General features: G+C 59.1%; 32 protein-coding genes (1 of these 32 running past the window's edge). 25 read left to right on the top strand and 7 right to left on the bottom strand.

Features of this window, described 5'->3' with window-relative positions:
* Positions 1 to 143 precede the first annotated feature (143 nt).
* The 7 genes from N1078_RS11315 to cysC all read left to right on the top strand — a co-directional run bounded on the left by N1078_RS11315 (position 144) and on the right by cysC (position 16,048).
* Complete coding sequence (locus N1078_RS11315) at positions 144 to 1,574, top strand: IS1182 family transposase (RefSeq protein WP_274088274.1); 1,431 nt, start codon at positions 144 to 146, stop codon at positions 1,572 to 1,574.
* A 424-nt stretch (positions 1,575 to 1,998) separates the two neighbouring features.
* Positions 1,999 to 8,103, top strand: a complete 6,105-nt coding sequence (locus N1078_RS11310) for a beta strand repeat-containing protein (RefSeq protein ID WP_274088273.1) — start codon at positions 1,999 to 2,001, stop codon at positions 8,101 to 8,103.
* 62 nt (positions 8,104 to 8,165) lie between these two features.
* Complete coding sequence (locus N1078_RS11305; RefSeq protein WP_274088272.1) at positions 8,166 to 10,808, top strand: sulfotransferase; 2,643 nt, start codon at positions 8,166 to 8,168, stop codon at positions 10,806 to 10,808.
* Positions 10,802 to 12,091, top strand: coding sequence for a TolC family protein (locus N1078_RS11300; protein ID WP_274088271.1), 1,290 nt, complete (start codon positions 10,802 to 10,804; stop codon positions 12,089 to 12,091). Before N1078_RS11305 ends, N1078_RS11300 begins: the two co-directional genes overlap by 7 nt.
* 4 nt (positions 12,092 to 12,095) lie before the next feature.
* Positions 12,096 to 14,264 (top strand): ATP-binding cassette domain-containing protein, encoded by a 2,169-nt coding sequence (locus tag N1078_RS11295; RefSeq protein ID WP_274088270.1) that lies wholly within the window; start codon positions 12,096 to 12,098, stop codon positions 14,262 to 14,264.
* Positions 14,254 to 15,471 (top strand): HlyD family efflux transporter periplasmic adaptor subunit, encoded by a 1,218-nt coding sequence (locus N1078_RS11290; RefSeq protein ID WP_274088269.1) that lies wholly within the window; start codon positions 14,254 to 14,256, stop codon positions 15,469 to 15,471. Before N1078_RS11295 ends, N1078_RS11290 begins: the two co-directional genes overlap by 11 nt.
* Positions 15,461 to 16,048 (top strand): adenylyl-sulfate kinase, encoded by a 588-nt coding sequence (gene cysC / locus N1078_RS11285; protein WP_274088268.1) that lies wholly within the window; start codon positions 15,461 to 15,463, stop codon positions 16,046 to 16,048. Before N1078_RS11290 ends, cysC begins: the two co-directional genes overlap by 11 nt.
* Before the next feature lie 147 nt (positions 16,049 to 16,195).
* On the opposite strand, the gene N1078_RS11280 is transcribed toward cysC, so the two are convergent.
* From N1078_RS11280 to nirB, 3 genes are all read right to left on the bottom strand, one after another.
* Positions 16,196 to 16,816 (bottom strand): tyrosine-type recombinase/integrase, encoded by a 621-nt coding sequence (locus N1078_RS11280; RefSeq protein WP_003245850.1) that lies wholly within the window; start codon positions 16,814 to 16,816, stop codon positions 16,196 to 16,198.
* Positions 16,817 to 17,111: 295 nt separating this feature from the next.
* Positions 17,112 to 17,483: a nitrite reductase small subunit NirD gene (gene nirD / locus N1078_RS11270; protein ID WP_274088267.1), complete on the bottom strand. Its 372-nt coding sequence runs from the start codon at positions 17,481 to 17,483 to the stop codon at positions 17,112 to 17,114.
* Positions 17,483 to 20,026 carry a nitrite reductase large subunit NirB gene (gene nirB / locus N1078_RS11265; protein ID WP_274088266.1) on the bottom strand — a complete coding sequence of 848 codons (2,544 nt, stop codon included), beginning with the start codon at positions 20,024 to 20,026 and terminating at the stop codon, positions 17,483 to 17,485. The genes nirD and nirB overlap by 1 nt, the downstream gene beginning before the upstream one ends.
* A gap of 606 nt (positions 20,027 to 20,632) precedes the next feature.
* Between nirB and N1078_RS11260 the strand changes: the two genes are divergently transcribed.
* From N1078_RS11260 to dctM, 18 genes are all read left to right on the top strand, one after another.
* Entirely contained in the window at positions 20,633 to 24,751 is a 4,119-nt protein-coding gene (locus tag N1078_RS11260; protein ID WP_274088280.1) for a bifunctional nitrate reductase/sulfite reductase flavoprotein subunit alpha, read from the top strand.
* 218 nt (positions 24,752 to 24,969) lie between these two features.
* Positions 24,970 to 26,163 (top strand): CmpA/NrtA family ABC transporter substrate-binding protein, encoded by a 1,194-nt coding sequence (locus N1078_RS11255; RefSeq protein ID WP_274088265.1) that lies wholly within the window; start codon positions 24,970 to 24,972, stop codon positions 26,161 to 26,163.
* 15 nt (positions 26,164 to 26,178) lie between these two features.
* Positions 26,179 to 26,754 (top strand): ANTAR domain-containing response regulator, encoded by a 576-nt coding sequence (locus tag N1078_RS11250; RefSeq protein ID WP_274088264.1) that lies wholly within the window; start codon positions 26,179 to 26,181, stop codon positions 26,752 to 26,754.
* 360 nt (positions 26,755 to 27,114) lie between these two features.
* Complete coding sequence (locus N1078_RS11245) at positions 27,115 to 28,329, top strand: nitrate/nitrite transporter (protein ID WP_274088263.1); 1,215 nt, start codon at positions 27,115 to 27,117, stop codon at positions 28,327 to 28,329.
* Between the two features lie 10 nt (positions 28,330 to 28,339).
* Positions 28,340 to 30,007, top strand: coding sequence for a bifunctional protein-serine/threonine kinase/phosphatase (locus N1078_RS11240; protein WP_274088262.1), 1,668 nt, complete (start codon positions 28,340 to 28,342; stop codon positions 30,005 to 30,007).
* Positions 30,008 to 30,083: 76 nt separating this feature from the next.
* Entirely contained in the window at positions 30,084 to 30,848 is a 765-nt protein-coding gene (gene cobA / locus N1078_RS11235) for a uroporphyrinogen-III C-methyltransferase (protein ID WP_274088261.1), read from the top strand.
* Between the two features lie 186 nt (positions 30,849 to 31,034).
* On the top strand, positions 31,035 to 31,955 hold the full coding sequence (locus tag N1078_RS11230) for a HEPN-associated N-terminal domain-containing protein (protein WP_274088260.1): 921 nt from the start codon (positions 31,035 to 31,037) through the stop codon (positions 31,953 to 31,955).
* Entirely contained in the window at positions 31,949 to 32,146 is a 198-nt protein-coding gene (locus N1078_RS19675) for a hypothetical protein (RefSeq protein WP_443218110.1), read from the top strand. The genes N1078_RS11230 and N1078_RS19675 overlap by 7 nt, the downstream gene beginning before the upstream one ends.
* A 269-nt stretch (positions 32,147 to 32,415) precedes the next feature.
* Positions 32,416 to 33,714 carry a hypothetical protein gene (locus N1078_RS11225; RefSeq protein ID WP_274088259.1) on the top strand — a complete coding sequence of 433 codons (1,299 nt, stop codon included), beginning with the start codon at positions 32,416 to 32,418 and terminating at the stop codon, positions 33,712 to 33,714.
* Between the two features lie 490 nt (positions 33,715 to 34,204).
* Positions 34,205 to 35,257 (top strand): dTDP-glucose 4,6-dehydratase, encoded by a 1,053-nt coding sequence (rfbB, locus tag N1078_RS11220; RefSeq protein ID WP_274088258.1) that lies wholly within the window; start codon positions 34,205 to 34,207, stop codon positions 35,255 to 35,257.
* Between the two features lie 11 nt (positions 35,258 to 35,268).
* Positions 35,269 to 36,135: a glucose-1-phosphate thymidylyltransferase RfbA gene (gene rfbA / locus N1078_RS11215; protein WP_274088257.1), complete on the top strand. Its 867-nt coding sequence runs from the start codon at positions 35,269 to 35,271 to the stop codon at positions 36,133 to 36,135.
* 2 nt (positions 36,136 to 36,137) lie between these two features.
* Complete coding sequence (rfbC, locus tag N1078_RS11210) at positions 36,138 to 36,683, top strand: dTDP-4-dehydrorhamnose 3,5-epimerase (RefSeq protein WP_274088256.1); 546 nt, start codon at positions 36,138 to 36,140, stop codon at positions 36,681 to 36,683.
* Positions 36,680 to 37,546: a dTDP-4-dehydrorhamnose reductase gene (gene rfbD / locus N1078_RS11205; RefSeq protein WP_274088255.1), complete on the top strand. Its 867-nt coding sequence runs from the start codon at positions 36,680 to 36,682 to the stop codon at positions 37,544 to 37,546. The genes rfbC and rfbD overlap by 4 nt, the downstream gene beginning before the upstream one ends.
* 133 nt (positions 37,547 to 37,679) lie before the next feature.
* Positions 37,680 to 39,494 (top strand): sensor histidine kinase, encoded by a 1,815-nt coding sequence (locus N1078_RS11200; RefSeq protein WP_274088254.1) that lies wholly within the window; start codon positions 37,680 to 37,682, stop codon positions 39,492 to 39,494.
* A complete protein-coding gene (locus N1078_RS11195) occupies positions 39,491 to 40,879 on the top strand; it encodes a sigma-54-dependent transcriptional regulator (protein WP_274088253.1) in 1,389 nt (462 codons plus the stop codon). Before N1078_RS11200 ends, N1078_RS11195 begins: the two co-directional genes overlap by 4 nt.
* A gap of 294 nt (positions 40,880 to 41,173) precedes the next feature.
* Positions 41,174 to 42,163 carry a C4-dicarboxylate TRAP substrate-binding protein DctP gene (gene dctP, locus N1078_RS11190; protein WP_274088252.1) on the top strand — a complete coding sequence of 330 codons (990 nt, stop codon included), beginning with the start codon at positions 41,174 to 41,176 and terminating at the stop codon, positions 42,161 to 42,163.
* Between the two features lie 126 nt (positions 42,164 to 42,289).
* Entirely contained in the window at positions 42,290 to 42,922 is a 633-nt protein-coding gene (locus tag N1078_RS11185) for a TRAP transporter small permease (protein WP_274088251.1), read from the top strand.
* Positions 42,919 to 44,202, top strand: coding sequence for a C4-dicarboxylate TRAP transporter large permease protein DctM (gene dctM / locus N1078_RS11180; protein ID WP_274088250.1), 1,284 nt, complete (start codon positions 42,919 to 42,921; stop codon positions 44,200 to 44,202). The genes N1078_RS11185 and dctM overlap by 4 nt, the downstream gene beginning before the upstream one ends.
* Positions 44,203 to 44,389: 187 nt before the next feature.
* Here the strand turns inward: dctM and N1078_RS11175 are convergent, their stop codons facing one another.
* From N1078_RS11175 to pepP, 4 genes are all read right to left on the bottom strand, one after another.
* Positions 44,390 to 45,607 carry a 2-octaprenyl-3-methyl-6-methoxy-1,4-benzoquinol hydroxylase gene (locus N1078_RS11175; protein ID WP_274088249.1) on the bottom strand — a complete coding sequence of 406 codons (1,218 nt, stop codon included), beginning with the start codon at positions 45,605 to 45,607 and terminating at the stop codon, positions 44,390 to 44,392.
* Positions 45,608 to 45,864: 257 nt separating this feature from the next.
* Entirely contained in the window at positions 45,865 to 46,347 is a 483-nt protein-coding gene (locus tag N1078_RS11170) for a DUF4442 domain-containing protein (RefSeq protein WP_274088248.1), read from the bottom strand.
* Positions 46,348 to 46,350: 3 nt separating this feature from the next.
* Positions 46,351 to 47,538: a 2-octaprenyl-6-methoxyphenyl hydroxylase gene (gene ubiH / locus N1078_RS11165; RefSeq protein WP_274088247.1), complete on the bottom strand. Its 1,188-nt coding sequence runs from the start codon at positions 47,536 to 47,538 to the stop codon at positions 46,351 to 46,353.
* Positions 47,539 to 47,540: 2 nt separating this feature from the next.
* Positions 47,541 to 47,806, bottom strand: partial view of a Xaa-Pro aminopeptidase gene (gene pepP, locus N1078_RS11160; protein WP_274088246.1) — the 3' portion only. Its footprint extends 1,069 nt past the window's final position; 266 of the gene's 1,335 nt are visible here — the last part of the coding sequence; the start codon falls outside the window, past its right edge — the gene reads right to left on this strand; its stop codon occupies positions 47,541 to 47,543.

The raw sequence follows: 47,806 nt of genomic DNA, 5'->3' as shown, positions 1-47,806 counted from the left end.
AACACGGCTCGATTTCTTCGTCGAGTGAAGAGCCCAGCTTTTGCAGAGATATCCGAGCGGCTGCTTTTGGCCCAGACTGTGTAAAAACGCAGGCACCAATCTTGATATGATTTGACCAGACATCATCTCAGCAGGAGATGCCAGTGCAGCGATTCATTCAAGGTGAAAATCGGACTCAAGTTACCTTGCTCCCAGAGAGCCTGGATGACTATGTGACGGACACTAACCCAGTGCGGGTAGTCGATGTATTCGTCGCTGAGCTCGACCTAGGCAAGCTGGGTTTTGAAGGTGTTGTACCGGCAGAAACAGGTAGACCCGCCTACCATCCAGCTGACCTGCTGAAGATTTATATCTACGGTTACCTCAACCGCATTCAATCCAGTCGTCGCCTTGAGCGAGAGGCCCAGCGTAATGTCGAGCTCATGTGGCTGACCGGGCGTTTGATGCCCGACTTCAAAACCATCGCCAACTTTCGCAAAGACAACGGCAAGGCAATCCGCGGCGTCTGCCGGCAGTTCGTGGTGCTGTGTCAGCAGCTTGGCCTGTTTTCGGAAGCGCTGGTGGCCATCGACGGCAGCAAGTTCAAGGCGGTCAACAATCGCGACCGCAACTTCACCAGCGCCAAGCTTCAGCGGCGTATGGAAGAGATTGAATCGAGTATCAATCGTTACCTGAGCGCACTCGATACTGCAGATCGTCAGGAGCCTGTCGTTTCGCAACCGAAGGCTGAACGACTGCACGGCAAGATCGCGGCGCTGAAAATGAAGATGCAAGAGCTCAAGGAAATCGAGGTACGACTCAATGAGACGCCGGATAAACAGATATCGCTGACCGACCCTGATGCCCGCTCGATGAAAACACGCGGTACAGGGATCGTGGGCTACAACGTCCAGACTGCGGTTGAAACGAAGCACCATTTGATCGTCGCACATGAGGTGACAAACGATGGCTCTGACCGAAGCCAGCTCAGCCCAATGGCCAAACAGGCGCGAGAAGCCATGGGCGTCAAAGAGCTTTCTGCGGTAGCGGACAGAGGCTATTTCAAAAGCGAAGAAATCCATGCGTGTCACGAAGCTGGTATTACTGTGTTCGTACCAAAGGTGGTGACCTCCGGTGCCACAGCTGCGGGCCGCTTTGGTCGTGAAGACTTCACCTACGACAGCTCTAAAAACGAGTATCAATGCCCTGCCGGGGATCGTTTGATCTGGCGATTTTCCAGCATCGAGAAAGGCCTAAAGATGGATTGCTACTGGAGTTCGAATTGCCAGAGCTGTTCTCTCAAAAAGCGTTGCACGCCCAGCCCGCAGCGACGGGTTAAGCGTTGGGAGCACGAAGCGATACTGGATACGATGCAGAGTCGCTTGGATCAGGCTCCCGAGATGATGCGTATCCGTAAGCAGACGGTTGAGCATCCCTTTGGAACGCTCAAAGCCTGGATGGGGGCTACTCATTTCCTGACCAAAACCTTGCCTAGGGTCAGCACTGAAATGAGCTTGCATGTGCTCGCTTACAACATGAAACGAGTCATTAAGATATTGGGTAGCGCAGCGTTGATGGAGGCAATAACCGCCTAAGGCTTGATGCCTTTTTAGTGCATCAGAGGCCTATACAGCAGGCTTCTTGTACCGAATCAGCCAGAAAGTGCCTGAGTCGCCGCACTAGACCTAGGAGGCCACTGAGCTGCTCTTTGCCGCATTCAAGCCTCGTCCTGCCAGCCAATAATCCTCCTCGCTGTTTTTACACACTCTGGGCCGCTTTCTGCCTGTCGCTACAGGCCGGAGTCGGCCAATAGCGGTCATCGAGTGACTTCAAGAAAAGTGGCGATTAACTTGCAGGGCTATACGTATAGCTTTCGCCCAATACGAGAGTGCTTACTATCTCTGGACTATTCTCTGTAGCAATTTGTCTGGTAACGTGCTGGCACATTGCCCGTGAGAAATTGGGCGAATATCTGGAATAAAAAATTCATTGCCCGCATGGGCAGATAGGGAGTTCCGCATGACATCTGAAATGGCTGTTAAACAGTCTTTGCAACTAGTGGAGCGCCTTTCTGATGGTTCGATGCGGCACATTCCTCTTGCCGAGATGCGGTCTGTACCTGCCCGCTCGGGTGCGCAGTACGCGTTGATAGATACCTCAACGGGCAAGTCGCCAGAGGGACTGCAGGTCAAGCGAAAAGGCAGTTCGCTGATTGTCGAGTCGGAGGACGATGGAGTTCTGGTTGAAATCACTGAGTTTTATGATGAGCCAGAAACTGCGTTTATACCGCAGGCTGAACTGGATGGATCCACACTAGCCGGCACCTCTGTTACGAGCGAAAGCCCGGTAATTGATACCACAGCCAATGGTGATGAAATCATCTGGCGAGGTAACTCGGACAGCGACCTGTTCACCCCCATGAATCTCGGGCTGGGTGGTCTTGGCCTTGGTGGTCTTGGAGTGGCAGCCGGAGGTGGCGGCGGTGGAGGTGGCGGTGGCGGCGCTGCTGTTAGCGTGCTCAATACGGTTGCAGGGACCATCGTGGGCGGCCCGGTTGTTGCGGGTAATGATCTACGTGTAGAGGTCTATCAGGCTGATGGCGTAACCAAGTTAGGCGAGGCTCAGGTTAACCCCGATGGCACATTCTCCATCGCGGTAGGTAGCTATATTGGCGTGGTCATTGCGCGTGTTGTGAACAATGGCCCAAGTGCTGACTACCTGGATGAGGCCACTCAGGCAGGCAAAGACCTTAATGCCGAACTGTTCGCGATGGAGGTGGTGTCGCAGCCTAACTCCACGGTGATCGTCAATCTAAACGTCCTCAGTACCTTGGCTTATCACAAGGTGCAGGATGAGGCTGGTGGGGGTACCCCGACTGCGTCGATGGTCGATAGCATCAACGCAGCGATAGCTGATGTTTTTGGTTTGCCTAGCTTGCACGGCACCACAGTTGTGCCGACCAACGGTGGTAGTTTTGACAGCCTCGACGGCCTGAGCTCGGGCGAAATTTATGGTGCTGTGCTGGCGGCTTTATCAGGGGCTGATGCCCAGAATGGTGGCGATAGCCAGCAGACCATCAATGATCTGTTGGCAGGATTGGATGTCAGCAACGGCACTGCAACGCTGACGGAAAGTGCTCAGGGTGTTGTTGTGCAAGGCGGGGAGTACACATCCACGCAGACTGGCCAAGACCTGACCGGAGTAGTTGCAGGCGTGGTTGATACTTACGCTCCTGATTTTACTTCCGGCTCCACAGCTACAGCCATCGACGAAAACAGTGGCGCAGGGCAACCTGTGTACACCGCAGCAGCAAGTGATTCAGCAGGCAACGTTACCTACAGCCTTAAAACCGTGGGTGATCATGCGCTGCTGGGCATCAACGCCAGCAGCGGCGCAGTCACCCTGACCGGTAACCCGGACTTTGAGGCCAAAGCCAACTACGCCTTTACCGTGATCGCCACCGATGCTGCCGGCAATGCCAGCGAGCAAGCTGTCACGCTGGGGATCAACAACCTGGATGACACTGCGCCGACCATTACCTCGGTTGCGACGGCCCCGGCCATTACCGAGAACAGCGCTGCCGGGCAGGTTGTATATACCGTCACCAGCACCGATGACGTCGACGTTGTGAGCGGTGCGACCAGCTATAGCTTGAAAGCGGGCGGTGATGCAGCACTGTTTAGCATCAATGCCGCTACCGGCGAGGTCACCCTGACCGACAGCCCAGACTACGAAACCAAATCCAGTTACAGCTTCACCGTGGTGGCCACTGATGCGGCCAATAACGCCAGTGAGAAAGTGGTCACTCTGGCGATCAACGACATTGCCGATGAGATCGCCCCGGCAGTCAGCAGCATTGCCATCAGTGCGGCAAGTGGTGCGCAGAATAACAGCCTGAATGTCGGTGACGTGGTCAGCGTGACTGTGTCCATGGATGAGGCCACCCTGGTCGACACCACCGGCGGAGCGCCGCGTGTGGCCTTGAATATCGGTGGCAGCACGGTGTACGCCGACTACGTGTCGGGCAGCGGCAGCACTGCGCTGGTGTTCCAGTACACAATCCAGGCGGGTCAAACCGACACCAACGGCATCAGCCTCGATGCCAACGCGCTGCAGGCCAATGGCGGCAGCCTGCAGGATGCCGCGGGCAATGCGGCCAATCTGGACCATGTTGCAGTGGCGGATAACGCCAGCTACCTGGTGGACACAACCGTCCCAACCTTCAGCTCAGGTGCAACGGCTGCAGCCATCGATGAAAACAGTGGGATCGGGCAGACCGTTTACAACGCCGCAGCGACCGATGCAGGCAACGTTACCTACAGCCTTAAAACCGTGGGTGATCATGCGCTGCTGGGCATCAACGCCAGCAGCGGCGCAGTCACCCTGACCGGTAACCCGGACTTTGAGGCCAAAGCCAACTACGCCTTTACCGTGATCGCCACCGATGCTGCCGGCAATACCAGCGAGCGAGCTGTCACGCTGGCGGTCAATGACCTGGATGAGCTCGCGCCGACGGTCAGCAGCATTGCCATCAGTGCGGCAAGTGGTGCGCAGAACAACAGCCTGAATGCCGGCGACGTGGTCAGCGTTACTGTGGCGATGGATGAGGCTACGTTGGTCGATACCACCAACGGTACGCCGCGTGTGGCCTTGAATATCGGTGGCAGCACGGCGTACGCCGACTACGTGTCGGGCAGCGGCAGCACTGCGCTGGTGTTCCAATACACAATCCAGGCGGGTCAGACCGACGCCAACGGCATCAGCCTTGATGCCAATGCACTGCAGGCCAACGGCGGAACCCTGCGCGATGCAGCGGGCAATACTGTCGTTCTTGATCATGAGGCTGTAGCGGACAATGCCAGCTATCTGGTCGATACCACTGCGCCGACTGCGCGTGTGGTTACGACGCGATCACCCACGCTGTTCGAGCCTGATGGTGTAACCAACGGCAATGACGATGCGCCTCAGATCACCGCCATAGGTAGCGACGGTGCCTTTGTTGTCACCTGGTTTGGCCGAGATGCGGATGATGACGACAGTATTTTTGTACAGCGCTTCGACGCAGCTGGAAGTGCACAGGGCAGCCCTATCCTGCTTGAACCGGATGGCATAACAAACGGCTTTGATGGCAATCCGCAGGTTACTGCACTGGGTAATCAGGGCGCCTTTGTGGTCGTCTGGTCTGGCGGCGATGGCATTGCAAGCAGCATATTCGTGCAGCGTTTTGACACCACTGGGGCCGCCCAGGGCAACCCCATTCTGCTTCAACCTGCTGGCGTGCCAAGCGGTGGTGATTACGCGGCCCAAGTCACCGCACTGGGCAACAATGGAGCCTTTGCCGTTGTCTGGGCTGGCCAGGACGCTGGTGGGGATTACAGTATTTTTGTGCAACCTTTTGATCTCAATGGCGTGGCGCAAGGCAGTCCCAGGCTTATCGAGGCGCTGGGGGTTACCAACGGCTACGATGATTTGCCGCAAATCGCTGCACTGGGCACTGATGGTGCTTTTGCTGTTACTTGGCATGCTCAAGACACGGACGGTGACGCTAGTGTTTATGTGCAGCGTTTTGACAGCAATGGTGTTGCGCTTAACGGCCCCCTTAAGCTTGAACCTATTGGTAAAACCAATGGTCAGGACAACCCAGCACAAATCACTGCATTGGGCGACCAAGGTGCCTTTGCCGTTGTCTGGCGTGGTGATGATACGGATAACGACTCCAGCATCTTTCTCCAACGCTTTGACGAGAATGGCGTTGCCCAGGGCGGTCCTTTATTGCTTGAGCCGGCAGGTGTCACCAACGGCTATGACGCCGTTCCGCAGATCACGTCAGTTGGTTCTGATGGGGCCTTTGTGGTTACGTGGGCAGGGGTTGACATTAATGGTGGCTTCAGCGTTTTCGTTCAGCGCTTCGACAATGCTGGCTCTGCTCAGGGCAGCCCCTTCATGCTTGAAGCTGACGGCGTGTCCAATAACAACAGCTTTGATCCTCAGGTCACCGCGGTGGGCAATGAAGGCGCCTTCGTTGTAATTTGGGGGGCTCAAGAGACAGGCGGTAACGGTAACATTCGCATCCTGGTACAGCGCTTCGACAGCACTGGAAGTGCCTTGGGTAGCCCTGTCATGCTAAACGCCGATAGCATGATCATCGGCGATGACTACTCTGCCCAGGTCAGTGCAATTGGCAGTGACGGCGCATTTGCGGTTACCTGGCGTGGTTACGATACCGATCGCTCTATCGGTGGCTTTCCCGGTGATTTGCCCGGTGGTGACACCAGCATCTTCGTTCAGCGCTTCGACGCTGACGGCTCGCTTAGCCTGCCCACCACCATCCAGCCAGGCCAAGCTGTTACTGCGCAAAGCACCGAAACGGGTATGGCTTATCTGGCCAATAATTCAATTGTTGTGACCAATGTGGCCAGTATCACGGGTGCGGACAATACGCTGTGGACTTCGGTCGTTGTCAGCGCAGCCAGCAGCAATACCTCGATGGACACCACCGGTCTGGCCGATGGCACCTACTCGCTGTACAGCGTCGATGCGGCCGGCAACCTGTCCGCAGCGGCCGCTACCACAGTCACCATCGACGGCACTCCACCAGCGTTCAGCTCTGGCGACAGCGCCACGGCTATTGACGAAAACAGCGGTGCGGGTCAGATGGTGTATATCTCCACATCAAGCGATACCACAGCGGTGAACTACAGCTTGAAGGCCGGGGCGGATGCTGCACTGTTTAATATCAATGCCGGCAGTGGTGAGGTCACGTTACTCGCTAACCCGGACTTTGAAAGTAAAGCCAGCTACAGCTTTACCGTGGTGGCTACCGATGCAGCGGGCAATGCCACTGAGCAGGCCGTTTCACTGAGCATCAATGATGTGGATGAAACCGGGCCGGCGGTCAGCAGCGTCGCCATCACCAGCGCCACGGGTGTGCAGAACAACACCTTGAATGCGGGTGATGTGGTTAACGTCACCGTGACCATGAACGAGACCACCACCGTAACTGGCACGCCGCGCGTGGCCTTGAATATCGGTGGCACTACTGTCTACGCAGATTACGTTTCGGGCACTGGTACTACGTCGCTGGTATTCCAGTACACCATTTTGGCCAGTCAGACTGATGCCAACGGTATCGCGATAGCAGCCAACGCGCTGGAGGCCAACAGCGGTACGCTGCGCGACGCGACTGGGAACGACGCGGTGTTGACTCACGCCCTGGTGGCCGACAACGCCAGCTACTTGGTCGACACTGCTGCGCCCACGCTGTCGAGCAGCAACCCGGTCGACAATGTCACGGCTGTAGCTGTAGGCAGCAATATCGTGCTGACCTTCAACGAGGCGGTGGTGTCCGGTAGCGGCAATATCATCATCAGTAATGGCGTGGGCGACACCCGCACGATCAGTGTTACCGATGCCACTCAGGTCACCATCAGCGGTAACCAGGTCACCATAAACCCGACGGCTGATTTGAACGGCAGCAGTAGTTACAATATACAGATGGCCAGTGGCGTGCTTACCGACCAGGCGGGTAACGCCTATGCAGGGATCAGTAACGACGCGGCATTGAACTTCGATACACAACCTGCCGGGCCGGTTAATGTGGTGTTCGACTTGATACAGGGTGTGAGCTCTGACCACAGCAGCCGTACCTTTGATGCCAATACCACCTACACCATCTATATTCGCGTTGACAGCAACAGCAGCGCGCTGAGTACTGCCGGTTCTGGGCCGGGTACCTGGCTTCCGTGGCAAGGTGCGAACAATCTGGGGGGCGATGACAAGATCGTGCTGGTCGGAAACGGTACTCTGCCAGAAGGGTATCCTGGCTTTCCGGCAACCGGGCATTACAACTTGGAGATTAATGGTCCTGGCGGCCCTGGCGACCCTGTTCATGACGGTATTTCTTGGTTCGGCACCTCGCCTGTGGCCGAACTGCGGCGCGACGGCGAATTTGTTCGCAAGTACTGGCTCCAGGCAAGCACTGTCGATTTGTGGAGCGGCAGTTGGGCTGTCAATGCAAATCCGAACGCTGAGCACATAAACAATTCAACAGTTTTCGGCGAGGTTTACCTGGCTCAAATGCCACTCGGGATACTCACCACTCAAGGGCTGGCCGAGCCGGTTTAAACCTATACCCCCTACCCCGGCCATCGCAACGATGGCCAGGAGCTGGCCTGGTACCTCTCTGTATGAATTCCCTGCTTCTACTGCGTCGCCTGGTTGAACAACGCCAGTTTGAGTTGTTGCACGAGGCCTGCTCCCCGTCTGCTACGCAACATCCTGCCGAGTACGTGCTGTGGGCGCTGGCCTGTGCGCATCTTGGCGATGCTCAGGCGGCCCAGCAGGCACTGTCTGTGCTGGACGTATCGGCGCTCGATCTGGATGCGCGGGTCGATCTCGCTGCGGTGCAGTTGCTGCTGGGCGATACGAATGCCGCCCAGGCTCTGTTGACCGATGCCCTGATCGACGCCCCCGAGCATGCGCTGTTGCTGGCGCGCCTGGCAGCCTGTCATCTGCAGCGCCAGGAGCCCGAAGCGGCACGCCGTCTGTACGAGCGCAGCCTGGCCTTGCAGCCGCGCATCCTGGTGTTTGAGCACCTGTTGCACCTTTATCTGCAAGACGCAGACCTGGCGTGCGCTGAGCGCACCTTGGCCGAGGCGGAAGTGTTCTGGACCCATGAGCAGGTGCACTGGCCTGAGGCACAGGCGGCCTGGCATGGCCAGCAACTGCGAAGTTTGCGCCTGGACCTGTGGTTGGCCACTGAGGGTTTTGCGGCCGTCGATTCCTGGCTGGACGCGCAGCAGACCGTGCTCGCAGAAGAACCATGGTGCGACTTGTTGGGGGGCTACGCCCTGCGCCTGGCCGAGCGCGGTCGCCATGCCCAGGCCGAGGATGCGCTGCGCCGTGGCCTGCGGCATTACCCGGCGCAGCAAGGCCTGCTCCAAAAACTGGCGCAATTGGCCACTCTGCAAGGGCGTACGTCCCAGGCCATGGCCTTGCTGCGCCGGGCGCTGCGCCTTGCCAGCCAGGGCAAGCTGCCCACCCTGGCGCTGCTCCTGGAACTGGCCGGCATTGCCACCCACAGCCATCCCGTGCTGGCGCGCGAGATGGCGCTGCAGGCCATCGACGAGGCCCAGGCGCTGCAGCCGGGCAAGGACATAGACGCGGCCCAGATCACGCACTGGTTAGCCCAGGCGCAGTCGGCGCTGGCCGGCGTTGACGCGCAGGAGCAGCATTACGCCGAGGCCGAGGCGCGCTATCTGGCGGTATTGAAAGACCATCCACAGTTACTGGCGGCATTGCAGGGCCTGGGCTCGCTGTACATGCAGCTGGGGCGCATCGACGACGCCGTAGCGCTGTTTGAGCAGGTGAAGGCCCTGGATCCGGTGCGTGGCCATGCCGCGTTGATCAATGCGCGGCGCTTTCCGGATGACGACGCCACCCTACAGCGCCTGGAAATGGTGGCCCGGCGCCCCAGTGCGGAGGGCCCGGTGCAACCTGGCTTATTGCTGCAACTGGCCGCTGCCTGGGAGAAGCGCAAGGACTACGCCAAGGCCTTTGCGTTGGCCGACGAGGCCAATGCCGCCAGCCGCACGTTGCTGCACTATGACGCCCGCGCACACCGCCAGCGATGTGCGCGGATTCGCCATGCGTTCAGTCATGATTTGTATAAACACCGACGAGGCACTGGAAACGATTCGACCCTGCCCGTATTCGTGCTGGGCATGCCGCGCTCCGGTACCACGCTGATCGAGCAGATCCTGGCCGGCCATAGCCAGATCCACGGCGCTGGCGAGCTGGGCGTGATGCCCAGTGTGATAGCCGGACTGGAGCGCTGGGAGCGCCACGTAGGCTCGGGCCGGCATTACCCTGATTGTGTGGACGACCTCAGCGCCAAGGTGGTGGCGGGCATTACCGCCAACGTGCTCAAGGAGCTGCAGGAGTACGCCCCCGAGGCGCTGCATGTAGTGGACAAGCTGCCGCATAACTTCGAGAACATCGGCCTGATCAAGCTGCTGTTTCCCAACGCACGAATCATCTCGGTGCGCCGCGACCCGCGTGATATTGCGATCTCCAACTACTTCACCGACTACGCGGCCAAGCACGGCGGCATGGGCTTTGCCTACGATCTGGGCTGGATTGGCGAGCAGCTGGCCGACCATAACCTGCTGATGCAGCACTGGAGCCAGGTGTTCCCTGGGGAGATTCTGGAGGTGCGCTACGAGGATGTATTGGCCGACCCAGAGCGCGAGGCGCGGCGCATGCTCGATTATGTGGGGGTGGCGTGGGAGCCACAGGTGCTCAATTTCAGCGAGCTGCAACGGCCGGTGAAAACCGCCAGCGTGTGGCAAGTGCGCCAGCCGCTGTACACAACCTCCATGGCCAAATGGGCGCGTTATGAGACCTATCTTGCGCTCCTGATACACGGTACCAACGCGCGTATCGAATGGCAGCCGATCACCGATATGGTCGCGCTGCCGGTACCCGGCCTGCTGGAAACCGGCGTGGCGTTTTACCGTGAAGAAAAGCTGGATGACGCCGAATATCACTTCAAGCAGCTGTTGCATCACCTGCCGGAGCATGCGGCCGCCACTTTTATGCTGGGCCTGATTTACCTGCGCAAGGGCCATGTGAGTGAGGGCATCACCTTGATGCTTAAAGCCCACGAGCAGTGCCCGTGGAATGGTCAATGGCGTGACGACTTGGTACGGGCGTATGAATTATCCGGTGAGCCGGAAAAAGCCGCTGCCTTGAAACCTAAAAAACCGAACGGGGTGCACGTGAGCGTGCCGGACCCCGCACAAGAAATGGATGGAGAGTTTGCATGGTGATTTCCTTGCCTCGCCTAGGACGGCGTAGCGCGCTGGCCCTGTGTTTAGGTGTGTTGGCGTTGCCCGTCAATGCACAGCAGGCCGATGGTTTGCAGGCCGCCTTGCAGGCCGCACTGAACCTGCACCCGGCAATTAGCGGCAAGCAGTCGCAGATCAAGGCCCGAGAATACTCGGCCGATGCTGCGCGCGCCCAGCGCTATCCCAGCTTGACGGCCCAGGCTCAGCAGTATTCGGGGGACAACCGAGACGCCACCACCGGTGAAGACCTTTCCAGCCCGGTGACCCTACGTGCGCGTCAGCCGCTGTGGGCCTTTGGCCGGATCGATAACAGCATTGCATTTGCTGATGCCGACACCGATGTCGAGCGTGTTGATCTGCTGCGGGTACAGCGCCAATTGCTGGAGCAAACAGCCGTTGCCTACGCAAACGTGGTGGGCAGCCGCCAGCGTCTACAGGTGGTCGAGGCCAGCCTGGCTGCCCATCAGTCACTGTTTGATCAAATCAGCCGCCGCGAGCAAGGTCAATTGGCGTCGACTGCGGATGTGCGTCTAGCGGCCACGCGCCTGTCGCAATCCAAGGCCCGGGTTGAGCGTTACGCAGGCGAACTGGAAATTGCCGAGAGCGACTTACTGGCCCTGACCCAGGTGCGCTTGCCGGCCCAACTGCCGGTCGCTTCTGGTTTGTTGCAAGTCACTGAGGGCGAAGCGTTGCGCCAGGCTGCCCTGCAAGGCAGTGCTGAGGTGCGCTTTAAGAAGCAGGAGATCGAGCGGGCCAAGGCCGGTGTGGACCAAGCCAAAACCGCCTCTATGCCAACGGTTTATCTGCAAGCCGAGCAGGATTACGACCAGCCGTCTTACCGTGACGACACCCGTGTCAGCCTGGTGCTGGAGGGCACGCTGGAAGGTATGGGCTTTGCGACCAGTGGGCGGACAGGCGCAGCAGTTGCCCAACAGAGCGCGGCCGAAGACGACCTGACGTATGCCGTCAACGAGCTTGAACGCAGCGTGCGTCGATTACAGCGCAGTCGTGAGTTGCAGGCTGAATTGGTTCAGGTGCAGGGCGAGTCGCTGACCGAGCTGGAGGCTGTGTTGGGTTCTTATCAGCGTCAATATGCGGCTGGGACCAAGAGCTGGCTGGATGTGCTGAATATCCAGCGAGAATTCAGTGAACAACAGTTGCAGCTGGTTCAGGCTCAGAGCGATTGGGTGATCTATTCGCTGCAATTGGCGGCGCTGACAGGCGGGCTGGATGCTCTAGTCGCCTTAAATACCGAGGAGCTGTAAGCACATGGATGGTCAAAACGGCGCACAGGAGCAGCCGGGCATTGCGCTTGCGTTGGTTAAGCAATTGTTGGCGTCTTTGCAAGTTCCCTGTGATGGCGCTGCTTTACAGCAGGCATGTATGCAGGTGGGCCATGGGGCTGTTGCGCTCAAACCCGCCGACTGGCTGAGGCAGGTGCTGGTGCAGGCAGGCCTGAAAAACCTTGCGCCGGTGCAGTTGGCCTGGCGCCGTCTGGATCTGCGCCGATTGCCGGCCCTGGTGTGCACGGATGACGGCTGGTTTTTAGCTGTTCGTGAGGCGCCCGATGCTCTGACGTTGATCAACGCCGCAGGCGAGCGGCGTGAAGTCCATGAAGCCGAGCTGCAGGATGCGCTGGTGGTCTGGCTGCGTGCCCCGACAAGCAGGAACGCCGACGCGGGCCGAGCGTTCTCGGGCAACCTGGCGACTCGTTTGGTATGGCGTGAGCTGTTTCGTGAGCGCGGCTGGCTGTGGAAGGTCATGGTTGCCACGGTGCTGGTGAATCTACTGGCGGTTGGCACGTCAATTTTTGCCATGCAGGTTTACGACCGTGTGGTGCCAACACTGGCGTACGCGACCCTCACCACATTGGTCACGGGGATGGCGATGATCATCCTGCTCGACTGGCTGCTGAAAACCACCCGTGCGCGGATTTTGGACAGCCTGTCCTGTGCGGTGGACAAGCGGGTTTCGCAGCAGGTTTTCGAGCATTTGCTGCATGTGCGTCTGGATCAACAGCCGCGCAGCCTAGGCACCTTGGCCGCGCAGGTGGGTGGGTTGGATACCGTGCGGCAGTTCTTCAGCTCGGGCGTTGTATTCGCGTTGGTGGATCTGCCCTTCGCGCTGCTGTTTCTAGCGTTCATCGCCATCATTGGTGGCGCGGTCGGCTGGGTGTATGCGTTATTACTGCCGGTGGCCTTGTTATTGGGCTATGTCACGCAATGGCGTTTGCGCGCATTGCTCAAGCAGCAAATGCTACGCAGCAATGAACGGCAGGGTTTGTTGGTCGACACCATCCGTGGTGCCGAGTCCATTCGCGCCAATAACGCCGGCTGGCGCTTTGCTCAGGAATGGCAAAGCGTCACCGCCAGCATCGATGGCTACAGCATCCAGCAACGCGCGATCAGCAGTTTTTCCAGTGTTAGCACCAGCAGCCTGTCGACCTTGGCCTATGTTGCTGCAGTGGTCGTGGGGGTGTGGCAGATCGAGGCCGGTCTGCTGACGATGGGCGGGCTGATCGCATGCAGCATTCTGGGTGGTCGAGTGATTGCGCCCATTGCGCAAAGTGTTCAGTACCTCGCTCAGTGGCAGCACGTTCGGCAGGCGCTGCAGATGGTGCATCAGGTGTTGTCTCTGGAGCGTGATCGCCGGTCGGACCAGCACCTGCTGTTACCTGATGAGTTGCCCAGTGAGATCGGGCTGGACCGGGTGCGGTTTGCCTATCCGGAGTCTCCCGTTTGCCAGGTCAATATCGAGGGGCTGCGCTTCACATCTGGCGAGCGTGTTTTGCTGGTGGGGCCTGTGGGCTGTGGTAAATCGACTCTGCTGAAAGTCTTGGCAGGTCTCTATCGCCCCAGTGAGGGCCGTGTGCGCTTGGGTGATGCCGATCTGTGGGAGATCGATCCACAACTGGTGGCCAGCCAGGTGGGCTATTTGCCGCAAACCGTGCAACTGTTCAAAGGCAGCTTGCGCAGCAATCTGGCATTGACCGGCGCGAGCAGCGACTCACGTTTGTTGCAAATCACCCGTGAGCTGGGCATCGACGCCATCGCGGCATCCAGCCCTCAGGGCATGGATCTGTCGATCAGCGAAGGCGGCGAAGGATTGTCGGGAGGTCAAAGGCAGCTAGTGGCGCTCGCCCGGGTTCTGATCAACCAGCCCCGTATATGGCTGCTGGATGAGCCTACCGCTGCGCTTGATGGTGAATCCGAACAGCGCGCTTGGGCGGCTCTGCAAGAGGCTGTTCGGCCTGAAGATATTTTGATCGTTGCGACCCATCGCCCGATGGCCGCAACTCGTCTGGCAACGCGGGTGATCGTTATGCAGCAGGGGCAGGTGACTAAAGACGACACACCAGACAAGGTGCTGGCACAGATGCTCGCCCGTCCCGTTGCCTCATCGCGTATGGGTAAAGGAGGGACGCTCGATGTGGTCTGATCGTTTCTCTCAGGACGAAGACGCGCGCACCCAGGCACGCGTCAGCAAACTACAGAATTCTCATCGTGGTCGTCAGGGCTGGTTATTGATGGCTGTACTGATCGCTGTTGCCACCTTCGCCATCTGGGCGTCGCTGTTTCGTATTGATGAGGTGGCGCGTGCTACGGGTGAGGTGATTGCCAGCAGCCGGGTGCAAATTATCCAGTCGGTTGATGGCGGCGTACTGGAGCAACTGCTGGTCAAGGAAGGCGACAGGGTGGCTCCGGGCCAGCTACTCGCTAGGCTGGAGCAAACCCGTCTTGGGGCGTCCGTCGGTGAAGTAGAAGCCCGGTTGTTTGGTTTGCAGGCTAGGGCAACCCGGCTGCGGGCTGAGGTTATTGGTGAGCGACGGCTCACCTTTCAGGCAGATCTTCTTGAGCGTTCCCCGGAAACAGCACGTGTCGAAGAGGCATTATTCAAGCAGCGCCAACTGGGCCTTGAGGAAGAACTGCGCACCATGCGCGTGGCGGTTTCCCTGGCGCAGAAGGAGTTACGACTGGTTGAGCAGCTTTACGCGAACGGTGACGCCAGTGGCTCTGAGCTGTTGCGTGTGCAGCGTGGGCTCAATGAAGCAGAGGCGCGCCTGGTTAACCGGCGTAACAAGTTTCTTGAGGATGCCCGCCTGGAGCTAGCCAAGGCCGAAGATGATATATCCCAGAGCGCTCAAACCCTGACCCTGCGCAAACAGGAACAACAGGACAGCGTGTTTACCGCCATGGTGCCAGGCATCGTCAAGAATATCCGTGTCACCACCGTTGGCGGTGTGCTCAGGGCGGGTGAGGAGTTGATGCAGATCATCCCGGTCGACGATGACTTGATGATTGAGGCCAAGGTGAGCACCGCTGACATTGCTCGCATCGTACCGGGTCTGGAGGCAACTGTTCGTTTCGACACCTTTGACTACACCATTTTTGGTGGAGTTAAAGGCGAGGTTGCGTTTGTCAGTGCCGATAGCCTGAAGGAAGAAACCAGCCGCGGCATGGATATCTATTACCGTGTGCGGATCAAGCCAGCTACCTATCCTGTGACCTCAACCACGGGCCGGGTGTTGGATGTACTGCCAGGCATGACAGCACAGGTCGATATCCGCACCGGCGAGCGTACGGTGATGGATTATTTACTCAAGCCCTTACGCAAAACCTTGAGTGAGTCGTTCGGTGAGCGGTAGTGCTAAACCCGACAACCGCCAGAAAGGGCAGGTCAGTCGTGAGCAACGCGAGTCGCTCAATGCTCAGCGCGGACAGGTGCTGTGGCTGACAGGGCTCTCCGGTTCGGGAAAGTCCACGCTGGCTTACGCCCTGGAAGCACGGCTTTATCAGTTAGGTCGGAGCTGCGTCGTACTCGATGGTGATAATCTGCGAAGCGGGTTGTGCGCCGACCTCGGCTTTACGCCGGCAGCACGCCATGAAAACCTGCGCCGTGCTGCCGAGGTTGCCAAGTTGCTTGCCGAGTCCGGGATGATTTGCATCGCGGCGTTTATTTCCCCTACCTACCTGGATCGTGCCATGGTTCGAGAGGTCGTTGGCCCGAACGACTTTACTGAGGTCTATCTCGACTGCTCGCTGCAGGTGTGTGAAGCGCGAGATGTAAAAGGGCTCTACCAACGCGCCAGGGCAGGGGAAATTGCAGATTTTACGGGTATTACCTCCCCGTATGAGCCGCCGCTGCAACCAACCTTGACCTTGATGACTTCGAGCCTGTCAATTGAGGATTGTGTACAGCAGTTAATTGAATGTCTTGGCTGATGCACTACTGCTGAATATGTTCGTGCGGACTTACAGCTTTGGGGCTGCCTCACTGTGGCAAACCAGCGCCGCTCCGAAATTATCACTAGTGAAGGTCTGCTTTTGGCCGGTTAGCGACGGCCTGACTTCGACCGTCGCTATACATGGTCAAACCTCGGTCTGCTCTGCCATTTCCAAGGCGTCGTCGACCTCAATCCCAAGATATCGAACGGTGCTCTCCAGCTTCGTATGGCCAAGCAGAAGTTGAACGGCCCGCAAGTTCTTTGTCCTGCGATAGATCAGTGATGCCTTTGTACGTCTCATTGTGTGAGTGCCATACATGGCCGGATCAAGGCCAATGGTTTGCACCCAGCCTTTGACGATACGAGCGTATTGACGAGTGGATAGATGGTCTGAGGTGTGCAGCCTGCTCGGGAAAAGGCAGTCCTGGCTACGGAGCTGGGCTTGGTGTATCCAGGCCGCGAGAGCAGACCGTGTTTGCTCAGTAATTTCGAACTGCACTGGTCGCTTCGTTTTCTGCTGCATAACCATTGCTCGTGATGACACATGCTCGCCATGAGCAACGTCGCATACACGGAGCTTGGTTAAGTCGCAGGCTCGAAGCTTGCTGTCGATGGCCAGATCGAACAAAGCCAGATCCCGGGTTCGTTCTGCAAGCTGAAGCCTTACTCGGATGGCCCAGATATCTCTCAGCCGGAGCGGGGTTTTCTGTCCGACCAACTTTCCTTTGTTCCAGGGCCGGCGGGTGCAGGTAGCAGTGATGTTCATGGCAAGTCCTCCACATGTGGGAGGACAAGCATGGCTAGCCAGAGAAGTGGTCGCTAACCGGCCAACACCGGCCATTCAGCGTCTACGGATTCTGGGTCAATTCACTGCGACTTAACCCAGCTCCGCTCACGAGACATTGCCCATGGAGAGCACGTGTCATCGCAAGCCATTGTGATGCAGCAGAAAACTAAGCGGCAAGAGCAGTTTGAGATTACAGAGCAAACGCGGACGACTTTAGAGGCCTGGATAATTCGGACTCATTCAATCAACCCCAACCGTACTCTCGAGTTTTACTTTAAGGAAACGCCACCTCGACGGCATCGCCATTAAAGCGCACCGGCCACACGCTCAACGCCTGCTTAGGATATTCCAGGCAGGTACCGTCCTCCAGGCGAAAGTGTTGTTTGTACAGCGGTGCAACCACCACTAAGTCCCCGGCCAAACTGCCCACCAGGCCACGGCCAATCACATTGGCTCCCGACTTCGGGTCGCGGTTATCAATGGCGAACAAACGCTCACCTTCCGGCTCGTTGGGTAGGTAGAACAGCGCCACTTGGACGCCCTCCAGCAAGGCCACTACACCAGAGTTGGAGACTAGGTCCTGACGGGTGCACAGTGTTTTCCAGTGGGTGTATTGGGCAGCTACGACGGCATTGGCTTGGCTCATCAGACGATCTCCTCGGCGGCTATCAGGTGCAGCTCTTCTGCACGAATTGGACGGCGTTGGCCGCGTTCTTTGACGAAGTGAATATCAGGGTCAGCGCCGTTATCGTTGACGAAGGTACGGAAGCGTTTGAGCTTCTCTGGATCTTTCAGGGCGTTGGCCCATTCGCATTCGTAGCGTTCGACCACCAACTGCATCTGCCCTTCCAACTCGGCAGCCAGACCCAGGCTGTCATCGATAATCACAGCCTTCAGGTAGTCCAAGCCACCCTCCAGGCTTTCGCGCCATACAGAGGTGCGTTGCAGCTTGTCGGCGGTGCGGATATAGAGCATTAGGAAGCGGTCGATGTAGCGGATCAGAGTGTCGTCATCGAGGTCGGTGGCGAACAGTTCAGCGTGCCGCGGGCGCATGCCGCCGTTGCCGCTGATGTACAAGTTCCAGCCCTTCTCGGTGGCGATTACGCCAACGTCTTTGCTTTGCGCTTCGGCGCATTCCCGGGTGCAACCGGATACCGCAAACTTGAGCTTGTGCGGCGAGCGCAGGCCCTTGTAGCGATCCTCAATCAGCAGGGCCATTTGCACACTGTCTTGCACGCCATAACGGCACCAGGTACTGCCCACGCAACTCTTCACCGTGCGGGTGGACTTGCCATAGGCGTGGCCGGTTTCAAAGCCGGCGGCAATCAGTTCCCCCCAGATATCTGGCAGCTCGTGCAGTTGCGCGCCGAACAGGTCGATACGCTGGCCGCCAGTGATCTTGGTGTACAGATCGTACTTTTTCGCCACTGCACCAATGGCAATCAAACCATCTGGGCTGATCTCACCACCGGGAATACGCGGTACCACCGAGTAGGTGCCGTTCTTCTGCATGTTGGCCATAAAGGTGTCGTTGGTGTCTTGCAGCGGCACCAACCATGATTCCTGAATTTGCCGGTTCCAGCACGAGGCTAGAATGGAGCCCACAGCGGGTTTGCAGATGTCGCAACCGAGGCGGCCTTTGCCATGGCGGGCCAGCAGTTCGTCGAAGGTTTCGATGCCTTCCACGCGCACCATGGAGTACAGCTCCTGGCGGGTGAAAGCAAAGTGCTCGCACAAACTCTTGTCAACGCTAACGCCACGGGCCGTCAACTCATGCTCGAACACCTGCTTAAGCAAGCTGGCGCAACCGCCGCAACCGGTGGCGGCTTTGGTCTGTGCTTTAAGGCCGGCAAGGTCGCCGCAACCAGCGTCGATGGCGCAGCAAATCGCGCCTTTACTGACGTTATGGCAGGAGCACACGGTGGCCGTAGCTGGCAGGGCATCAACGCCAAGCGCCGGTGCGGCTTCGCCAAGGGGCAGAATCAACGACGAGGGGTCGGCTGGCAGAGTAATGCCGTTTTGTACGTATTGCAGTAGGGTGTCGTAGTAACTGTTGTCGCCCACCAGCACCGCGCCCAAGGCTTGTTTGCCATCGGCGGACACCACCAAGCGCCGGTAGCTGCCTGTGGATTCATCAATAAAGCGGTAGCTACGCGAACCGGCGATGGCGCCATGAGCGTCACCGATGGAACCGACATCTACACCAAGCAGCTTGAGCTTGGTGGACATGTCGGCGCCCATAAACGGAACGGCCGTTTCGTCACAGAGTTGCGCCGCAACGCTGCGGGCCATTTGGTAACCCGGCGCAACCAAACCAAATATGCTGCCATTCCAGGCCGCGCATTCGCCGATAGCGTAAATGTTGGCATCGCTGCTACGGCATTGGCTGTCGATGGCGATACCGCCACGGGCGCCTAGCTCCAATTCGCATTGTTTGGCCAAGGCGTCCTGCGGGCGGATGCCAGCGGAGAAAACTATCAGATCTGTTTCCAAGAACTCATCGTTGGCGAAGTTCATGCGGTAGCGGTATTCGCTGCCGGCGGAGATCGACTGGGTACCGCGAGACAAATGCACGCTAACGCCAAGAGCTTCGATACGCGACTTCAGAGCGTGGCCGCCGTGATCATCCAACTGCACCGGCATCAAGCGCGGGGCGAACTCCACCACGTGGGCTTCCAGGCCCAAGCACTTAAGGGCGTTTGCCGCTTCCAGACCGAGCAAACCGCCCCCCACAACCACGCCACGACGGGCGTTCTTGGCGGCGGCTTGGATAGTATCGAGGTCGGTCAGGGTACGGTAGACCAAGCGCGAGTCGCCGGCGGCACCTTCAATCGGCGGCACAAAGGGGAACGAGCCGGTGGCCAGTACAAGCTGATCATAGGGCACGCAACCATTGGCAGTAATCACCTCGCGGCTGGCGCGGTCGATTTCCAGCACCGGCACGCCCAGGTGCAGGGTGACGCCTGGGGTTTGATACAGCGCCCAGTCGCCAAGGGCGAGGGATTCGGCATCGCGCCCACCGAAGTATTCGGACAGGTGCACACGGTCGTAGGCGCGCAGCGGCTCTTCGCTGAACACATGAATCTGGTAGCGGCTCAACGCGCCGCGTTCCACCAACTGCTCTACGCAGTGGTGACCAACCATGCCGTTGCCGATGACGACTAATTGCTGAAGATCTTTGCTGTTCATGTGTACACCCGCCAACGCCGCTACAGTTTTTTTTGAGCAAAAAAAACGCCTGGAACCAAAAGGTTCCAGGCGTCTTTGCCTGTTCGTACTGCCGGCCTAGTAAGCCTGACGCAGTCCTTGTCACCCGGGCCTGTCTCAGCCAACGATCGCCATTGATCGACGGGGTGTCTCACCTGCGCAATGGCAGTGAGTTCATAAAGACTATGCAGTGGCTGTGCCAGAATTTTATTTGCACCCTGAAAACGCCGTATTTACGGGCTTTCCCTCCAAGCAGGGGAATTACCTCACGTGCCAATTCAGAGCTAAAACAGTGCAGTTTTCGACCTACCGCCCCAACGTGACGCGACTTAGGCATCACACAGTACCTGTGGGAGAGGCTTCAGCCTCGATGCTTTTAAAGTCAAAACTCGCGACTGAAGCCGCTCCCACACAACCGCACACGAGCTTGCGACACTTTTGGCCCAGCCATTGCTAAGTACAAGCAAGGCCGTCAACGATGATGGCCAACACATTCAAGCAATACACACGACAAAGGCGCCGTGCAGCCCCCGTTGAAAGACGAGGAGCAGCATGGCGCCTTTGTCGTTTCTGCAGGTGGATACGGCGATGGCAGCACTACCGACAACCAGCAAAACCGTACGTAGCGTATGCCCCTACTGCGGGGTGGGCTGCGGCATTGTTATGCAGGTGGAAGACAACCTGATCGTCAACGTTTCCGGGGACAAACAGCACCCCAGCAACTTCGGTCGCCTGTGCACCAAGGGCAGTACCTGCGGCCAAGCCGTGGTCAACAGTGGGCGCATGGAGCACGCGTTTATGCGCCAGGAGCGCAACCTTTCCCCGGTGCGCGTGGCCATCGACCAAGCCATCGACGCTACCGCCAGCCGTCTGTGCAGCATCATCGACGAGCACGGCCCGGATGCCGTAGCCCTGTATGTCAGCGGGCAAATGTCCCTGGAGGCGCAGTATCTGGCCAACAAGCTGACCAAGGGTTTTATTCGTAGCAGCCATATCGAATCCAACTCGCGCCTGTGCATGGCCAGCGCCGGCAGCGGCTACAAACAATCCCTCGGTGCCGATGGTCCGCCCGGCTCCTACAGCGACTTTGAGCACAGCGATGTGTTTGTAGTGATCGGCGCCAACATGGCCGACTGTCACCCCATTCTGTTTCTGCGCCTGCTCAACCGGGTTAAGGCCGGGGCCAAGCTGATCGTCATCGACCCACGGCGCACCGCCACTGCCGACAAGGCCAGCCTGTACCTACAAATCGCCCCAGGCACCGACCTGGCGCTGCTCAATAGCTTGCTGCATGTGCTGGTGAAAAACGGCCATACCGACCCAGCGTTTATCGCTGAATTCACCGAAGGCTGGGAGGTAATGCCGAGCTTTCTTGAGGACTACTCGCCCGAGAAAGTCGCCGCCATTACTGGTTTGAGCGCGGCCGATATTCGCCAGACCGCGCAGTGGATTGGTGAAGCAGAAAACTGGATGAGCTGCTGGACCATGGGCCTCAACCAGAGCGTGCAAGGCACCTGGCACACCAACGCCCTATGCAACTTGCACCTCGCCACCGGCGCCATTTGTCGTCCAGGCAGCGGGCCGTTCTCCCTTACCGGCCAACCCAATGCCATGGGCGGCCGCGAGATGGGCTATATGGGCCCCGGCCTACCTGGCCAGCGCTCCGCCTTGGTGGCCGAGGACCGCGCGTTTATTGAACGGATATGGGCCCTGCAACCCGGCAGCCTTCGGAGCGAAGGTGGCGATGGCACGGTGGCCCTATTCGAGGCCATGGCCGCCGGCGAAGTAAAAGCCTGTTGGATTATCTGCACCAACCCGGTAGCCAGTGCGCCCAATCGCAAAACCGTGATTGAGGCACTACAAAAGGCCGAACTAGTGATCACTCAGGACGCTTACCTGGACACCGAAACCAATCGCTATGCCGACATCCTGTTGCCCGGCGCGCTGTGGGCGGAAGCCGAGGGGGTGATGATCAACTCCGAGCGCAACCTCACCCTAATGCAGCAAGCCGTAACTCCGCCAGGCGACACCTTGGCCGACTGGAAAATTATCGCCCGCGTGGCCTGCGCCATGGGCTACAGCGAAGCGTTTAGCTACAACAGCGCCAGCGAAATCTTTGAAGAAATCAAACGCTGCTGGAACCCCAAAACCGGCTACGACATTCGCGGTGCCAGCTATGAACGCCTGCGCGAGCAACCGTTGCAATGGCCCATTGCCGATAGCGACGCGGCCACGCGTAACCCACTGCGTTACTTGAATAATGACACCAGCCAAACCCTGAAACTGGCCGCAGACGGCAGCCAACCGGCACTGGTGTTTGCCACCGACAGTGGCAAGGCGCAGTTCTTTGCACGCCCCCATTTGCGGCCTGCAGAACTGCCCGATGAGAACTTCCCCCTGATACTCAATACCGGTCGCCTGCAGCACCAGTGGCACACCCTGACCAAGACCGGGAAAGTACCCACACTGAACAAGCTCAACCCCGGCCCCTTTGTGGAAATTCACCCCAGCGACGCCACCCGCCTGGCAATTAGTGAACGCGACGGCGTGGAAATTCGTTCCCGCCATGGCGTGGCGGTGCTACCGGCCTTAATCAGCGACCGCGTACGCCCAGGCAACTGCTTTGCGCCCTTCCACTGGAACGATGTGTTTGGCGAACAGCTGGCCATTAACGCTGTGACCAGCGACGCCATTGACCCCGTATCCCTGCAGCCGGCGTTCAAGTTTTGCGCCGTTAGCCTACAAGCCGTCAGCCGTGCGCCGTCCCCTCAGGGGACCACTGTTTCCGAGGAGCTCGCCCCCATGCAGACCAATGTCTTTGCTCGCCTGCTTAACCTCGACACCCCGGCGCAGTTGCAACTGAGCGCCGCCGAGGAGCTGTATATGCAGGGCTATCTGTTGGGCCTACGCAGCCTGGAAGGGCGTGTAAGTGGCGTGCCCACCCTGCCCGCCAGTGCACCGCTAACGGAAAACAAACGCCTGTTGCTGGATGGCATGTTGGCGGGGCTGTTTTCACGCCAAACCGCGGGTCTGGATATGCCCAGCCATGCGCTGCAACTGCTCAGCGCAGCACCGGCAGAAGTCATCGCCCCGCAGTGGTTGGTGCTGTGGGCCTCACAAACCGGCAACAGCGAAGATCTGGCCGAAACCTGCACACAGCGCCTACGCAGTAAAGGCCAACGCGTGCGGATGATGGCCATGGATGACGCCAAGCTGGAGGACCTATGTGGCGCCGCCGGCGTACTACTGGTGACCAGCACCTTTGGCGATGGCGAGCCACCGGACAATGCCGCCAGTTTTTGGGCTAGCCTGGAAAACGCCGAAGCCCAAGCCTTGGCCAGCAGCCGCTACAGCGTGTTGGCCCTGGGCGACTCCAGTTACGACCAGTTCTGTGGCTTTGGCCGCAAGCTGGATGAGCGCCTAGCAGCCCTCGGCGGCGAATGCCTGCACGCGCGCCAAGAGTGCGAACCGGACTATCAACAAGCTGCCGAGCAGTGGCTGGAAAAAATCTGCATAGCCTTGCCAAGCGGGCCCATTGCCGCAGTGGAAAAAACCTCCAACTTGTTGCCAACCCCCATCGAAAGTAGCCGCTACAACCGTCACAACCCGCTGATCACTCGGTTGCTAGAAAACCGCATTCTCAACAGCCAGGGGGCGCAGAAGGAAACCCGCCATATCGTCTTCGACCTCGGCGACCACGACTTCCCCTACCAAGCCGGCGATGCCCTGGGCGTATGGCCGAGCAATTGCCCAGAGCAGGTCAATGCCCTTCTCAAGGCCTTGCAGCTCGATGGTGATTGCAGCGTTGAGCTCAAAGAACAAACGCCCATGACCCTGCGCATGGCCCTAGAAGAACACTTGGAAATCGTCCGCATCACCCCTCAGCAGCTGCAGTGGGTATGCGAGCGCTCCGCCAGTCCGCTCTTGGAAGAGCTGCTGCAGGGCGGAGACCAAGCCGAACTCAAGGATTGGCTCTGGGGCCGTCAGTTGCTCGACCTGTTGTTGGAGTTCCCAATCCCCCTCAACAGCGATGAACTGCTGAGCTTGCTCAAGCCGCTGCAACCGCGCCTGTACTCCATTTCATCGAGCCCTAAAGCGCATCCAAACCAAGTGCATATCACCGTTTCTACCGTGCGCTACCAGCACCAGAACAAGCAGCGTGGTGGCGTCTGTTCAACCTTCCTAGCCGACCGTGCAGAGGGCCGGGGCGCACGGATATTCCTGCAACGCTCGGCGCACTTTCGCCCCCCACAAGACCCGCAGTTGCCGCTAATCATGATTGGCCCAGGCACCGGCATCGCGCCTTTCCGCGCCTTTCTGCAGGAGCGCCAAGCCCAGGGCGGTTCTGGCAAAAACTGGTTGTTCTTTGGCGAACAACGCGCCGTAAGCGACTTCTACTACCACGACGAATTACGTACCTGGCAACGCAGCGGCCTGCTCACCCGCCTAGACACCGCCTTCTCCCGCGACCAGGCAGAAAAAATCTACGTGCAACAACGCATACTCGAAGAGGGCGCGCTGCTGTGGAGCTGGCTGCAACAAGGCGCCTCGGTATGCGTCTGCGGCGACGCCGCACGCATGGCCAAAGACGTCGACGCAGCCCTGAAAAAGATCGTGCAAGTACACGGAAAAATGAGCAGCGGCGCCGCCACCCTGTACGTCAGCGGCATGAGCAAAGAGCGACGGTATTTGCGCGATGTGTATTGATGCCCACGTTTGCGGGGATCGCGACTGAAGTCGCTCCTATGCAGATCAAGAGCCGAACCCGCCAAACACAAACTCGGCACAGCAATTGCTGTTCTTCCCGCTAAGGTCGCCAGTAAACGCCACGTGGCGACCTTACTGACAACTGCGTCGTGCTACCCGGTTGATAACCCGCGGTAGGGACATCGTTTTTTGTGGTCTAGGTTTTCAGGAACACCCCTATGAGCGATGGCCTGCTTATGCACTCTCTGGCCTGGGTAGCGGGCAGCGATGCCCCAGAAAGGAACGTCCTCAATATCGGCTACATGCCGCTTAGCGACTGCGCCTCCGTGGTCGTAGCGGCCACCCAGGGCTTTGCCCAGCCCTATGGCTTAACCCTCAACCTCAAACGCCAGGCCTCCTGGGCTGGCATCAATGACAAGCTGATAAGCGGCGAACTGGACGCCGCCCACAGCCTGTACGGCATGATCTACGCCATTCAACTGGGCATCAGCGGCGCCGCTGCTACCGATATGGCCGTGCTTATGGGTCTGAACCAGAACGGCCAGAGCATCAACCTGTCGCAACCACTGAAAGAGGCTGGTGTGACCAGCGCCAGTGCACTGCAACAGCGCGCGCACCAAAGCGGCACAAAACTTACCTTCGCCCAGACCTTCCCCACCGGCACCCATGCCATGTGGCTGTATTACTGGCTGGCCAGCCAGGGCATTCACCCGCTGCAGGATGTAAACAGCGTGGTGGTGCCGCCGCCGCAAATGCTCGCGCACCTGGAAGCAGGGCGCATTGATGGCTTTTGCGTGGGCGAACCCTGGTGCGCCAATGCCGTGGAGCATGGCCAGGGCTTTACCCTGACCACCAGCCAAGCCATCTGGCCGGATCACCCGGAAAAAGTCCTGGCCTGCACTCGCGAATTTGTTGAGCAAAACCCCAATACCGCCCGCGCTCTGGTGATGTCGGTGTTGGAAGCCAGCCGCTTTATTGAGGAAAGCCACGAGAACCGTCGCAGCACAGCACAACTGTTGAGCAGCAGTGAGTACCTAGATGCGCCGTTATCCAGTGTCGAACCGCGCCTGCTGGGCGAGTACAGCGATGGCCTGGGCAATCAATGGCACGACGCCAACGCCCTGCGCTTCCATAACAACGGCGCTGCAAACTTTCCCTACCTCTCGGATGGCATGTGGTTTCTCACTCAGTTCCGCCGCTGGGGTTTGCTGCGCCAGGACCCTGACTACCTCGCCGTAACCTGCCAGGTGCAACAAACTGAGCTGTACAGCGCCGCCGCAACCGCCCTGGATATTCCTGTGCCTAATGCCGCCATGCGCACCAGCCGCCTGCTCGATGGCAGCGTTTGGGACGGTACCGACCCTGCCGGCTATGCCCGCAGTTTTAACCTGCATGCCCTCAATGATCACTGACAGGAGCTGGCCGCTATGCTGCGTATCCTGCTGATCAATGACACCTCGAAGAAGGTCGGGCGCTTGCGTACGGCCTTGAGCGAGGCGGGCTTTGAAGTGATCGACGAGTCAGGGCTGACCATCGACCTGCCCGCCCGCGTGGAAGCCGTGCGTCCGGACGTGGTATTGATCGACACCGAGTCGCCAAGCCGGGATGTGATGGAACAAGTGGTGCTGGTGACCCGCGACCAGCCACGGCCGATTGTGATGTTTACCGACGAGCACGATCCCGGCGTGATGCGCCAGGCGATCAAGTCTGGTGTGAGCGCCTATATCGTCGAAGGCATCCATGCCCAGCGCTTGCAGCCGATCATGGACGTGGCCATGGCGCGCTTTGAAAGCGACCAAGTGCTGCGCTCGCAACTACACGCCCGCGACCAGCAGCTGGCTGAGCGCAAACGGGTTGAGTTGGCCAAGGGTATGTTGATGAAAATGAAAGACTGCAGCGAAGAGGAGGCGTACACACTGATGCGTCGCCAAGCCATGAGCAAACAGCAGAAGCTGATTCAGGTGGCAGAGCAGATTATCGCCATGACTGAGTTGTTGGGCTAACCGTAGGAGCGGTAGCTGCGCGGTGCGCACCCTACAAAATCAAACGCAGCGCCTGCTCCACAACACAGCACACTGCACCAACAGTGGCTGTACACAGCCTAAAAGGCTCTGCAAATAAAAGTAAAACCATTGCCCTAGAGCTCTCCAGCCTAATTGGCACACAACCTGCTTATGTATCAGCACAGGTAGCCAACGGCGGTTGCCCCACCACGACAAAGACGTCGCACTTCCCCTCGCTAAAGCGAACTTGGGATTGCGGCGTCTTTTGCGTTTATGGCCTTGGAAACGGGGCCTGGTGGGCAGCTCTCAAAGCTACCCACCTGCAAACACAACTACCTATTTGCAGATGAGGTACTGGGAATGAACACCAACAGTTTCTGGAAAGCCGGCCACACCCCCACGTTGTTTGCCGCCTTTTTGTATTTCGATTTGAGCTTTATGGTTTGGTACCTGCTAGGCCCAATGGCAGTACAGATTGCCACTGACCTGCAACTAACCACTCAGCAACGCGGATTTATGGTGGCTACGCCGATTCTGGCTGGCGCCCTGCTGCGCTTTTTGATGGGCATACTGGCGGATCAGTTGTCGCCAAAAACCGCCGGTATCTTCGGCCAAGTGGTTGTGATTGGCGCACTGCTGGTGGCTTGGCAGTTGGGCATCCACAGCTATGAACAAGCACTGCTGCTCGGTGTGTTCCTCGGTATGGCCGGTGCTTCGTTTGCCGTAGCCCTACCGCTGGCATCTCAGTGGTACCCCGCGGAACACCAAGGCAAGGCCATGGGCATCGCCGGCGCTGGCAACTCGGGCACCGTGATTGCCGCTTTGGCTGCCCCGCTGCTGGCCGCAGCCTTTGGTTGGAGCAATGTGTTTGGCCTGGCGCTGATCCCACTGGTGCTGACGCTTATCGCCTTCACCCTGATGGCCCGTAACGCTCCAAACCGCAGCAAAGCTAAATCCATGGCCGATTACTTCAAGGCCCTGGGCGACCGTGATAGCTGGTGGTTTATGTTCTTCTACAGCGTCACCTTTGGCGGCTTTATCGGCCTAGCAAGCGCCCTGCCCGGTTATTTCCACGACCAGTACGGCCTCAGCCCAGTGACCGCCGGCTATTACACCGCGGCCTGTGTATTCGGTGGCAGCCTGATGCGACCTCTAGGCGGCGCCCTAGCCGACCGTTTTGGTGGCATTCGTACCTTGCTGGGCATGTATGCCGTGGCCTCCATCTGCATTGCTGCGGTGGGCTTTCATCTGTCTAGTTCGGTGGCGGCATTAGCCTTGTTCGTTAGCGCCATGCTGGGCTTGGGTGCAGGTAACGGTGCAGTGTTCCAACTGGTGCCACAGCGCTTTCGTAAAGAGATTGGTGTGATGACCGGCCTGATCGGCATGGCAGGAGGCATCGGCGGTTTCCTCCTGGCTGCAGGCCTGGGTGCAATCAAACAGAATACCGGCGACTACCAAATCGGCCTGTGGTTATTTGCCAGCCTGGGCGTGATTGCCTGGTTCGGTTTGCACGGTGTGAAAAAACGCTGGAGAACCACGTGGGGTTCGGCTGCCTTTACCGCTGCACGGGTCTGAGTAAACCGCCATGGGCTTGCATCTGAGCTACGCCGAAAGCAGCGCCAGCGGGCCGCGCGTGGAGAACCAGGATGCGGTGCGTCTGGTCACTCCGGCGCCATCGCTGGCTGGCAGCAAGGGTTATTTGTTTGCCTTGGCTGACGGCGTTAGCCAATGCGCGGACGGTGGCTTGGCTGCCCGGTCAACCTTGCAAGCACTGGCTCACGACTACTACGCCACGCCGGAAACCTGGGGCGTGGCGCAAGCCCTGGACCGTCTGTTGCTTGCACAAAACCGCTGGCTGCATGCCAATGGCGGCGGCCAGCCGCTGCTCACCACCCTCAGTGCTTTGGTGATGCGCGGTCGGCACTTTACCCTCGCACATATCGGCGATTGCCGGGTGTACCGCTGGTTTGCCGGGCAGTTACAGCGCATCAGCGAAGACCACGTGTGGGGCCAACCGGGTATGCAGCATGTGCTCAAGCGCGCCATGGGCTTGGAGCAGCATGTGGTGGTGGATTACCTGGATGGCGAGTTGCGCCTTGGCGAGAGCTTTCTGCTGGTCAGCGATGGCATTTGGGCCACCCTGAGTGAGGCCTCAATTGCCGGTATTCTGCGTGATGAACAGCAGTTGCAAGCGGCCAGCCAGGCCCTGGTTAGTGCTGCCCATCAAGCTGGCAGCCAGGACAACGCCAGTGCCGTGCTGGTACGGGTCGATGAATTGGGTGAGACCAGCTTGGGCGACGCTCTGGGGCAGCTGGATCAATGGCCACTGCCACCATTGTTAAAGCCCGGGCAAGTATTTGAAGGCTGGCAGGTGGAGGCCCTTGTGGGGCAAAACCGCCAGTCTGTGCTGTACCGCGTGCGTGACAACCAGCAGCAACCCTGGCTGTTAAAAACCCTACCTGCCAGCCGGGACAGTGACAGCACAGCCGGGAATGCCCTGTTACAGGAAGAGTGGTTTCTGCGGCGCGTGGCCGGACGTTACTTTCCCGAGGTGCACCACGCCAACCAGCGTCAGCACCTTTACTATCTGATGCGCGAACACCCCGGCATCACCTTGGCCGAGCACTATCACGTGCACGGCAACTTCGGCCTTAATCAATGGCTGGGAATCGCCTCGCTCCTGTTACGGGCGCTGGGCATGCTGCACCGACGCAACATCGTCCATCGCGATATCAAACCGGAGAATCTGCTGCTCAATAATGATGGCGAGCTGCGGGTGCTGGATTTCGGTTTAGCCTATTGCCCTGGGCTTTCCAATCAGGCACTGGGCGAGTTGCCCGGCACCCCCAGTTTTATTGCCCCGGAAGCCTATGCAGGCGCGCCGCCCAGTGCTGCGCAGGACCTCTATAGCGCCGGCGTTACTCTGTATTACCTGCTTACTGGCCACTACCCCTACGGCGAAATCGAGGCCTTTCAGCGCCCGCGCTTTGGCACCCCGGTGGCCGCCAATCGCTACCGCCCAGACCTTCCAGAATGGCTGGTGAAGAACCTCGACAAAGCCCTGACCAGCGACCCCACCCAGCGCTTTGAAACCGCCGAAGAGTGGTTATTGGCCCTGCAGCAAGGCGAACACCAACCCAGCACTCGACACCGGCCATTGCTTGAACGCGAGCCGCTGAAAGTGTGGCGAGCACTGGCGCTGGCCTCACTACTGGTCAATGGCCTGCTGTTGATTTGGTTGCTGCACGCATGACTTCAAACAGCACAATATCGCAGCAAAGCATGCAAGCTCGCTGCGCCGTATACACAGCCCTGATTAGGAAGACCCCATGAGCGCAAAAGTCTGGTTGGTGGGTGCCGGTCCCGGTGACCCTGAATTGCTCACCCTGAAGGCCTTGCGCGCCCTCAATAGTGCCGACGTGGTGATGATAGACGACCTAGTTAACCCGGCAGTGCTCGAACACTGTGTGAACGCCAAGGTTATTAGCGTCGGCAAGCGCGGCGGTTGCCGATCTACCCCGCAGGAATTCATCCACCGCTTGATGCTGCGCTACGCCCGCCAAGGCAAGTGTGTGGTGCGCTTGAAGGGCGGCGACCCTTGCATTTTTGGCCGTGGCAGCGAAGAGGCCGAATGGCTGGGCGCCCACGGAATTGAAGTGGAGCTGGTGAACGGCATCACCGCAGGTTTGGCCGGCGCCACCCAATGCGGCATTCCCTTGACCTTGCGCGGAGTTGCCCGTGGCGTCACCCTAGTCACCGCCCACACCCAGGACGACAGCAGCCTTAACTGGCAGGCTCTGGCACAAACCGGCACCACACTGGTGGTGTATATGGGCGTGGCCAAGCTGGAAGAGGTACAACGGGAATTGATGGCCGGTGGGCTTGCTGCCAGCACACCGGTGGCCATGATCGAAAACGCCTCCCTGCCCCATCAGCGCGAGTGCAGAAGTGATTTGGCAACCATGAGTGATGCAGCACAGGTTTTCAGGCTCAAGTCACCGGCGGTGATAGTAATAGGCGAGGTCTCAGGACTAGGGCACGTGACGAGGGCGTGCCAAGAGACCAGAGATCGCGGTCTAGCGGGGGGAGGTTAGAGTGAACTGAAATACTCTAACCGGCCAGAAGCGGTCACTCGCTGCCAGCAAAGTCAGCCAAGGACTCCCTCGCCAGCATAAATAACGTGTCCCCGATTGTTGCTCATCTTTCTGAGCGACCAAATGTTCTCGTTCAGTGGTTTTGAGCGGGATATCCTCCCTCTCATCATTCCTGGGAGCTTCCACATGGACAGATTGTGTACCCGCTGTATTGGCGACGACGATCTCAAAGCCTGGGTAAGATCTCAGAGTGGGCGGCGCGGCTGTGACTTCTGCGGAACAGCAGTAGCCCCGACAGCAACTCTCGATGATTTTTGCGAGCACTTAGAGGCCTGTATCAGTCGTTACTGGGGATCACCAGAGGATCAGATGAGCTACTGCTCACAAGAGGGGGGATGGCTCGGTAGCACCTATGACACCGAGGAACTAATCTTCGACTACTGCGACCTGGACCTTCCCCTGGACCACAGCGGAGCCCTAGCCGATGCGATACGTTGGAGCCTGAGCGATCAGCTTTGGTGTGACTATGACTGGCTTAGCCTTGACGAAGATCGGGCAATGATTCTTGGCTGGGACAGGTTCTGCAAGGTTATCAAGCATGAGCGACGGTATTTCTTTCACCGAATAGGCGAAGATCCGGATGATCGGGACTCATACAGCCCCATGGCTTTACTCGCCGCAATTGCTCATTTCTCCTCGACTCATGGCTTAATCCGCGAGCTTCCTGTTGGTACGAAGCTCTACAGGGCACGTCCTTATTTCAGCATGCGTAACCCACCTGCATCGCAATTTGGCCCACCTCCTAGGGATAGCTGCCAAAACAATCGTATGAATCCAGCTGGGGTTCCAATGTTCTATGGCTCCCTTGACCCCAACACCACAGTACGAGAAATCAAGAGCGACCACGCCAGAGTTGGCCGATTCATCAGCGAAAAATCTCTGAGAATTCTCGATCTAACCCAACTTCCACCGACACCAAGCTATTTCTCTCCCAAGGAGCGGAAAAGCAGCATGGAGTTGAGCTTTATGAACCACTTTGCACGCACAATCATGTTGCCGATCGCGAGGATCGTGCTCATGTCGACTATCTGCCCTCCCAAGTGGTGACTGAATATCTTCGTGACCACAACTTCAAAGGAGGTAAGCTCGATGGCATCCTCTACGGAAGCGTGGCGTCCCCCGGCAAGCGGAACATCGTACTATTTATAGAAAGTTTGGAGCCATCTGCCCCTCCGTTCTCACCACCTCCTGCCCCGAGCTTGACCTTCCTGGGCGCGAGAACCGTACGTCTGCCATAGCGCAAGCCTCAGCGCGATCTTTCTTCAGTAGCTGGTTTCTGCCGGTCGGGCAGGTGCCGCCTACTGGCCGATGCGGACGTTTAGAGCAGGAAAAAATCTGTCCTCTTTGGCCGACGAGCTCAGCCAAACCTGAATGCACTGTGCGCCCGATTACCCCGAGCCATGAATATGGCTGCATTGATCAAGGAATCCACAAGCGCCTGCTATTGGCTCACTATTGCCATACTCTCCCGCGCGCATCCTTGTACATTGGCTTTTGGACCCGTCGAATGCTTGGTATCAACCTCAAAAAAAGTAACGTTGCCAACTACGATCACTTCACCCAAACAATTCACCTCAATCGGGCGGAAGAACCTGATTTGGTCAAGTTTGCAAAGGCGGTGTTCGAGCCTGAGTGGGACGCCGGCCTGGTGTTGGTCGATGGAGCGCGTAACGTGCTTGCTCCACTGGCCCACGAAACACGTCATTGGGTCGACATGAACTGTTCCATTAGGGGCCTCAAAACGCTTGAAGCGATCTTTCGGCTGATGGCACACCCTTCAGATAGCAACCCTGCAATCAAGCGTCTCAAGCAGGACATCACTCTCAACCACTTCATTGAACGGTATGAGCCCGCGAATGGCGATGGTTTGTATCCTTGGCATGTGGGTTTCAGCATAAGCGTGCCGAAGTTCCACGAACCAATAGAGCAAATTTCCGCCTGCTTTTTCGGTAAGAATGACCCCAAGCGCGACCGCGTCCTGTTCAAGTCACCAATCTATCTTGGCAGCTTGTTGGAGACCTGCGCCTACTATCAGGAGCAGCGTGATGTCATGCCCATGTTCCTCAGCGATAAGGTGCCGCTAGGGGCGCGCCGAGAAGCTGAAGCACAGACAATGAGGTTTCTCCGGGATCCGACACTCCCCGAGTACCACGCTATCATCCATGCCATCTCGATCTCTGCGCGGCAATCGGAGGGTGTGCACGGTATCGCGCTCGCTGCGGGGCTATGCACACTTCTGTTGAATATGCCACACCAGATGCTTAGGGAAAGCTGCCAGCGGGTTGAGCGTGCGATGAAAGCTCGGAGGTATGGCAACGGTGAGGTAGTCGCCGCCGAGCAGATGAGGCAAATGACCTGGATATGCCCAGAGGCGGCCTTGATCCACAACGCGTTTTCGGAACTCGCTAAGCGATCGCGCAGCGAACCGCTTGCATATAGCGACGACCTCATCTTTGACCTAGTTCCCTTCTGGAAGAAGCGCCAAGCCGAGTTTTTCGAACGCAGCCATGATCAGTTTGTGGCGGCTATCCAAGCTATGGAGGGTCCCGATTATTTCCGTGAATCAATCCCCGCGCTGATCGAAAATAATCGCTGGCTGATGGAGCAACAAACTCTCACATTCAGTATCAACCGTCTCCCCAAGCGCCCACCAATCATTTTTGGCGACGGATTCGTACTCGACGGCGCGGCCGAATTCGCAGGCCTGATACCACATTACGAGCAAGCCGATACAACGGACGCCGAGAACATGCTGCGAATACGTGAGCGTGGGCATGATTTGCAACAGAGCCAGGCACTAGCCTAGAGATGCTGGAGGGCTTCTGAACGTTAGGCCCGCTGACTTGGGCAAACAACAGAAATGGGTAAAGCGGTTTCTAGAAGTAACCCATTTGCCGTCACTGCGTCCACTATCCGCTCCTGGCCGGTTGCAGCCTTACACCGGTGCAACCCTTGGAGGGGTAGGTCACAGCTGTCAGTTGCGAATAGCCGTCTGATCTACAAGAAGCAAGAATCGTGTCTGTGAAACAGCGCTTTGTCGCGGCGCGGGTAAGCGGCAATACGCGAGTACCTATTTGAGTACCCATTATCGATTACACACAAGGTATACCACTATATTCAAAGGCTTTGGCTTTCCAAGTTTTAATCCTGGTGCCGGCACCATATAAAGAAAGCCTCGCAGCGATGCGGGGCTTTTTTATGCGTATTGGAAAGACTGATGGCTTGCCCGCACGAACTCAGCTTGTAACACTGCCTGACAAAACTTACCGACCGCCTCTTTAAAAAGGTATAGGCCCGTGCACATTCTTATTACCGGCGGCGCCGGCTTTATTGGCTCAGCACTGATTCGTCATCTACTAAATGACACCGAGCACCAAGTGCTCAACCTCGACAAATTGACCTACGCCGGCAATCTCGAGTCGCTGGCAAGCGTTGCAGCCCACCCACGCTATAAATTTCTGCAGGCAGACATCGCCGATACTGCCGCCGTCAGCCAGGCACTGGCAGAGTTTCAGCCGGATGCGATCATGCACCTGGCGGCTGAATCGCATGTCGATCGCTCCATCGATGGCCCGGCAGCCTTTATTCAGACCAATATCGTTGGCACCTACGCGCTGCTGGAGGCCACACGCAGCTACTGGTCGCAGCTGGAGCCGGCGCGCAAGGCAGCGTTTCGCTTTCACCATATATCCACCGACGAGGTGTATGGCGATCTGCATGGCGTGGACGATTTGTTCACCGAAAACACCGCCTATGCACCCAGCTCACCCTACTCTGCAAGCAAGGCGGCCTCCGATCATCTGGTGCGCGCCTGGCAACGGACTTATGGGCTGCCCGTACTGATCACCAACTGCTCGAACAATTACGGCCCTTATCACTTCCCTGAGAAACTGATTCCGCTGGTCATCCTTAATGCCCTGGATGGCAAGCCACTGCCGGTGTATGGCAACGGCCAGCAGGTACGTGATTGGCTGTACGTGGAAGACCATGCCCGTGCGCTGTTCAAGGTCGTCACCGAGGGCCAAGTCGGCGAAACCTACAACATCGGCGGGCATAATGAGCAGACCAACCTGCATGTAGTGGAAAGCATCTGCGCACTGCTGGATGAACTGACTCCACGCCAGAACGGCTCTTACAAAGAACAGATCAGCTTCGTGACAGATCGCCCTGGTCACGATCTGCGCTATGCCATTGATGCCAGCAAGATTGAGCGCGAACTAGGCTGGACGCCGCAAGAAACCTTCACCAGTGGCCTACGCAAAACCGTGATCTGGTATCTGGACAATCTTGCTTGGTGCCGCCGCGTACAGGACGGTAGCTACCAACGCGAACGCCTCGGCGCACTTTAAGGAGCAGCACAATGAAAGGCATCATTCTCGCCGGCGGCTCCGGCAGCCGCCTGCACCCCATCACCCTGGGCGTGTCCAAACAGCTGCTGCCGATCTATGACAAGCCGATGATCTACTACCCGATCTCGGTGCTGATGCTCGCCGGCGTGCGCGAGATCCTGATCATTTCCACCCCGCAGGATCTGCCAAACTTTCGCAAGATGCTCGGTGATGGCAGCCAGTTTGGTGTGCGTTTCGAGTACATCGAGCAACCCTCGCCTGACGGCCTGGCTCAAGCGTTTCTGTTGGGCGAAGAATTTATTGGTACGGACTCGGTCTGCCTGATCCTCGGCGACAATATTTTCCATGGCCAGCACTTCACCGAGAAACTCCTGCGCGCGGCCGCCGAACCCAGCGGTGCCACTGTATTCGGCTACTGGGTTAATGACCCACAACGGTTTGGCGTGGTCGAGTTCGACGCTCAGGGTAAGGCCATCTCGATCGAGGAAAAGCCCACAGAACCGAAGTCCAGCTACGCGGTGACCGGTCTGTACTTCTACGATAACGATGTAATCGAGATCGCCAAGGCGGTTAAACCGTCACCACGCGGCGAGCTGGAAATTACCGACGTCAACAACGCTTACCTGCAACGCGGCGACCTGCGCGTTGAGCGTTTCGGCCGCGGCTTTGCCTGGCTCGATACCGGCACCCATGACAGCCTGCTGGAAGCCTCGCAGTACGTGCAGACCATCGAGCACCGCCAAGGCCTGAAAGTCGCCTGCCTGGAAGAAATCGCCTACCAACAAGGCTGGATTGATCGCCAGCAATTACTGGTACAGGCCAACGCCTTCGGCAAAACCGGCTACGGCCAGTACCTGTTCAAACTGGCCGAGGAGTGACCATGCAGGCTATCGCCACTGGCATCCCCGAGGTACTCATCCTAGAACCCAAGGTGTTCGGCGACCAACGCGGCTTCTTCTTTGAGAGTTTCAATGCCCGTCGTTTCGCCGAAACCACTGGCCTGCAACGCGAGTTCGTCCAAGACAACCATTCGCGCTCGCAACGCGGCGTATTGCGTGGCCTGCATTACCAAGTGCAGCAGGCGCAGGGCAAATTGGTCAGGGTCACGGCAGGCGAAGTGTATGACGTGGCTGTGGATCTGCGCCGCAGCTCAGCTACTTTCGGTCGCTGGGTTGGCGTGCATTTGTCCGCCGAAAACAACCGCCAAATGTGGGTGCCGGAAGGCTTTGCCCATGGCTTTGTGGTACTCAGCGAATTCGCCGAGTTTCTCTACAAAACCACCGACTACTACGCCCCCGAACACGAGCGCTGCATCCGCTGGGATGACCCAACGCTGGCCATCGAATGGCCACTCGAAGACGCGCCACAGCTATCTGCCAAGGATCAAGCTGGCGTCAACTTTGCCGATGCGCAGGTGTTCCCATGAAGATTCTCCTACTCGGCCAGCATGGCCAGGTTAGCCAGGAGCTGCAGCACACTCTAAAAGAGGCAGGCGAGCTGACCGTGCTGGGCCGCGATCAGCTGGACCTCGCTCATGCCGAGCTGATTCGTCAATCAGTTCTAAGCCACCGCCCTGCGCTGATTCTCAACGCGGCCGCGCATACCGCCGTGGATCAGGCCGAGCGCGAGCCGGAACTGGCCTTTGCGATCAATGCCACAGCACCCGGCATTCTGGCTGAAGTAGCGGCGGAGCTGGACGTACCACTGATTCATTACTCCACCGATTATGTCTTCGATGGCAACCAAGTCGAGCCCTACCGCGAAAGTGACACCCCCAACCCCCTGAGCGTTTACGGGCGCAGCAAGCTGGCCGGAGAGCAGGCGATTCAGGCGGTTGGCGGCATGCACCTGATTCTACGCACCAGCTGGGTTTACTCGCAGCACGGCCGCAACTTTCTGCTAACCATGCAACGCCTGCTGCAGGAACGCGAAACGCTTAACGTGGTGGCCGATCAAATCGGCGCACCGACCTGGGCCGGCAGCATTGCCCAGACTACAGCGCAACTAATTGAACATTGGCGCAACGGCCAAGCTGGTCCCTGGGGCGTTTACCACCTGACCGCGCTGGGTGAAACAAGCTGGTTTGGTTTCGCCCAGGCGATTGCCGAACACCTGCAAAGCCAAGGCAAACCCGTGGCGACGCTGCACCCCATCCCCAGCAGCGCCTACCCTACACCGGCACAGCGCCCACTCAACTCGCGCCTGAATTGCCGCCAACTTCAACAGGACTGGCAACTACAGCTGCCAACCTGGCAGAGCGCATTGGACGAGTGCCTGGCGGCTCGCTAGCGCGCTGTGCGGCAGGCCTGTCCAATGAGGCCTGCACGCTGAATGACCGCGCTGAGTCGCTACCATGTAAGCGGGCTTGCTCGTTTATTGCATAAGCGCCACTCTCATCCGACTCCACCGTCCGAGTAAGCGCATGTCAGCTCCATCACCCCACCCTCGCCGCCCACGCTGGAGAAGCCTGGCCATTTTAGTTCTGCTGCTGGCCCCCCTGCTGTGGCCACTGCAACAGTTGACGGAGCGCTATTACAGCGGGGTGCTGGTCGAACAGAACCGGCAAACCCTCGACCTGTATGTGGCCAACCTGCTGGGCACCCTGCGGCGCTACGAAGTCTTGCCGCCCATCCTGGCGGACTTGCCGGCCTTGCGCAGCGCCCTGCAGAACCCTGAACAAACCCAGCTGCGCAACGCGGCCAATCACCTGCTCAACCAGATCCGCCAGCAGACCGGGGCTGATGTGATCTATCTGATGGCTGCCAACGGCACCACACTGGCGGCATCAAACTGGCAGCAGGAAGACTCCTTCGTAGCGCGCAACTTCTCCTACCGCCCCTATTTCCTCGAAGCCATGCAGGGCCGGCCTGGACGCTTCTTCGGCCTGGGTACGACCTCCGGCAAGCGCGGCTACTTCTTCGCCGCCGCGATTCGCGACGGTGTGAAAACGCTCGGGGTGATGGTGGTCAAAGTCGATCTTGATCACACCGAAACACTCTGGGGCAAACGCCCGGAGCAACTGCTGGTAACCGATAGTTATGGCGTGGTGATTCTCACCTCACAGGCCGACTGGCGCTTTCACGCGACCCGTGAACTGGACAACGCTGAGCGCGCAGCGATTGCCGATACCCAGCCCTATCGCATCCAGTCACCACCGCCACTGCAACTCAACCGCGATGCCTGGCTGAGTCAGGGGCAAACCCTTGATGAGATCGGCTGGACCGTAAGCATCCTGACGCCCCGCTCGCAACTCGATCAACCCGTGCGCACCACCATGGCGGTCGGAGGCAGCACCCTGTTAGCGCTGGTCCTACTGATCGGTCTGCTGATGCAGCGCCGCCGCCACTACCTAGAGCGCATCGCCCTCGACAGCCAGGCGCGCCAGCAGCTTGAGCAGCGCGTGCTAGAGCGTACCCAAGACCTGGAACGGCTCAACAGCCGGCTTAAAGAGGAAGTACTGGAGCGTGAACAGGCGCAGCAAGAACTGGTGCAAGCCCAGGACGAACTGGTGCAGGCCAGCAAACTCTCGGCCCTGGGCACCATGAGTGCGAGCATCAGCCACGAACTCAATCAGCCGCTGGCAGCGATCCGCAGCTACGCCGATAACGCCTGCGTGCTGCTCGACCACCAACGCGGCGACGAAGCCCGCGCCAACCTCAAGCTGATCAGCCAGCTCACCGAACGCATGGCCTCGATTATTGCGCACCTGCGCGCCTTCGCCCGACGTGATCGCCATGCCCCGGAAAGCGTGGCTCTGCAGCCAGCCATCGACGATGCCCTGGCGTTACTGGCCAAGCGCCGCCAGGCCATGCACGTTGAGCTGATTCGCGATCTGCCAGACGCGACCCTGTGGGTGCAAGCCGGGGAAACCCGTCTGCGCCAGGTACTCGGCAACCTGCTGGCCAACGCCCTTGATGCCTTGAGCGAAGTGCCGCAGCCGCGCCGCCTGTGGTTAAGTGCCGAACTCACCGCCGAGGGCGTCGATCTACACCTGCGAGACAATGGCCCCGGCTTTAGCCAGGAGGCGCTGCAGCGCGCACGCGAGCCATTCTTCACCACCAAAACCAGCGCCCAGGGCCTCGGCTTGGGCCTGGCCATTTGCGATACCCTGATGCGCGCCCTGGGCGGCGAACTGCTTTTTGCCAACCATCCTGATGGCGGCGCCCAGCTAACCCTGCGGTTGCGCGCCGCGGCACAGGGCATCAAAACTCAGTCGCCAGAGGATTTTGTTGTATGAGCATGATCGACTCACGCACCCAGGTGCTGCTGATCGACGATGACCCGCACCTGCGTCAGGCACTGAGCCAAACCCTCGACCTGGCCGGCATCAAGGTCAGCAGCCTGGCCGACGCCCACGGCGTGGCGGCGCGCATCGAGCGCGACTGGCCCGGCGTGGTGGTCAGTGATATCCGCATGCCCGGCATCGACGGCCTAGAGCTGCTGCAACAGCTGCAAGAGCAGGACCCGGAACTACCGGTACTGCTGATCACCGGACACGGTGACGTGCCGCTGGCGGTGCAGGCCATGCGCGCCGGCGCCTATGACTTTCTGGAAAAACCCTTCGCCAGCGACAACCTGCTCGACAGCGTACGCCGCGCCCTGGCCCTACGCCGCCTGGTGCTGGATAACCGCAGCTTGCGCATGGCCCTGGCTGATCGCCACACCCTGTCGGCACGTTTAATCGGCCAGTCGCCAGCCATGCTGCGCCTGCGCGAGCAAATCGGTGCACTGGCCGGTATCAACAGCGATGTGCTGATCCTCGGCGAAACCGGCGCTGGCAAGGAAGTGGTGGCGCGCGCCCTGCACGATTTGTCGAGCCGCCGGGCTGGGCCTTTTGTGGCCATTAACGCCGGCGCTCTGGCTGAATCGGTGGTGGAAAGCGAGCTGTTCGGCCACGAACAAGGCGCCTTTACCGGGGCGCAAAAGCGCCGTATCGGCAAGTTCGAATTCGCCAATGGCGGCACCCTGTTCCTCGATGAAATCGAAAGCATGAGCCTGGAGGTCCAGGTCAAATTACTGCGCTTGCTGCAAGAGCGGGTGGTTGAACGCCTTGGCGGCAACCAGCTGATTCCGCTGGATATACGCGTGATCGCGGCGACCAAGGAAGACCTGCGCCAAGCCGCCGACCAAGGGCGCTTCCGCGCCGACCTGTATTACCGCCTGAACGTTGCCCCGCTGCGCATCCCGGCCCTGCGTGAACGCGGCGAAGATGCCCTGCAGTTGTTCCAGCACTTTGCCGAAGCGGCCAGCAGCCGTCATGGCCTGGCCGAACGCAGCCTGCAACCTGGCCAACGCGCGGCGCTGCTGCGCCATCCCTGGCCGGGTAATGTGCGTGAATTACAAAACGCCGCCGAACGCTTCGCCCTTGGCCTGGAACTGGACCTCGACCTGCAGCCCCAGGCCACTCCAACCAGCAATGACGAGAACAGCAACGGCCTAAATGCCCAGGTGGAAGCCTTTGAGCGCAGCCTGATCAGTGCCGAACTGAGCCGCTCGCACAACTCACTGCGCAGCCTGGCCGAAGCCCTGGGCGTACCGCGTAAAACCCTGCACGACAAACTGCGTAAACACGGCCTGAGCTTCGCCGACACTGGCGGAAGCTCGCCAGATAGCCCTGAATAACTGGCGGATTTCCGCCAAAACTCACAAGACCGTGCGCACAAAACACTCCGATATGCTCTGTAGCAACCCGCCAACCGCCGCCAACGCCGCGCTCCAACACGGAATAAGGTCCAACCCAAGAGCCTGGCATGGCGGTTGCTCTACCCTCTTGCAGGCGATGTATAAACGCAAAAATCTAGGCCATTGCTGCCCAGCGTCCGTCACTTTCTGACAGGCCGCCTAGACTTGAGCATGTTCGCCCAACTTGCAGCGCTGCGGCGCATTACGCGATACAAAAACAAGAGGAAAGACTTCATGTTCAAACTGACTGCCAAGGCGCTGGCTTGCGCCCTGTCGCTGAGCATCGCCGGTATGGCCCAAGCGGCCGACCCGATCGTGATCAAGTTCTCCCACGTGGTTGCCGACCATACCCCTAAAGGCCAAGGTGCCGCGCTGTTCAAGAAGCTCGCTGAAGAGCGCTTGGGCGACAAGGTCAAGGTCGAGGTGTACCCGAACTCCTCACTGTTCGGTGACGGCAAGGAAATGGAAGCGCTGTTGCTCGGTGACGTGCAGCTGATCGCCCCATCGCTGGCCAAGTTCGAGCAGTACACCAAGCAAATCCAGGTATTTGACCTGCCGTTCCTGTTCCAGGACATGGCCGCAGTCGACCGCTTCCAGCTCAGCCCGGAAGGTCAGGCACTGCTGAAATCCATGGAAGACAAGAACATCACCGGCCTGGCCTACTGGCACAACGGCCTCAAGCAGCTGTCCGCCAACAAGCCACTGCGTGAACCGAAAGATGCCCGCGGTCAGAAGTTCCGCGTACAGGCGTCCGCCGTACTGGAAGAGCAGTTCAAGGCAGTTAAAGCCAACCCACGTAAAATGAGCTTCGCCGAGGTTTACCAAGGCCTGCAGACTGGCGTGGTTAACGGTGCCGAAAACCCTTACTCGAACATCTACAGCCAGAAAATGCATGAAGTGCAGAAGTTCATCACCGAATCCAACCACGGTGTTCTGGACTACATGCTGATCACCAACACCAAGTTCTGGAACGGCCTGCCTGCTGATGTACGCAGCGAGCTGGACAAGATCATCGTGGAAGTGACCGCCGAAGTGAACAAACAGGCTGGCGCCCTCAACGACGGTGACAAGCAGCGCATCCTCGACGCGAAAACCACCGAGATCATCACTCTGACCCCTGAGCAGCGTGCTGAGTGGCGCGATGCCATGAAGCCGGTGTGGAGCAAGTTTGAAGCTGAAATCGGTGCAGACCTGATCAAGGCGGCCGACGCAGCCAACCAGTAAGGCGGTACAGGCTGCAGCCTGAACCCAACCACAGCGCAGCCCTGGGGCTGCGCCATTGGCTAAATACCCAGGCGGCTTTCTGCTCGCCTGGGTATACCGCCCTCTAAACCACTGGAGACTTTATTGATGAACGCCTTGCGGCGCGTCTGGGAGCACTTCGAGGAAGGCTTTATTGCTTTTCTGCTGGCTGCCATGACGCTGGTGACTTTCGTCTACGTGATTCTCAACAACCTCTACACACTGTTCTACAACCTGGCGGACCGCTGGGAAGGTAGCAGCGAGTTGTTCTTCGCCATTGGCGACAGCATTCTTGGCATGGCCCAGTCGATGACCTGGAGCATTGCCCTGACCAAAGCATTATTTGCCTGGCTGATCTTCTTCGGCCTGGCCTACGGCGTACGCACCGCCGGGCATATCGGCGTTGATGCGCTGGTCAAACTGGCAAGCAAACCGGTGCAGCGGGTGATCGGCCTAATCGCTTGCGTGGCCTGCCTGGGCTATGCCGGGCTGATTTCTGTCGCCAGTTTCGACTGGGTCAAAACCCTGTTTACCGCCGGTATCGGTGCCGAGGACCTCGGTCACTACGGCATCATGCAGTGGCATATCACGGCGATCGTGCCGTTCGGTTATGCCATGGTATTTATCCGTTTTCTGGAAATTTTCGTGCGCATCCTGCGCAATCAACAGACCGGCCTGGGCCTGGCTGATGAAGCCGCTGACGCGCTGAAAATCAATGAACACGGGGAGCATAAGCAATGACCATTCTGTTCCTCTTCCTCCTGCTGTTTTTACTGATGTTTATCGGCGTGCCGATTGCCGCCTCCCTGGGCCTGGCCGGCTCAGTGACCATCATGCTGTTCAGCCCAGACTCGGTGCGTTCGCTGGCGATCAAACTATTTGAGACGTCCGAGCACTACACCCTGCTGGCAATTCCGTTCTTCCTGCTGTCCGGTGCGTTTATGACCACCGGCGGCGTGGCGCAGCGCCTGATCGACTTCGCCAACGCCTGCGTCGGGCATATCCGTGGCGGCCTGGCGATTTCTGCGGTGATGGCCTGCATGCTGTTCGCCGCGCTGTCCGGCTCAAGCCCGGCCACGGTCGCGGCGGTAGGCTCGATTGCCATCGCAGGCATGGTGCGCTCGGGTTATCCGCAAGCCTTCGGCGCGGGCATCGTGTGCAACGCCGGTACCCTGGGCATCCTGATTCCGCCGTCAATCGTCATGGTGGTATACGCCGCCGCGACCGAGCAGTCGGTGGGCAAGCTGTTTATGGCCGGCGTCGTACCGGGCCTGCTGCTGGGTGTGGCGCTGATGGTGGCGATCTATATCGTCGCGCGGAAGATGAACCTGCCCGCCATGCCACGCGCCAGCCTGCGTCAACTGCTGACCACTGCACGCAAGGCGATCTGGGGCCTGCTGTTGATGGTGATCATCCTTGGTGGCATCTACTCCGGCATGTTCACCCCAACCGAAGCAGCCGCCGTGGCGGCGGTCTACGCGGGCTTCGTGGCACTGTTTGTGTACAAGGACCTGAGCTTCCGCGAGTGCCCTAAAGTGCTATTGGACTCCGGCAAGTTGACCATCATGCTGATGTTCATCATTGCCAACGCCATGCTCTTCGCCCACGTCCTCACCACCGAGCAAATCCCCCAGACCATCACCGCCTGGGTGATCGAGATGGGCCTGCAGCCATGGCAGTTCCTGCTAGTGGTGAACATCGTGCTGCTGGTGGCGGGGGCCTTTATGGAGCCGTCTGCGATCATCCTGATTCTGGCGCCGATCCTGTTCCCGATTGCCGTGCAGCTTGGCATCGACCCGATCCACCTGGGCATCATCATGGTGGTGAACATGGAGATCGGCCTGATCACCCCACCAGTGGGGCTCAACCTGTTCGTCACCTCAGCGGTGACTGGCATGCCGCTAACGTCTGTGATCAAGGCAGCGTGGCCGTGGTTGATGCTGCTGCTCGGCTTCCTGATGATCATCACCTACGTGCCTGCCGTCTCCATGGCGCTGCCGAACTGGCTGGGCATGAGCTAACAGCGACTCCGTGTGTACTTCCCTACACACTTTTTCAGCCCGGCCTTAGCGCCGGGCTTTTTTGTGGCGCGCGTTCGTAGGATGGGTTAGCCGCATACCGCCATTGCCAGGCGCACACTATTTTAGGCGCGGCGTAACCCAGCACCGCCACAATGCGCTGCATTGTGTGCGGGTTAGATAAGCCGGGCTAAACCCGCGCCAAATCCGGCAGGTCACCAGACAGTCCCAGCGCCTGCCGTACAAACAGCGCCTTGGCTTCCGGCAGCTCATCGACCCAATTGAGGCCACTGTTGCGCAGCCAGCGCAGCGGCAGCGGGTCGGCCTGAAACAGCCGCTCGAAGCCTTCCATCGCGGCCATCATCGCCAGGTTATGCGGCATACGCCGACGCTCGTAACGGCTGAGTACCTTGGCATCGCTCAAACGCTCACCCCGCTGAGCGGCGTGCAGCAGCACCTCGGCCAGTACCGCGACATCGAGAAACCCCAGGTTGACGCCCTGCCCGGCCAGCGGATGAATGCTGTGCGCGGCATCGCCGATCAGCGCCAGTCCGTCTTCAACATAACGCTTGGCGTGACGTTGGCGCAGCGGGATGCACAGGCGCGTATCGGCGTGCAGCACCTCACCCAGGCGATGCTCGAAGGCAAAACCCAAGGCGCGGCGGAAACCAGCATCATCTAGGGCCATCAGCCGCTCGGCCTCAGTTGGCGTGACCGACCAGACAATCGAACACCAGTGCTCGCCTTCCGGCCCAGCCAACGGCAAAAAGGCCAACGGACCATCATCGGTAAAACGCTGCCAAGCAGTCGCCTGGTGCGGCTTGCTGCAGCGCACACTGGTGACGATGGCGTGGTGCAGGTAATCCCACTCGCGGGTGGCGCAGCCGGCCAGACGCCGCACCGCCGAGTTGGCGCCATCAGCGGCAATCAGCAGCGGCGCGCGCAACTCGCGGCCATCATTCAGGCTCAGCAGCCAACCATCGCCGGAACGACGCAACTGCTCCACCCGAGCATTGGCCAGCAGACCAATCGAGCTGTCGTGCAGGCGCTCAAGCAGCGCATCCTGCACCACGCGGTTCTCGACGATATGACCGAGCACCTCGGCATGCACACTGGCCGCGCTGAAATGAATCTGCCCGGTGCCGGAACCGTCCCAGACCTGCATCTCGCCATAGGGGCAGACGCGGCGGGCAGCGATGCCCTGCCAAACGCCGAGGCGCTCAAGGATGCGTTGGCTGGCCCCAGACAGCGCACTCACGCGTGGCTCGAAGGCGGCCTGCGGATCAAAGGGTTTGACGCTCAGCGGGCTGCCGTCAACCAGCAGAATGTCTAGCCCCTGATCGTCCAGGGCCAGCGCCAATGCGCTACCTACCATGCCTGCGCCAACGATGATCAGATCCGCTTGCATTGTGTTTCCTTCTTACCTAGAGCCTGTTAAAAGCCTCGCGATCTAGAGCCATGCAAGGCGCTACGTTAGTAACAGCCTCCTGCTGGGCAAAGCGGCGAGGAAGCGGACTGGGGTCGCACGCGAGTGTACTGCTGTACATAAGCATTACTCGCTTCACTCGCCCCTTCGGGTCACGCTAAAGCGCGCTAGCCACAAGCGGCTTCCGAGCTTGTTTTTAACGCCGCAGGGCCGACGCGCAGGAGACTTTGAACTGGTTCTTATGCTGCCTGCCGAACGCGCGGTTTAAGCCGCACGTAAAGAGTTTTGTGCACCCGCGCCACCAGAGTGCCGCTGCCATCGCGCACTTCTACATGCAGCTCGGGCAGGTATTTGTCACCGTCTGCGGTGTGCTGGCGGATGTCGCTGAGCAGCTGCTCGTCGATGCTGAAGTCGGCGTACACCGGGCCTTTGCCGGGCGCGATAAAGTCGATGCGCGCGGCCTTGTCCCAGACAATAAAATCGCGGCCGAGGTTTTCCATAATCATCAGCATGAAGAACGGATCGGTCATCGAGTACAGGCTGCCGCCAAACTGGGTGCCGACATAGTTGCGGTTATACCAGCCGAGGCCCATCTTCACCTGCACCTGACGGAAGTCCGCGCTGATCTGCCGCACCCGCACACCCGCACCCAGGTAAGGCGGATACAGGTTCATTACCCAGCGCAGCAGCCGCGCCTTACGCGCCAGTTTCTTCGCAGGCATGGCTCAAGACTCCGAACGGGTGCCCAGGCCCATGGCCTGGCGGGCGAACCAGCGTTTCGCCGGTGGTAGCAGATCAAGGCCCAAGAGGCCGAGGTTGCGCCCAGCCGCCAGCAGCGGCTGGCCGGTACTGAACAACCGGGTGACCTGATCGGAGAACCCCACAGTCAGCTGCTGGTCCGTCTGCTGACGGCTCAAATAACGCTGCAGGGTGGCCAAATCGCCCAATGGCGCAGTACTGGCCAGCAGGGTTTCGGCCAGCACCAGGGTATCGCGCAACGACAGGTTATAGCCCTGCCCGGCAATCGGGTGCAGGCTGTGTGCCGCGTTACCGAGCACCACTAGATGCTTACGCACCTGTTCCTTGGCCGCGGTCAGGGCCAGCGGGTAAAGGTGCCGCGTGCCGACCTGACGCAGAGAGCCCAAGCGATAGCCGAAGGCCTGCTGCAACTCGGCGAGAAACGCCGTGTCGTCCAGCGCCGACAGCCGCTCGGCTTCCGGCGTGGCGCGGGTCCAGACCAGTGCGCAGCGGTTATCAGCCAGCGGCAGTAGGGCCATCGGCCCCTCTTCAGTAAAGCGTTCAAAGGCCAGGCCGTTGTGCGGTTCCTGCGGGCTGACGTTAGCGATTAATGCACTCTGCCCATAGGGCGTGGTGCTGACGGCGATGCCCAGCTGCTCACGCAGCCCGGAGCGGCCACCCTCGGCGAGAATCGCCAGGTTGCACTCAAGCTCGCTGCCATCGTCCAGGGTCAGCCGGTAGCCATCCGCCAACACCTGCATGCGCGTGACCTGAGCCGGACTGCGCCAGCTCACCACCTGCGGGTCCAGCGCCTGCCATAAACATTCGCCGAGCCAGGCGTTTTCCACCACATAACCCAGCGCCGGCACGCCTTCTTCCTCGGCGCTCAGACGCGCAGCGGCAAAGCGGCCACGGTCGGAGACATGGATCTGCTTGATCGGTTCAGCCCGCTGGCTGATCTGCGACCACAGGCCAAGGCGTTGATAGATCTGCTGCGAGCCGAACGACAGCGCTGTCGAGCGCGCGTCATAGCTGGGCTGATAACCGTTGCCCGGGGTGAACGGCTCGATCAGGCAAATGCTCCAGCCACGCCGCTTGGCTTCAGCTTGCAGGGCCACGGCCAGGCTCGCGCCGACCAGGCCGCCGCCGATAATCGCGATATCCACCCGCGACATGCTTAAGCCGCCGCGCTGCGAGCGGCAGCCATCAGTGCTTCGATCTCTGCCACGGTCTTCGGTACGCCGCCAGTGAGAATCTCGCAACCGGCCTTGGTCACCACCACATCGTCTTCGATGCGCACACCAATACCGCGCCACTTCTTCGCCACGTCTAGATTGTCCACGGCAATATAAATACCCGGCTCAACGGTCATGGCCATGCCGACTTCCAGCTCACGCCATTCGCCGCCGACCTTGTACTCGCCGACATCATGCACATCCATGC

The organism is Pseudomonas sp. MIL19 (assembly GCF_028680365.1).
GTDB lineage: Bacteria > Pseudomonadota > Gammaproteobacteria > Pseudomonadales > Pseudomonadaceae > Aquipseudomonas > Aquipseudomonas spirodelae.
This window is presented reverse-complemented; position numbering and strand designations above follow the sequence as displayed.

Bases quoted from the DNA above. Each gene is read 5' to 3' on its own strand.
- N1078_RS11280 (WP_003245850.1), bottom strand. From the start codon at position 16,816: ATGAACATCACTGCTACCTGCACCCGCCGGCCCTGGAACAAAGGAAAG.
- rfbC (WP_274088256.1), top strand. From the start codon at position 36,138: ATGCAGGCTATCGCCACTGGCATCCCCGAGGTACTCATCCTAGAACCC.
- N1078_RS11300 (WP_274088271.1), top strand. From the start codon at position 10,802: ATGGTGATTTCCTTGCCTCGCCTAGGACGGCGTAGCGCGCTGGCCCTG.
- N1078_RS11305 (WP_274088272.1), top strand. From the start codon at position 8,166: ATGAATTCCCTGCTTCTACTGCGTCGCCTGGTTGAACAACGCCAGTTT.
- N1078_RS11310 (WP_274088273.1), top strand. From the start codon at position 1,999: ATGACATCTGAAATGGCTGTTAAACAGTCTTTGCAACTAGTGGAGCGC.
- N1078_RS11195 (WP_274088253.1), top strand. From the start codon at position 39,491: ATGAGCATGATCGACTCACGCACCCAGGTGCTGCTGATCGACGATGAC.
- ubiH (WP_274088247.1), bottom strand. From the start codon at position 47,538: ATGTCGCGGGTGGATATCGCGATTATCGGCGGCGGCCTGGTCGGCGCG.
- N1078_RS11200 (WP_274088254.1), top strand. From the start codon at position 37,680: ATGTCAGCTCCATCACCCCACCCTCGCCGCCCACGCTGGAGAAGCCTG.
- N1078_RS11230 (WP_274088260.1), top strand. From the start codon at position 31,035: ATGGACAGATTGTGTACCCGCTGTATTGGCGACGACGATCTCAAAGCC.
- N1078_RS11250 (WP_274088264.1), top strand. From the start codon at position 26,179: ATGCTGCGTATCCTGCTGATCAATGACACCTCGAAGAAGGTCGGGCGC.
- N1078_RS11290 (WP_274088269.1), top strand. From the start codon at position 14,254: ATGTGGTCTGATCGTTTCTCTCAGGACGAAGACGCGCGCACCCAGGCA.
- N1078_RS11260 (WP_274088280.1), top strand. From the start codon at position 20,633: ATGGCAGCACTACCGACAACCAGCAAAACCGTACGTAGCGTATGCCCC.
- nirD (WP_274088267.1), bottom strand. From the start codon at position 17,483: ATGAGCCAAGCCAATGCCGTCGTAGCTGCCCAATACACCCACTGGAAA.
- nirB (WP_274088266.1), bottom strand. From the start codon at position 20,026: ATGAACAGCAAAGATCTTCAGCAATTAGTCGTCATCGGCAACGGCATG.
- rfbA (WP_274088257.1), top strand. From the start codon at position 35,269: ATGAAAGGCATCATTCTCGCCGGCGGCTCCGGCAGCCGCCTGCACCCC.
- N1078_RS11295 (WP_274088270.1), top strand. From the start codon at position 12,096: ATGGATGGTCAAAACGGCGCACAGGAGCAGCCGGGCATTGCGCTTGCG.
- cobA (WP_274088261.1), top strand. From the start codon at position 30,084: ATGAGCGCAAAAGTCTGGTTGGTGGGTGCCGGTCCCGGTGACCCTGAA.
- N1078_RS11225 (WP_274088259.1), top strand. From the start codon at position 32,416: ATGCTTGGTATCAACCTCAAAAAAAGTAACGTTGCCAACTACGATCAC.
- dctP (WP_274088252.1), top strand. From the start codon at position 41,174: ATGTTCAAACTGACTGCCAAGGCGCTGGCTTGCGCCCTGTCGCTGAGC.
- rfbD (WP_274088255.1), top strand. From the start codon at position 36,680: ATGAAGATTCTCCTACTCGGCCAGCATGGCCAGGTTAGCCAGGAGCTG.
- N1078_RS11175 (WP_274088249.1), bottom strand. From the start codon at position 45,607: ATGCAAGCGGATCTGATCATCGTTGGCGCAGGCATGGTAGGTAGCGCA.
- N1078_RS11240 (WP_274088262.1), top strand. From the start codon at position 28,340: ATGGGCTTGCATCTGAGCTACGCCGAAAGCAGCGCCAGCGGGCCGCGC.
- N1078_RS11170 (WP_274088248.1), bottom strand. From the start codon at position 46,347: ATGCCTGCGAAGAAACTGGCGCGTAAGGCGCGGCTGCTGCGCTGGGTA.
- N1078_RS11255 (WP_274088265.1), top strand. From the start codon at position 24,970: ATGAGCGATGGCCTGCTTATGCACTCTCTGGCCTGGGTAGCGGGCAGC.
- dctM (WP_274088250.1), top strand. From the start codon at position 42,919: ATGACCATTCTGTTCCTCTTCCTCCTGCTGTTTTTACTGATGTTTATC.
- N1078_RS11245 (WP_274088263.1), top strand. From the start codon at position 27,115: ATGAACACCAACAGTTTCTGGAAAGCCGGCCACACCCCCACGTTGTTT.
- N1078_RS11185 (WP_274088251.1), top strand. From the start codon at position 42,290: ATGAACGCCTTGCGGCGCGTCTGGGAGCACTTCGAGGAAGGCTTTATT.